Origin of the sequence: Sulfurimonas sp. (assembly GCF_023229025.1) — a bacterium.
In the GTDB taxonomy this organism is placed as follows: Bacteria; Campylobacterota; Campylobacteria; order Campylobacterales; family Sulfurimonadaceae; genus Sulfurimonas.
The window spans coordinates 57,672-103,333 of record NZ_JALOAA010000002.1; the positions used below are offsets into that span (position 1 = coordinate 57,672).

A 45,662-nucleotide genomic window follows, 5' to 3' on the forward strand; every position below is an offset into this window, starting at 1 on the left:
GTGTGCAAAATATGGTGGTTTTTTCTCTAAAAAAAAGTCCAGCAGTCTATTTGCGGTTTTAATATTTAGGTTAAATGTTCTATCAATAAATTTAAAACTTCTTGCACCTCTTTGCCATAAAATCTCAAACTCTCCCAGAAGCTCATCAAGATTAAAAGATCTTACTTTTTCATCCATTGAGGAGAGGCAAAATTCACACTCAAAAGGGCAGCCGCGTGAAGCTTCAACATATATGTATCTGTTTTTGATGTCATTTTCTGTGTAAAATTTATATGGAAGAGCTATATTTTTTAGTGAGGGCATACTCATCTTTATGATTTTATCTTTTGTGGAGTTGTTGAAAATATCAACACAAAGCTCATAAAAAGCTATGTCTCCCTCTCCTTGAATAATAAAATCTGCACCCTCGAGATTAACTCGAAACGGCTCATGAGAAACTTCTGGACCGCCTAATACTATTTTAGTCTTTGGGGAGATTTTTTTTATGAGGTGAATAAGCTCGCTAACTTGCGAGACATTCCAGATATAGACGCCAATGCCTATAATATCGGGATTTTGAAGAAGAAGTTTTTCTGCAATGCTGCTAATGGAGTCATTGATGCTAAATTCTAATATCGTTGCGCTCTCTTGAAGCTCTTTTAGGTTTGCATAGAGGTATCTAAGGGCAATTGAAGTGTGTGTAAATCTAGAATTCAGAGTGGTTAAGATGATTTTTTTCATAAGGGGAAGTTTAGCATAATTATCCATCCCTAAAGGGGGAAGTAAGAGATGGATAATAAAATAATTTATAGATTCTTTCTCAAGAATGAAAGGGGTTGAACATTTTTGAGATGAGTAATTATATTAATTATAAGTTAATAGCAGGTAAATATTTAAAATTCTTTTACAATATTGTCAAGTTGTTCAAACATACTATCTGCCGCATCTTCCATATTTTTAAAATTTTGAACTATACTATCTACATTTTCACTTTTAAAAGCGGAATTATTTTTAATGAAGTATAGATTGCCTGCAATGGAGCTATGAATCTTCTTATGAAGCTCTCCGATTGTTTTATAGGCATTCGTATGTCCAAAATAGTCCGCTCCTTCGCCTATATACCATTTACCGATATTGCAGTTTGTATGGTCATTATAAACATAAGACTCTTTTAACTCAAATATTGATGAATAAGCATCTGTTTTAAATAGAGCAAGTTCAACCTTCATGGATGTTGCCATTAGTCTGTTCTCTATCTTTTTAGATGTGTCAGCCGACTGCTCTGCAAATACGTTTAGCTGAGAAAATGTCTGCTCAAACTCATTTACGACACTGTTTGATTTTTGTGCAATCTCTGAAATATTATCAGAGTTTGCGCGTATATCATTAGAGTCTTGTTGGAGTGTTGATATTGTTATCTCAATCTCATTTGTAGCTTTTTGGGTTCTCTCTGCAAGTTTTCTTACCTCATCGGCAACAACTGCAAATCCACGTCCATGTTCACCGGCACGTGCAGCTTCAATAGCGGCATTGAGCGCAAGCAGATTTGTCTGATCCGCTATATCCTTGATAAGGCCGACTACAACCGAAATATCGTTTGATCTATGTTCAAGATTTACAATAGCATCATGAGAGGAGGATATAAGAGCTACAAGGGTGTTGAAGCTCTCGCTTATATTCTTAACGCCTTGAAGGCTTTTTGACGAGAGAGCCGCTGTTGTTTTTGATACGTCAGCAATTGCCGTGGAATCTTTCTGTGCAAGAGAAATATCGCTGTGAATTGTTTCAAATGCGTTGCTTGCTCCACCGCTTAGAGCGTTTAGTTTTTGTGAGAGTTCGCCTTTTGCCTTTAGGGTAAACCCTTGCGTTATATAACCCATAATACTATTTAGCTCTTTTGAAGCACTATTGAAGCTCCCGTGAAGTCCAGATGGATAGGTAAGTCTGTAGCTTTTGCCGCGTGAAGCATTTTCAATAGATGCATGTACATCTCTCATAAATGCTTCAAGTTGATCAAGAGCATCGTTTAGACTCCATGCAAACTGCGATTCAATAGAGTTGTTGTCAGGTATGTGAGTAACACGGCCTTCAAGTTCACCGTTGGCAACCTCTTTTAAAACCTTAATCATTGATTGGTATGTCGGAGATTTTGATTCACAACTTCTTTCTGCTTCTATAGAAGCAGACACTACTAAAACCAGAAGCATTAAACCTAAGAGAATAAAATTTTGAGCAACTAACGCATAGACTCCGACAGATAGAACTGTTATAAAGAGCAGGGCGCTTTGTCTATTTTTGAAGAGAGATAATAAGTTCGTCATAACCCACTCCTTTTTCTTGTAATATATCTGTTAGAACTTTAAATGAAGCCGCTACCCCTTCGCTTTTTTCAACTCTTAGCATCTCTTTATAGAGAGGGATAATAACTTTTAGAGCCTCCGGATTGGGTTTTCTTCTTACAGAGTAGTAACCTATAATTTTGCCATCTTTATCAACAGAAGCTGTAACATTGGCAAATACCCAGTAGTGATTATTATTTTTAGTTCTGTTTACAACAAATGCAAAAACCTCCTGTTTAGTAACAATAGTATCCCATAGATATTTAAAAACAGCCTTTGGCATGTCAGGATGTCTTATGATACTGTGCGGTTTTGCAAGCAGTTCCTCCTCCTTATACTCTGCCATCTCCATAAATATTTTATTGCAATATGTTATTTTGCCTTTTAAATCTGTTTTAGATACTATAAAATCATTGTCTGCCATCTCTTTTAGCATAAAAATACCTTTTTGTTAATTAGTAAGATTTATTTTGTCTTTGAAATATGTTTTAAATATTGTCATAATTATAGCATATGTTTCAAATTTTTAAGACAATATTAATTTTTTATTATAAAAATAATAATAATTTTATGACCGCCTATTTTATACTTTTTCCTCTGCAGCAGATTCTCACTCTTTAGGTTATAATCTCGAATGTCAATTTTATTAGCAATATTTTACTTTTTTTACTTCTCAATTATTGGTGTCTATATAATATTTTTACCCAAAGTACTCTCTATGAGCGGGTACTCTGCAAGTGAAATAGGCATCATATTTGCGGCTGCTCCTCTTGTGCGCTTTGTAGTCCCTTTTGCTTTTATTAGGGGGTTAAAGATAAATATACGAAGCTTTAATGCATCTCTTATTATTATGTGTTTAAGCTCTATATCTTTTTACTTTTCATTGGATAATTTTTATAAGCTTCTTTTCTCAAATATTAGTCTTGGGGTAGGACTTAGCATAGTGCTCCCTTATGTCGAACTAATATCTCTTAAATATTTGGGAAAAGAGAAGTATGGCAAGATTAGACTCTTTGGCTCGGTAGGTTTTATCTTAGTAGCGCTTGTTTTAGTAAGGTTTTTGAGTGCTGCCGATGTTGCGCTCATGTACTTGCTGATTTTAGCATTTACCACATCCGCGGTAGCGTATATAATTGCAAAAAAAGCAGATGCTCTTCTTGATAAAAGTGAAGATGTCACAAACGATATAAGTCTTTTAAAAGATTGGAGACTTTGGGCTGGCTTAACACTTATGCAGGTAAGTTTTGGTTCGTTTTATAACTTCTTTACTATCTATGTTACCGACCATGGGGTAACACTTGATATTACCGTATATTTATGGAGTTTTGGGGTTGTTGTTGAGATTTTTATGCTCTACTTTCAGGGGGCTCTTCTTCGCAAAAATCTGCTATTGATACTTCAAGCTACAACTTTTATAACTGCCATAAGATGGCTTATGCTCTTTTTGTTTCCGGATAATGTTACTATTTTATTTATGTCACAGGCGCTACATGCGCTTAGTTTTGCACTTTTTCACTCAGCCGCAATCAGTTATCTATTTTATCTCTATAAACATAAATCACTAGCACAGCAGTTTTTCTCAGGAATAACTTATGGATTTGGAGCATTTTTAGGAGCGTTAATTGCAGGGTATGTTTATGAGTTTTACCCAAGCTACCTCTTTTTAAGTGCAACCTTTATCGCACTTATGGCCACCTACTCTTTGTATCTTTGGGGAGTCACGAAGAAAGCAAGAGCAAAATAGGCTAACTCTCGTTCTTTTGCTCTTGCAAGTGCACACTTATTTGCGGGAAAGGAATTGAGATGCCTTTTTCATCAAATGTCAATTTTACTTTCTCTATCGTATCAAATTGAACATTCCAATACTGCTCCGTTTTTACCCAAACACGAAATACAAAGTTCACGCTATTCTCTGCTAGCTCCCCAACTGCCACTAGAGGGGCGGGATCTAGCAGAATTCTCTCATCCTCTTTTGTAATTTGAATAAGCGTCTCCTTTGCAAGCTTTAAGTCATCTTTGTAATCAATCCCAAAAACAAGATTTATTCTGCGTATCGGTTTGCTTGAGTAGTTTATTATATTTGAACCGATAATCGAAGAGTTTGGAATTATTATGGATTTATTATCCGGCGTAGCCATTACACTTGAGAAGAGATTTATCTCCTCCACCGTACCTAGCGCTCCTGCTGCATCTATTAAGTCCCCTACTTTAAAAGGTCTAAAGATGATAATAAGAATGGCTGCACCTATGTTTGAGAGAGAGTCCTTAAGAGCCAAGCCGACCGCTAAAGATGCCGCACCAAATAGTGCTAGCAAGGAGGTCGTATTTACTCCTAGAGTGTTTAAAGAAGATAAGATAACTACGATAAGAAGTGAAAAGTATAGTACTTTTTCTAAAAATTCTACTAACGTTAACTCCACATGTGCTTTTAGCATTAGTTTTTTTATCAGGTTAGTTATTTTTCTTACTAACCATTTTCCTATAAAAAATATCGCTATTGCAGCAACTATTTTTAAGCCGTACTCGCTAGCGTAAACTAATGCTAAGTCACTATATTTTGAAAGATTCATTTTCTTCCTTTTGGGCTCTTAGATTAAAAATTTAATCTAAGTAGTCTCCATATTGTTAAAGTATTTGATTGTAGCAAAAGTAAAATTAAAAGTTTAAAATAAAAGATGTATTTTGTGTAAGGTCATATTTGCGAACACCAATAGGAGGCTCGCTGTCTGTATCGTAAGAGAGAGAAAACTTTAATAAAAGATTTTTATAAATATCTAGTTTTAATTCTATTTCATGGGATTGAACATTATCACTAAAGTCGTTAACTTTTGGCTGATAGTAGAGAGTATATGTAGCAGATGCGCTTTTGTTAAGATTAATCGAGTAGGCAAAGTAAGCATTTGCTCTTATATTCTGTTCTGATGGATTTATGAGCGGGTTATTGTAAGCAACATCTTCATAAAAAGCACCTAGACCGAGATAGCCTCTTGAGTTTTGCCAGATGTTGTGTAGTTTAAATCTAGCACCTATACCGCTAAGCGCTCTGCTTTTAATCTCTTTAAACTCATCATTTTGTAGTTGTAAAAAGAGCTCGCCTCTAAGTAATTCTTCTGTTATGGCATGGATATATCTTGCATGGGAGAAGAGTTTATTTGTATTTTCTTCGTTGTTTGCTTCGCCATATGCCCCCGATACCTCTAGCCATGCAACATAGCTCTCGTTGTTGTCATATGTTACTCTTGCAGAGGCTTTATAGTCGTCTGTGTCGCTATTTCCTCTTTTTGTCTCTAGAGCTGCTTCAATAGTGCTGGAGAAGCCGGGTTTATCGCCAATCTCTACGGGAGCGATTGTGACTAGAGCAAAAATATATTGTGTTGCTATAAAAGCAATCAGTAGTAAAAATTTCATAACGCAAATTCTACCGACTACTTTATAAAACTCTTCTTGACTCTATCAATTTCATCTCTGATTAGATGATATTTTTCTAAATGTGGGGAGTTTATGCAGTCGGTTAAATCTTTATACTTTAGGTAGTTGCCCCAAACTTTTTTTGATTGCTCTATCTTGCCTTTTTTGTAGAGCTCAAAACTTACAGAAGCGTTTATAAAACCCTTTATGAGCCTAATCTCATCTGAGTTTTCAAATCTTCTAGCAAACCAGATAAGCTCTAAATCTTCATGTGCGTCATAATAGTTTCCGCTACGGAGGTTTTGTATAAAGTAGTCTAACTGCTTCTTGTGCTCAATCATCGCTGACCGTCATGTTTGCTCTCCAATATCCTCTACCGCCATGCAGGGATATGCAGTGCTGTTTTGGGAACTTCTCTTTGTACTCTTGAAGTCTATTTAGTGTTGCTTTTCCTGTGTCACAGTAAAATACCAAGACGCTTCCCTCAGGCAGCTTTTTTAATTCATAAGGGTTGTAAAGCACTGTCTCAGCACCCTGTATTGATGCTAAGATAGTGTCTATGAGTACTACTTTTATACCCTCTTTTTCTAATTTTTTTTTATTTTCTAAAAACTCTTTTTGCGTCCACTCATCTGGAAATTTCATATCACTTCTCATCTGCCTTTTTTGATGTTGCCAAAACTACGGTTGCTGTTAAAGCAGCGCCCAAAAATACAATGGCGTAGCCAGTCGGTAAATCATAGAAGTATGATATAGTAATTGCGCTTATACTAAAAAACCATCCAAAAATGAAGCTACCGAGCAAAGGCTTTTTAAAGTTTAAAGATAGAGCCACAAACGGCGGTGCTACTAAAAGAACAAATACGACAAAAACTCCCGCTAAGGAGACGGATGATGTGACAGTTATAGCGAGAAGAGAGAAGAAGAGAAGCTCTTTGATAAAACCGTTTAGTTTTGGGTAGACAAAATAGAGAACAAAAGCTATTAAACCGTATATTATCCCGCTTTTTACAACTTCACTAGGAGGTGTGAAGAGTATATCGCTAGCAAGTAGTGACTTAAAGTGCTCCATCCCCTCTGCCGAGTGCGAAAGTACCATCATTATTCCACTTGCTCCCAAAACGTACAGTATCCCGATAAATGCCTCAAGATGAAGTTTTCTAGTTGATGCAAAGGCTATTAGAAATGCGCTAAGTAGAGCAAAACCAAGAGTAAAGAGATAGAAATGCTCCTCATGAAAGTAACCAAGACTTATAGATGAGCCAAGAGCCGCAAACTGTGCAATTGCGAGGTCGGTAAAGATGATACCTCGCTTTAGTATCTCCATCCCGAAGTAGGAGTGTAGCATCACAAGTATGATAACTAGAGCTATGGGAACAAGAAGAATATCTATCATTTTATCGCGCTTGTCAAGTAGTCAAATAGTGAAGCTAGATCGTTGATATTTTCTAGAGACTCTATGTCATGCGGCATTAAAACCACCTTTATTCCTGTCTTTTGGCTTATAAATTCTGCCGTCTTTGTTGAGTGGTAAACATCATGGAGTATGCAGCAAGGGTTTTGCTGTTGTATAAGATTGATTATCTCTATTGTATGTCTTGACGATGGCGGAATTCCGGGAAGTGGCTCAATCGTTCCTATATTTGAGAGCCCGTATGCTTGATTAAAATATGCCAAATTGTCATGAAACTGAATGACTTTTAAACCTTTTTTCTCGCTCATTTTTTGATTCCACTCACTCATTTTTTGATTCCACATCTCAAAAAAATCGTTGTAGTTCTTCTCATAAACATCTCTGTGTTCTGCATCGATTGAGATTAAAAACTCTCTAATAGTTTTTGCAAGCAGTAGAATATTTTTTGGGTCTAAGTGAAAATGTGGGTTTCCGTCGGGGTGTATATCGCCATCTTTTCTATTAACTTCGCTTGGTTTGTTAATAAGCTCTACATGGTGAGAGAGATTTAAAAAGGTTGTAGCACTAGGCGAAGTTTTTGGGTTTCCTGCGCGATTTATGAGAGGAGGCAACCAACCTATCTCAAGCTGGGCACCGTTCATAATAAGCGCATCAGCATTTCTTACTTTTGCAATAAGAGAAGGGCGTGGGACTATAAAGTGCGGATCCCAGTTTCCTTTTGCCAAAACTGTAGTAGTAATATGCTCCCCACCTATTGTTTTGGTAAGCGCCCCGATATAAGGGTAACTTACCGCAATATTTATATGAGCCAAGAGTGTTAGCGGCAGAAGTGTTAGTAGTGTTAGTAGTTTTTTCATGTTTAAAAACTATGAGCGGCATGTGCGCCGATTGAGATGTTTGCCTGAAGGATAATAGTGTTTATCTTCTCTCTTTGACCATCTTCGTTAAACATTGAGTAGTCTTGGCTATACTGAACTCTAAATCTAGCAAACTCACTTGTGTGATACTCTATCATTGCCGTATATTTGTCAAGTCCATCCGGCTGCTCAATCATCACACCATCTTTTTCAACATCATTTTGCATAATGGTGTCGTATCTTACGCCCATTCTCCAGTTTTTATCATGTGTGTAGATAAGTTGTGAGTATAAACCATTCTGTTTTTTGACCATTGTAGGGGAGATAAAATTACCCAGAGTGTCATTGGCGTATTGTATGCCGTCAAGTTCTCTGCTTAAAAACTCTGTTTGGAGCTTGATGGAACTATATGAGTCAAGTGCGTGTAAAATCACTAAATCGGCACCGTAAAGTTTTGCATCACCGCTAAAGACGTGCGGTCCTTCATCATCGGTGCTGTGATTTATTCTTGATTCGCCTTGAGCATAAGAGATACCGCCAAGTAGTGTTGTATTTCCCACATCATGAGAGGCTTTGATATATCCTACATAGAGAGATGCACCATCATCTCCTTCTGCCACCTCTGGATTTGCTGCTGCATTTATAACTGTTAAATCAATTGTATCTTTACCAAACATCTGCTCATTTTCGCCTTGAAGAATCTCAAAACCTGCCATTAGGTAAAAAGGAGTCGGAGCTGTCCATTGTATTTGCGCACCCACTTCATTTATGCCGTGCATACCTAAAAAAGCCTCATACACAAGCGGCATATCCGCAAAATCCCATGCGTGGTGATGCTGTTCATTTAAGTATCCAAAGTTTGAGTTAAACTTTCCGCCTTTTACTTTTGTGCCGTGTCCAAGAGCGTTTGAGGTAAAGAAAAGCTCCTCTATCTCAACACCGTTTTCTGAGAAGTGAAATATACCATCCATGGTAAAAAACGGATCTACCGAGCTTGAGAGCACAAGTTCTGCATAGTTTAGATTAAATCCATTCTCGGCATTGTAAGTTGCATGATTATCATCTCCATGCGAGTGTGAACCAAGTAGGCCGTGAACAACACCTGGAACCTCTAAGTGTCCAACCTCCGCATCTTTTACATTTCTATCTACATAAGAAGCGTCCATAATTAAAGAGATATCGGGAATAAATTTTGACTGATCAAATGTTCTTTTTTCTGGCGGAAGTATATCCGCACCGTAAACTAAAGCTGTGCAAAGCACGCTTGGTAATAATATTTTTTTCATAATTTTCTATCCTAATAGATTATATTTTTTATTTTAGTAAAGTTTTTTTATTTGAGGTTTAGGATATTTTTGGAGGGGCGCGGTTTTGGTTTGAGTTAGTTCTTGCTTGCGGGTATGAGATTAAGTCGTTTTGTACAATATCTTCAAAATGTAAAATTTCAATATCTAAGGCAAATTTAACTGCATCAGTAGATACTAGATTGTTGTTAACCGTACATACCAAACAAGTAGAGCTATCATCATGTGTGATATGCTCTACTTCATGTATAGCTGAAAAGCTTGTAACAATAGCAAAAAGTATCGATAAAAATACATTTAATTTCATAAGTCGAATTATAACATATAAAGCATAATTGTTTTAGTTTAAATTAAAGGAAAAAGAGCACTAAGAAAAAGAAGTATCACTCTCCATATCACTAACTACTTGGCGCATTTTAAGGAGGGAGTCCGGATTTAGTGAGATGGAATCAATACCGTTTTGTACCAAAAACTTCGTGATTTCAGGGTAATCAGAGGGAGCTTGCCCGCAGATACCTATATATTTGCCTCTACTCTTACAAGCCTCTATCGCCATCTGTAACATCTTCATAACAGCTTCGTCTCTCTCATCAAAAATGTGAGCAATTTTTTCACTATCCCTATCAACCCCGAGAGTAAGCTGCGTAAGGTCGTTTGAGCCGATTGAGTAGCCATCGAAGAGTTCAAGAAACTTCTCTGCTAAGATAATATTTGCAGGTATTTCACACATGGCATATATTTCAAGCCCCTCCTTGCCTTGAACTAACTCTTGTTTGTTCATAATCTCTATGACCTTTTGTCCTTCTTGCGGAGTGCGAACAAATGGAATCATAATTTTAATGTTATTCAATCCCATATCGTCTCTAACCCTCTTTAGTGCTTCACACTCCCATTTGAAGGCCTCTTTGTAGCCCTCATCATAGTAGCGGCTAGCACCGCGAAAGCCTATCATTGGATTCTCTTCAACTGCCTCATACTCATGACCGCCGAGCATATTTCGGTATTCGTTGCTTTTAAAATCACTTGTTCTTATAATGACCGGTTTTGGATAAAAAGCTGCCGCAATCATTCCGACTCCTTCGCATAGTTTTTCTAAAAAAAACTCTTTTGCATCGCTATATGGAGTCATAAAGGAGCGGATTTCATCCTCATCTTTTACACTTTTTCCTTTATGCATGCTAACAAGAGCCATAGGGTGAGCCTTTATGGAGTTAGTCATGATAAACTCCATTCTAGCAAGCCCCACACCATCATTTGGCATCTTTGCAAAGTTAAAGGCTTCAGCAGGATTTCCTACGTTAACAAAGAGTTTGGTTTTAGTTGGGGTTAGCTCTTTTAAGTTTATGTTCTCAACACTAAATGGAAGTTCTCCCTCATAAACATACCCCTCATCGCCCTGCGCACAGCTTACGGTGACTACTTCCTCGTCATGAAGAACCTCTGTAGCATTTGTGCATCCGACAATAGCAGGAACTCCTATCTCTCTAGCGACAATTGCCGCATGACATGTACGACTTCCACGGTTTGTTATAACAGCAGAAGCTTTTTTCATAATCGGCTCCCAGTCGGGATCAGTAGAGTCTGTAACTAAAATATCGCCTTTACTAAAGCGTCCAAACTCTGTTGTATCATTGATAACGGTTACTTTTCCAGAACCGATTTTATCGCCGACAGCACGTCCTGATGTTAAGACTTTTGCACCTTTTACATCCATGGAGTAGCGTTTAAAAGAGATATTTTGTGTAAGATTGCTTTGTACCGTCTCAGGTCTTGCTTGAACAATGTAGAGCTTAGAGTCATTTGCATCTTTTGCCCACTCAATATCCATCGCGCGTCCGTAATGCTCTTCAATGATAAGTGCTTGCTTTGCAAGCTCCATAATCTCTTCATCATTTATAGAAAAACTATTTTGCTCCTCTTTTGTGGTAGGTACATTTACTGTACGAGATTTTTCATCATAGAGCATCTTCTCTTTTTTGCTTCCCAAAGAGCGTTTAACTATCGCTTCTTTACCCTTTTTGAGTGAGGGTTTAAAGATAAAAAACTCATCTGCATTAACTTGCCCGCTTACAACATTCTCTCCTAGTCCCCAGATGGAGTTTATGAGTATGAGATTTTCTGAGCCGCTCTCCGTATCAATTGTGAAGATAATCCCGCTTGATGAGGTGTCGCTTCTGACCATTTTTTGTACACCTACCGATAGTGCAACTTTGAAGTGGTTATATCCACGGCTTGTACGGTAGCTTATTGCTCGGTCTGTAAAGAGTGAGGCAAAACACCTCAAAACAGAATCTAGCAACTCCGCCTCGCTGCTGACATTTAAGAAAGTCTCTTGTTGTCCTGCAAAAGAGGCATCAGGCAAATCTTCTGCAGTTCCAGAAGAGCGTACTGCTACGTCAACGGTATCTTTTTTATACTCGTTTGAGAGAGTTTTATATGCCTCTTTTAGCTCATCAACAAGAGTTTGTGGAAGGTGTGAGTTTAGGATAAGATTACGAACTTTTTTCCCGCGCTCTTGAAGATTGTTTGTGTCATGTATATCCAAATCACCCAAGATATCTGCAATTTTCTCTTTAATATCGTTCTCCTCTAAGAGAAGCCAGTAAGCATCGCTTGTAGTTGCAAATCCGTTTGGAATGCTGACACCTTTTGGGGTAAGGTTTTGGTACATCTCTCCTAGTGAAGCATTCTTTCCACCGACAAGCGCAACATCATCTATATTAAGCTCACTAAAAAATCGTATATATCTCATAATGCATCCTTTTGTATCTTATTTTGTATTTAGGTTTTTGAAAAACTCCATCTCATCTCCGCTGAGAATGCGTATTAGGTTTGTAGAACCGCTCACACCCATTGGGTCTCCTGCTGTTAAGATATATCTCTTTGTCTTGTCTAAAACTCCTTTGCTCAACCCTTTATTCATCGTATCCTTAAGGGCTTGACCGAGAGAGCTTCTCTTTACGCTAAAAGCTGGGACTACGCCCCATGAGAGGGTGAGTCGTCTTCGTACCTTGTCATCGTGTGTAATTGCATATATTGGTCTGTCAGGATGATATCTTGCTAATTTTCTAGCAGAGCTGCCGGAGTTTGTAAGAGCAAGGATTCCCTCAACGTTTAAATCCCTTGAGAGCCTGACGGCAGACTCGTCTATTGCATTTGTGGTATCTTTATGTGAGTTTTCATAAAATCTATTATACGGATACTCCTTCTCAGTCTCTCTTATCGTCTCAAACATAGTCTTTACTGCCAACACCGGATAATCTCCAACAGCACTCTCTTCTGAGAGCATCACAGCATCAGTTCCGTCTAAAACAGCATTGGCAATATCGCTTATTTCTGCTCTTGTTGCTCTTTGATTTTTTGTCATGGAAAGAAGCATCTGAGTTGCCGTAATAACCGGTTTTGATGCTTCATTTGCTTTTCTGATAAGCAATTTTTGTATATTTGGAACTTCATAAAAAGGCACTTCTATACCCAAGTCTCCACGTGCAACCATGATACCGTCGCTGGCGTCTATAATGGCATCAATGTTTTGGATAGCATCAAATTTTTCTATCTTTGCAATTAGCATCTGAGTGCCGCCATGTTTATCTACTATCTCTCTTGCACTAAGCATATCATGGGCATTTTGAACAAAGGAGATAGCCATAAAATCGACGTCGTTTTTCACTCCCCATGCGATGTCGCTTTTGTCTTTTTTGGTTAAAACATCAATGCCTATATATGTATTTGGAAAATTAACGCCTTTTTTAGCGCTCAAAACACCGTCATTTTCAATTATCGTAAAAACAGAGCCATCTTTTATCTCTGTTACTTTTGCACGAATAATGCCGTCATACAGATATATAAATTGACCTATATGCAACTTTTTTAAAATCTCTTTTTGGTTGAGCGTCAATCTATAGTGCGTGTTATCCACTCTATGACCGACTATCTTCTTCTCAACAAATTCTAAAACATCCCCGCATCTTAACTCAAAACTGTGTTCAAGCTCCCCTATGCGAATTTTTGGACCGCTTATGTCTTGGAGCACGCCTACTACTAGACCTGTTTTTTTCATCACTTCTCTAATGCGCCCAAGTACTGTTGTATGGTACTCATAATCCCCATGTGAAAAATTGAGCCTAAAGACGTTTACGCCTGCTCTTACAAGCTCCTCTAATCTCCCTACACTATCACTTGCCGGACCGACTGTAGCTACAATTTTTGTTCTTTTTTTCATGACTTATGCTCCATCTTGTCTAGGGTCAAGGTTTGGCGATCTAACACCTGAGACGCTAGGCATATTTACAAAAACACTCATATCTTCATCAGCAACTCTTTCTCTTGAGAGTGCATAAAAACCTAATAGGAGACTTAGTATAAAAAAGCACAAAAAGATAAAGTTGCCGATAAAGTATGAACCTACTCCTATAATAAGCGGAGCTGCAAAAGAGCCTAAACCGTAAGCAAAAAGAAGAGTTCTACTTATCTCTAAGATGTTTTTATTCTCATCTACAACATCATTTGCTCTAGCTACCGCTAGTGGGTAGAGGCAAAATATCCCAACACCAAGAAGTGCCCCAAAAAGGTAGAAGTAGAGCTCATCATATGGCAGAAGCATAAAACAGATAGAGATAGACATGATGAAAAAACTGCTAAAGGCAATCATTTTTCTTCTTCCAAGCTTGTCAGATAGTGCTCCGATTGGCCATTGAGAGATAAGAGCACCGATAATCGTTACCGTCATAAAGATAGAAACCGTGTGAATAGAGTCAAAATTATCTAGTATAAAGATGGGTATCATAGTAAAAAAGCCGCCAACAAAAAAACCTCCAATAAAGCTACTCGCAAGTGCTAGCGGAGCAATGCTGAAAATTTTTGGAAGACTATATCTCTCAAAAGGCTCCAAATACGGCTCTTTTATCTTCGTCATGGAGATAAAAATAACAGAGAAAAGAACTAAGATAGAGCCTATTATAAAGAGCGTATCTTCATTTTGGCCATCAATATTTAATATCAGCTGTCCAAGTGCCGTTGAAAGATAAAAAACAATGGTATAAACGGCAAGGATTTTGCCTCTGTTTGTTTTATGACTTTTTTCATTTAACCAGCTCTCTAGAATAATAAGAAGCCCATAGTATGCAAAACCGGAGAGCAGTCTCAAAATAGCCCAAAATATCTCATTAAAGTAGATGCTGTGCCCTAAAAATCCGATAATCATAATGGATGCAAATACCGCAAAACTTCTAATATGTCCAACAGATGAGATAATCTTTTGGCTAAAAATAGAAGCGCCGATTGCTCCTAGAAAAAATGCGGCGTTAATTACTCCTATAGCTATATTACTAGAGCCTGCTTCTTTTAGATAGACACCGATAAATGTCAAAATCATTCCATAGCCAATGGCTAAAAACCCTATTGCAAAAAATAGAGAAGATACCGGAATGATAGAGAACTTGGCTTTTTTATGCATGTTAATAGTTTTGACTCTTTTGCATTTTTATAAAACCGTCATTTAGTAAAATCGAGACTCTTTTTGTTGCATTTTGCAAAACTGTTTTTTTGTCGTTTTGTATATCTTTTTCAGGCGAAAAACCTAGGATTTTTGACTTGCTAACTGCAAGCTCACTCTTTGCGTTTGCATTTATTTTTTTACCGTTATTGTGAGCATAAAGGGATATATCCATGGAGAGAATCTCTCTTTCTTCCTTTTTAAAGATGTTTTTCTTATACACCTCTCTCTCTTGAAACAGAGTTACCTTTGTATCTAGGAGATACTCATAATCTACGTTTAACGACTCCTTATCTCTCTCTTGTGTAGAGACCATAAAGCAGTTTGTTTTTTGTAGATTTTCTGTAAGAGCAACCAGCAGCTCATCTTCGGTAATATTAAACGTCTCTGCCTTGTTTTGAATTTCAAGGGTATTTAAATATAGAGTTGCAACAGGGGCCGAGCAGAGGTCTTGGTTTTGAATGTTTAAGACCTTTTTTTTATCAACGCATCCCGAAACAGCCAGAATAAAAACCGCAGCAAATAATATTTTTTTAATCATAACAGACTCCTTTTTTTATGACAAAGTATAACATAGATAAAAGAGTGTTATAGCAAAAACTCCATACACTCTCTTGCCATCTCAAGCTCCTCATCTGTTTTTATAGTAAACACCTTTATCTTGCTTGAAGAACTTGAGATAAGCGTAGCGTCTTGTTTGTTGGCTTCCTTATCTATATCAATTCCTAAGAGATCCAAATTTTGTAAAATTCCTGCCCTAAGAGATGCCGAGCGCTCCCCAATTCCTGCAGTAAAAACTAACGCATCAACTCTTCCTAAAAGAGCCATGTAAGAGCCTATATACTTCTTAACTCTTCTTACCATCATCTCAAGAGCCAAGCGTGCAAGCTCGTCATCTCTTTTTTTTATCTCTCTTACATCTTTTTCACCACAAATGCCAAGAAGACCGGATTGTTTGTTAAGAAGCTCATCTACCTCATCTGTACTAAGGCCTAGCTCTCTTTGAAGATAGAGTAAGATTGCAGGGTCCAAATCCCCGCATCTACTTCCCATAATAAGCCCCTCTAGCGGAGTAAATCCCATTGAGGTGTCTATGCTTTCTCCGTTTTGTATAGCGCAGACACTCGCACCGTTTCCAAGATGAAGCGTTATAATATTTAGCTCTTTTACATCCCTATTCATAGCTTTTGCCGCTTCTTTCATGACATAAGAGTGAGATGTTCCATGAAAGCCGTATCTTCTAATTTTGTGTTTTTCATAAAGCTCATAAGGCAGAGCGTACAAATAAGCTTTTTTTGGCAAGCTAGAGTGAAAAGCGGTGTCAAAAATTGCTATTTGCGGTACATTTGGAGCTTCCTTTATGGTTATTAAAATCCCCTCTAAGTTTATTTGGTTGTGAAGAGGCGCCAGCGGTATTAGCTCTTTTATCTTTTCAATCACGTTATCGTCAATTTTTGTAGCACCTTTAAAATACTCTCCGCCGTGAACAACTCTGTGGGCTATAACATCAAGTGCGCTAAAGTGCTCCACAATTTTGTGCTTTTTTAAAAGAGCATTTATCTCTCCCAATCCTTCATTATGTGTTTTTATAACAGAGGTTATAACTTGTTTGTTAGTGCCGTGCTTAAATATTACAGTTGACTCATCTTCGCCTATTTTCTCAATTGACGCTTGTGCTAAAACATCTCCTTGGGGCATAAGAAAAACTTTACATTTTATGGAGGAGCTTCCGGAGTTAATGATTGCTATTTTCAACTAGTTTGTCCTGCTTGGATTGCTGTTATTAAGATAGTATTTACTATATCTTTTACACTACACCCACGACTTAAGTCGTTAACCGGCTTTTTAAGCCCTTGTAAAATAGGTCCTATCGCAATTGCTCCGCTAGAGCGCTGAACTGCTTTATAAGTGTTGTTTCCGGTGTTTAAATCCGGAAAGATAAAAACAGTTGCTTCGCCTGCTATTTTTGAATTTGGAAGTTTTAAAGAGGCAACGCTTTTATCAATTGCCGCATCATACTGGATTGGTCCGTCAACTTTTAAATCCGCCCTCATAGATTTTACTATCTTTGTAGCTTCTCTTACTTTATCTACATCTTCTCCGCTTCCGCTCTCACCGGTTGCATAAGAGAGCATTGCTACCTTTGGTTCAATCCCAAAAGCAAGAGCCGTATCTACACACGAGAGAGCAATTTGCGCAAGCTCATCGGCATTTGGGTCTTGGTTTAGTGCGCAATCCCCATAGACTAAAACTTTTGTCTTTAAGCACATAAAAAATAGACTAGATATTATACTTACATCAGGAGCGGTTTTTATGATTTGAAGTGCGGGTCTTATCGTGTCTGCTGTTGTGTGTATGGCACCGCTTACCATGCCGTCTGCATACCCCAGATGAACCATCATGGTTGCAAAGTAGTTTACATGAGCCATAGCATCTTTTGCACCTTGAAGGCTTAATCCTTTCTCTTTTCTTAGCGTATAAAAAATATCCGCAAACTCTTCAAGAAAGCTTGACTCAAAGGGGTTGATTATGTCTGCTTTACTCAAATCAAGACCAAATTTTTTCGCACTCTCTTGTATCTCATCTTTGCGACCTAAGAGTATAATCTCTGCAACATCACGCCGCAAAATCATCTCCGCAGCTCTGAGTACTCTCTCATCGCTGCTCTCAGGCAAGACTATTTTGCCTCTTTTTTCTCTAGCCATCTCAAAGAGTTTATACTCAAACATCATGGGAGTCATCACATTGTTTGTCTGTGTGGCTATCCTCTGTTCAATCGCTTTTATATCTATACTTGAGTTAAACAGACCAAGAGCAAGGGCTATTTTTCTCTCACTAGTTACTCTAAGCCTAGAGTAAACACGCGATAGATTTTTTGCTGTATGGTAATCGTCGGTTTCTACGCTAAGTATAGGTATGCTGAAATCTTTAAGGCCGGATATTATTTTTTGTATAGCTGCATTAAGTTCTGCATTTGAAGAAAAAATGATGCCGCTAATTTTTGGGTACTCCTTGGAGTAAAAAGCCGCGATGATAGCCAGAACGATATCTGACCTATTTGCCGAGACGATAACGAGATCATCTTCTTTTATCTGCGCTAAAAAGCCTTCAACATTCTGAGTGACGATTTTAAAATCTTTTACGGCTCTAGTGTTGTGCTCCTGCATAAAATAGACAAATTTTGCATTTAAAGTATCTTTTACATCCTCAATAGTCGGTACATCAAGCTCTTCTACCTCCTTTAATATATATATGTTGATGTTGGTTCCTAAAAGCTTCTCTTTTAGTTCCAGACATCTCTCCTCCTCAACTCTATTTACAAATGTCGCAAAATGGCTGCAGTCATGAGAGCGTATATTTTGAGCTTCAATCAAGATATTTTCATAAATATCCCGAGTAAGAGAATCTTTTGCATTAACGATGTTTATAACTGCGGAGTTAAAATTTTGAGCTAAAAGCAGGTTTAAGTCATAGTCTATAGTCGAGGTTAAAAAAGAGCGCCTTATGCCTTCACAAAGAATGAAATCATAATTTTTCTCAAGCTTTTTAAACTTCCCTATAAGTTGGTTTATCAACTCATCAAGACGATTTGAGGCAATCATCTCCTCAACATAGTCTATATCAAACCCATATGCATCTTCATAGGGTGTATCAAGGTCATACCGTTTAAGAATAAAGTCTATATCTTTATCACGAATATCTTTTGAGAGTATGATGGGGCGGAAAAAGGCAACTTTGTCTATGTTTCTTTTTAGTGTCTCCATCATCCCAAAAGATACAAAGAGAGTGCCAGCTTTTTTGTCTTGCGCTGATATGTAAAGAGATTTTATTTTCATTGAGCTACCTACAAAGCAAAATATGCTTAATGTTATGATTTTTTTAGTTAAAGATGGCTGAGCACCCGCAAGAATCATACTGAACAATAATATACTAAATATAGTAACAGATGTATAGCGATAAAAGAGTATTTGAGATTTAGATTATTAAAAAAGAAGTGCTCCGCTCGCAGAAGCGAGCGGAGCTAAAAGTCGCGACTCTTAGTAAAGGTCTTGACTTGGGTGGTTAGGCTTGATGCTTTCGGTGTTGTTACCGTTGTTTGTATCATAAGTTACGATGTTGTCAGCTTGAAGAGCACCTAGTGTTAATCCGATTAGTAAAATCAATGTTTTCATTGTGTATCCTTTGTTAAGAGAGCATTACCCTCTAATATTTTTAAATCAGACAAATTATATCCGATTTAACTTTTAGGCTTCTCACGGTTTTTTAAGTACTATTTTTAATTAAGACAATTTTTATCTTTTATTCAAGATTTGGTTTGTATTATGCAACCTCTTCAGAGCGATAGGGAGTTTAACTGTTTTTTAAAATAGTATCTTGTAGTTTTTGTATATCATCTAAGATTGTTCGATGTATAATCGCATCTCTTTGCAACAGCTTTGCTTGTGCAGTTTTAAATTTCTTAGAAGTGGTAATTGTACGAATTGCTTTGTATTTTGAAGAAGACTTAAATTCATCTGCTTTTTTTAATAATTCAGCTTTCATATTTTGCTGTAAATACTCTTCAACACTCATATAATCTCCTTCTCTAGTAGTTCTAAAAATTTATTTTCATCAATGTTTTCATGTTCAGTTCAAAAAGAGTTCTTTAAAAAGTTTTTAACAGCACTAGTAAATTCATCTGGCTTCTCAAGCATACTGACATGCCCGCTACCGCTTAAGCATACGAGAGTAGAGTTTTTTATTTTATTTGCCATTTGTGTCATAGTGTCTGGAGATATGATATTGTCATTCTCAGCGCTTATTAACAAGACGGGAATCTCTATATCGTCTAAACTCCTAGTTGTATCTGTTCTGCTAATCATAGCTAAGAGAGCGCCCTTTATGGCTGTGGGATTTAGATTCATAATTTTATTTTTAATTTTTTCTAGCTTTAGCGGCTCTTTTTTAATAAAATCTTTACTAAAAGCAGCGGATAGAAACCCATCTACAAAAGGCTCGACTCCTTTAGTGTCTATGTTTGATATAGCCTCGGCGCGCTTTAGTTTTGCTTCATCGTTATCGCTGCTTGTTGTAGTGTTTGCAAGTATCAAGGCTTTATAGCTTCCTCTTAGTTTCTCATTTGCTCTAAGTGCGATATAACCGCCCATAGAAAACCCACAAATAATCGGTTTATCCAGCTCTAATCTTGCGATAATATTTTCCAAATCTTCTGTGAAGCTCTCCATTGTGTATTGACCCGTGTTTAACTCAGAGTCGCCAAAACCTCTAATGTCATACGAGATACAGTAGTATTCATCTTTAAGTTTGCTTATTACACCATCCCAAAGTGTGTGGTCAAAAGGAAACCCATGTATAAAAACTAATGACTGCTTAGTTTCTTCGCCAAAAATCTTGACATTTATGCCGTTAATTCTCTTGTTCATCTTAAATCCTTTATGTAAAGTAAAAAGAACTATTCTAGCTAAAATCAGGTCCAAATAAAAACTATATTTGGCTACAATTCTGCATGGCAAAGAAAAATAGAAAAAACAGTAAAATAAACCAAAAAATTAGAAAATATTTTGACGATGACCCCTTTGATGTGGGGATTTTAAGGGTAAGCACGCAAACACTCAGCGAACTTTTTAACGCACTTGGTATTTACGATATAGATAACAGCAGAGATATACTTATAAAAACTGCAAGAATGATGTGGAGCGAGGCAGAAAACGATTTTCGCTTAGATATACTGAACTTTTTTGCAAATGAGGGTAAAATCTACAAAGCAACAACTCCAAAAGAGCCTAACCTCGATAGAGATGAGAAGATAGAAGCGCTTATTGCAGAGTTAGATGTAACTCATCAAGAGAGAGTTTTGCTCCATGATGCTTTTGCAGATGTAAGAAGTAAAAAAATTACTATTGAGAAGATGGAGTCAAAACTCCGTCATATTAGGTATAGCCTCAAAAAAGAGAGAGTTCAGAAGAGAGTCGGCGGTGTTTTTGACATAGAGGACTCTTTAGAGTTTAACGCTTCTATCCATTATGTTTTATATGCGCAGAGTTTTCATAAAATACTTACCCTAAACACAAAAAATTATGATTATGACTATTTTAGAGATAGCGATGAGAAGCAACTTATAGAAGAGATTTTAGAAGAAAAAGAGCGTGTTGTTACAAAGAAGCAAAAGGAGGTAGAGGCTTTTATAAAAAACCTAAAAAATCCCCATCCCTACATGACACAAAAAGAGATAGCAACCTCTCTTCGTGCTTCGCCTCCAAAAACAAAGCTCTCTTACCCGCTTATAAAAGAGAGCGTTCTTCTGGGTATTATTAAAAAAGTGCTTGGAGATGTAGAGATAGAGCTTCATGATGAAGAGCTTCTAATCCGCCTGCAGCAGAGCTGCAAGCTTCCACAAACAGATAAGTCCCAGAGCTATATTTTAGAGCTGCATGTAGAGCTAAATTCACTGTTAGAAGATATATGGAAGGCAAATGAGCTTGATTTTAACGATGCACTAAATGAGTCTAGAGAGGAGCTTGAGAAACAATTTTTAAATGATTTAAAAGATATTGTAGAGGAGTGCGGTTCTTATGCGACCCTTCTTCGTCTAAGTGATGATGCGCTTTATGCCAAAGTTTATGACGTGTTGCTTGAGATAGTGCCTATTTCACTAAATATCTCGCCAAAAATAGCGCGAAAATGTGTTAGACGATTTGTTCACTCCATCCATGAAGAGATAGCAAAAAAACAGAGATATGAGCTTTTGGCAAGAACCATAAGAGAGTTTAAAAACCTCTTTCCACTCGCACGCGACATGAGAAGAAAACTAACACTTCACATAGGACCTACAAATAGCGGAAAGACCTATCAGGCTATGCAAAAACTTAAAAATGCCGACACCGGCTACTATCTTGCACCGCTTAGGCTTTTGGCACTAGAGGGGTATGAGGATTTAAAAGAGAGCGGGATTGAGGCATCTTTGATAACCGGTGAGGAGCAGATTATTGATGAGGATGCAACACACATAAGTTCAACTATTGAGATGTTGAATTTTGATGTGGATGTGGATGTCTGCGTTATAGATGAGGTGCAGATGATAGACGATCGTGACCGTGGCTGGGCATGGGCAAATGCAATCATCGGCGCACCTGCAAAAGAGATTATCATGACAGGTTCGCCAAATGCAAAAGAGGCGGTTATAGCACTTGCAGAGTATCTAGGAGAGGAGCTTGAGATTATCGAGTTTAAGAGAAAAAACCCGCTCACACTCCTGAGTGAACCAACCCCCGAGAAGAGTGTAGAGCCAAATACGGCAATTATCGCTTTTAGCCGAAAAGATGTATTAAAGCTTAAACATATTTTTTCCAAATATTTTAATGTAAGTGTTGTTTACGGTAATCTATCTCCGGAGGTAAGACGTGAGGAAGCAAGAAGATTTCGCACGGGAGAGACACAGATACTTGTGGCAACAGATGCCATAGCCATGGGGCTTAATATGCCTATAAAAACTATTCTCTTCTCAAAAGCAGAGAAGTTTGACGGCGTAAGCGACAGAAGCCTGCTTCCAAGCGAGATTCATCAGATTTCAGGTCGTGCCGGAAGATACGGTATGCATGAAAACGGTTATGTAGGAGCTTTAAGCGGCGATGTTTTAAATGCCATAAAGAAGAATTTTAATAAAGAGGCAAAAGCGATAACTATCCCGTTTAAAGTTATGGCAAATCTTGACCATATAAAGCTTGTAGGAACTATTCTAGAGGAGAATTCACTTCATGAGATACTTAAGTTTTTTGTAAAAAACATGGAGTTTGACGGTCCATTTATAGCTACAAACTTAGATGATATGTTAGAAGTTTCAATTTTGGTGGATAGCTATGATTTGGATATTGCTACAAAGTACCATCTTGCATGTGCGCCGCTAACTCTAAAGTCGCCCTATATTATTGCGGCTTATGAGAGCTACTTAGGAGCGCTTGAGAAAAAGATGCCAATTCCCTACATTGCTCCGCCGTTAAGCGGAAGTTATGCGCAGACGACGGATGAGCTTCTGCGCGCTGAGGATATGGTAAAGGAGATTTCGCTATATCTCTGGCTAAGTTACAGATTTAGCGACTACTTTGTAGATGTAGGGAGAGCCAGAGCGGCAAGAGGAGTTCTAAACAAGTTCATAGAGAACTCGCTTCAGCAGAGCCAACTTGCCACAAAGTGCAGGATGTGCAACGCACCGCTACCGCCAAACTCCCCTTATGGCATCTGCCAGTCATGCTTCAAGAAAAACTACGCAGGACGCGGGATAAGCAGCAGAGGGTACAGAAAGAGATAATCAGATATGAGAGTAAAGCATAAATTAAAGTAAAATACCGCTATTTTGCATGTTGCGCTAATCAAAAGGAAAAAAATGGTTTCAAAAAAGTATCTTCATCAGGTTCAGGCACTTTTGCTCTCTGGTTTTATGAGCTTTATCATGTCGGGGGCGATTACATTTATTAACTTAGGATTTGTGGATAATTTTTTCTCTATTTGGATGCACGCTGGGATAATCGCTTACATGATAGCTTTTCCTACTATACTGCTTGTTTTTCCGATTGCACGCAAGCTTGCGATGATGATAGCGTCAAGATAAAATATGTCAAAACAAGAGTATGCAGTGTGTAGTCGTGATTACTCAAAAGCAACTTTAAAACAAAAGATAGTAGTATGCTAAATCATACTTATCTATAATAGAGGTAATCAGTGTTAAAGAGATACTATTTTCAGTTTTTTTTGCTCTCTCTTGCTTTTGTTGTGTTTTTCAATGATGACTACAAGATTATTATAGCAGGAATTGCCATATTTATAGTAGGTATGGTCTTTATGGAGGAGGGTTTTAAGCTCTTTAGCGGCGGCATGCTAGAGAAGACTCTGCAAGCAAGCACGGATACTCTGCCAAAGGCTATGGGCACCGGATTTGTTGCAACTGCCATTATGCAGAGTTCATCTTTAGTCTCCATAATAATAATCTCTTTTTTAAGTGCGGAGCTTATAACTCTAAGCGGTGCTATTGGCGTAATACTCGGCTCAAACATTGGTTCAACCACAACTGCTTGGATAGTCTCCTCTTTTGGCGTAAAGATAGATATAGCGGCCTATGCCATGCCTATGATAATTTTTGGCGCGGCACTCAAGTACTCAAAGAGCAAGAGTTATCAAGGAATCGGAAAGATAGTGCTTGGACTCGGATTTGTGTTTCTTGGTATTGCTTACATGAAGGATGGTTTTGAGGTTTTACAAAAAACTATTGACATGTCAAAATATGCGCTTGAAGGCTATTTGGGTATTTTAGTCTATGTACTACTTGGGATGATTGCTACGGTTATTATGCAGTCAAGCGCGGCATCAATAACGTTAATCATTACTGCACTTGCCACAAACCAGATTATATATATTAACGCACTAGAGCTTGTCATTGGGGCAAATGTCGGCACAACTATTACAGCTGTACTTGCAGCTTTATCATCGAATTCAAATGGGAAAAGGGTCGCTCTTGCACACTTCATTATAAAAGTTGCAACAGCCTTTGTAGCGATACTTTTTTTGTACCAATTAAGCGATTTTACAACCTATTTAGCTTTAAAAATAGGTATAGATAGCGATGATTATGCTATGCAGTTGGCACTATTTCATACCATTTTTAATGTTATCGGGGTTTTGCTTGTTTCTCCCTTTACGGGCAGACTTGTCAAATATTTAGAGACTCTTTTTATAGAGGTAAATATTTATGCGCTAAAGCCGCTCTATCTTGATAATGTCGTCATCAATGTACCGGATGCCGCGATAGAGTCGATAAAAAAAGAGATAATCCATCTATATGATAGCTCCGTTGAGGCAATATCACACTCCATGTTCTTGCATCGTCATGAGTTTATAAAGAGTGCAGATATAAAAAGCGTAGTGAAAAACTCAAAGATGAATATGAAAAGTGATGTAAATGAGTTTTATACAAATAAGATTAAGTCACTCTACGGGGATATTATTCACTACGCGACACTCTCTCAAGAGGAGATGAGTGAAGAGGATCAAAATAGGATCTATGATTTAAAACTTGCTTCTAGAGAGATTATAGAGGCGGTAAAAAATATGAGAGATTTGCAAAAAAATATCTACTACTACTCCAAATCAAGAAATAGTTACATAAAGGAGGAGTACGACAATCTAAGAGTTTACATCGCAAAGACGATAGATACTATAGAGAGATTAAAAGAGCATGATGATGAGCTAGATGTCATCTCAACAATAGAGCTTCTAAAAGAGAGTACAAAAGCATTAGATAGCATAAAAAACAGCAGAATAGATACGCTTATACGAGAAAACAAGATTGATTCAAAAATGGCAACTTCACTTATTAACGATAGCTCATTTGCATATGGAGTAACACAAAATTTGATACAAGCCGCTACAATATTGTGGATAGAAGATATGGATATCAGAACATTAGGAGTTCAAGATGAAGATAAACAAGGTATTTAAGGGAATAGAGAAACTTTTTTTTAGCAACATTGATGACAAGCAAAAAAAAGAGGAGTTAAAAGAGAAGCTAAACAAAAAGATAAAGCAGACAAAAAAAGAGATAACAAATGCTCAAGATAGTGAAGAAATTTATGATTTAAGAGCAAAACTCTATATCTTAAAAAAACTTCTTGAGAGAGTTTAACTTGTTTGCAAATCCTCTTTTGGCTCTGAGAAGCAGTAACCTTGGGAGTAGTCTATACCAAGCTCTTTTACTATTTTAAAAATCTCTTCATTCTCAACAAACTCCGCAATTGTTTTCATTCCAAGCTTTTTTGAAAACTCTACAATTGTCGAGACAACTAAATATGCGTTCTCATCTTTGTCTATATTTTTTATAATAGAGCCGTCTATTTTTAGATAATCTGCTTTTAGTTTTATGAGGTACTCAAAATTGCTATACCCTGTTCCAAAGTCATCAATCGCAACCTTACAGTTATATTTTTTTACCTCGCGTATAAACTCTAAAACTTTTGTAAAATTATCCATATACTCAGACTCTACTATTTCAAAGACAACCCTTGAGCCTATATCGTACTCTCTTAACATATCTAGGATGTAGTTTGCAATTCTAGGCTCCATAATGTCTAAGATTGATAGATTTATAGAGAAGTCAACATCTTTTTCCTTAAACAGCTCAAAGGCTTGATAAAGTACTGTTTTTGTAATATCAAAGTACTGTCTAGTCTGTTTAGCGACATCTAAAAAGAAAAACGGGGATACAATTTTATCTCCGTCTTTCATTCTTACTAAACACTCATATTTTTCATAAGAGAGATCGCTATTGTTCACAATCGGTTGGTAGTATGTTGTTAAATTATCTTGTTTTATAGCTTCTGAGAGCTTTTTTGTCCAGATAATATTGTTTTCATATTGACGGTTTAGAGAGATCTCCTCACTATAGATTAAGAAATCAACATTGCTTTTTTTAGCAACATTTAACGCCATGTTTGCAGTTGAGAGCAGATGCTCTTTATCTTCAAAAGATATACCGCAACTACAAGAGATTAGCATCTCTTCGCCTTTGATTATAAACTTCTCTTTTATTGCGGCAAGTATTTTTTTAACTTTTTTTATTAATAACTCTCTTGAGTAGTTAATGGCTATTGCTATAAATTCATCGCCTTGAAGTCTGTAAAATCTAAAGTTTTCATCTTGTAAAAATAGATCATATATCTTGTTTGCTGTTGACTTGATTATCAAATCTCCAAACTGGTGTCCATAAAAATCGTTTATCTGCCTAAAATTATCTATGTTAAAAACTGCTACGGATATATTTTCTAGCTCCTGCATGTCGTAGTTGAGTCTAAATCTGTTTCCGCATCCTGTAAGCGGATCTGTTTTAGCAAGCCTCTCAAACTCTTTTCTCTGCTCTATAATCTCTGTTATGTCAAATTTTATTATCAGGTACTCTACTATTTCATCATATAAATCTTTGATAGGAACTATTGTAGTTTTTGCCCAAAAATCTTTTCCTGATTTTGTTCTGCTCTGCACAACACCTTGCCAAATAGCACCGCTTGATACTGTTTTCCAAATATTCTCATAGCCCTCATCATTATAATCTGCACAGCCTGTTATCGTGTGACTTTTGCCGACTAATTCATCTATGGTATATCCGCTTATCTCTAAAAATTTGTCATTTGCGTATGTGATGTTTCCATCTTTGTCAACTCTTGAGAGAATGGTGCTTGAGTCCATTGCTCTTTCATACTCCTTAGAGAGATGAATAGAGCAGTCAAAGTTTTTTGTAGAGATTTTTAGCTGATTTTGGAAATAGTTTGTTATCTCTTTTTGTTGCGTTATGTCTGTTCTCATGCCGATGTACTCAACGACATTTCCCTCGCTATCTAGAATAGGGTTTATGATTGCCTTGAGCCATTGGGATGAACCGTCTTTGGAGAGATTTTTTATCTCACCGCTCCATGACTTTTTGAGATCTTTGATTGTATGCCATAAATCTGCAAACACCTCTTTTGCCATATCCGGATGTCTTACTATATTGTGAGGCTGTCCAATTAGCTCCTCTTTTGAGTAGCCGCTAAGTTTACAAAACTCATCATTTACATATGTAATCACTCCATCGGCATCAGTTTTTGAGACAATAAATCCACCATCTACCGTTAATTTGTACTGCTCTAAAATAACCTGTGAATCATCATACTCTTTTGCCAAGCTCTTAGCAGAGAAGAGAATTTTTTTAACCATGAGCACTACTAAAAAAGTTACAAAAATAGCGGAGATTATTAAAAATGAGATTAGCGTTGCGAGTTTATATGAGACAGAGTCAAGCTTCTCCTTTATCAAGTTTTTTACTTTTAAAAAGAGTCTATCTTCTACTTTTTTTAACAGATTTATTGATTGTGAGGATTGATTAAACCAGTAAGATGGTTCAATCCCGAGATTACTCTCATATCTTTTCTCAAGAGCAGTCTCTATCATTTTAAACGTTTTATCAACCTCCTGACCTTTAAAAGTCTCATCGTAGAAGCCCAGTAAATCCTTGGGCGCAGTAGTCTTGAAATTTTTGGTGTCGAGATAGTATACTCTTAGAGCCTCTTTAAAAGATGTAAAAGGGTCATCTAGATACTCCTCGCTTGTAAAGAGCTCTACTAAAATCGCCCTTGTCTGCCCGAGAGCCTCCTTGGCGGATGATAGGTAGCTGTAAGCTTGAATATAATTTCTGTTTTCTCTATCATCCATCAATGAAGCCGTAGTTTTTATCAAATCGTTAAAAAAGGCTATCTTTTTTGTGTAATAAGCTCTGGCATCTACTGTTGATATGTTTGAAAAGTCTAGACCGCTTCTTAATAAGAGCTTATCTAAGAAAAGCAGTGTGTTGTTGTTGTTTTCGCACTCTTTACATAAAGATATTACTGCTTTTGCCTCTTTGATGGCGCTGTTTAAATTATCTCTTGCCACTAAGAGTTCCTCGCTCTTTTTATCAAACTTTTTGCTTGCAAGTAAGCCGGAGACAATCCCTCTCTCTATTTGCATATAGTGGGCAACATTAGAGATGGCTTCTGCTTCAAGTATATGATGTTTTGTAAAATCGAGATTTTTTTTATCATTATATATTTCAAGCAGAACTAAAGATGAGAGCAGGATTACAAAAAATAGTGGAACTATTATCAAAAAAAGGAGTCTAGTTTTTAAATCTAACTTCATTTTGTTAAAATCCTTATTAAAATATCTTAGAGTGCTATATATTATAAAAAATTAATTGTATTATTATAGCATTTTAGCGCAATATTTATATTGTGAACATAATATACTCAATTGTCTCTAAAAGCTTCTTGTTATTAATATTATTTGCGTAAGCGTATCCAAGGGCCGCGCCCGCTCCAACACCCTCTTTTGCTTCGCCTTCGTCATACTTTTTTAAAATAGGTATAGAGGCTTGCTCAAATGAAAAAGTCGTATATACAGCATGAGGTTTGTCGCTTAAAAATGAGAGTATATGAGCAATATCAGAGTTTTTATCATTTTTTACCCAAGCGGTAGTTGCGAGCGTAATGTTCTCATGTTTTACTCGCATAAGCACATCTTCTCTTAACTTCTCTGCCACAAGCAGACAAGCCGCCATCTGCGTTCCACCTGCAAGAACTATATGAAATCTTCGTGAAGCCTCAAGCAAAAAACCTGCACAAAATATAAGCATATTATCGCTAACAAGGGAGAGTTTTTCAAAGTTGCTCATATCCTCATTTATAAGAGAGAGGGCTTTGTCTATGGTTTGACTCTTTATACTATTAGGCGCATTTAAAAAACTAGAAGAGAAGCTATCACGACACTCATATCCAAGTGCTAAAGCAGTTGCGGCAGCCGTTGTTGTTCCGCTAGGAACACACTCTGCAAGGATAAGGTAGTTTCCCTTAAGCTCATAATTTTTTCCTGCTCTCATTCCTTTTTCAAAGATGCTTTTTGCATCTATATTTGCTCCTGATACAATAGAGTCAGATATTGGGATATCAAAGTTGCTAACGATACAATTTTGAGGAAGCACCTTTAATCCCAAATCCAAAATCTCAACACTACTAAATGGAATCAAGTTGTGTATGGCTCTAGTTATAATAGCAGGAGTCGGCACGCCTGTAGGAGTCTCTGCAAGTTCATCCAAGGAGAAAACTTTTTGGTTGATGATAAACTCAGCATCAAGAGTAGGCGTAAGCCAAATCTTACCTGGGATTCCGGCTTGAGTTATCCCCTGGATTTCACAGGTTTTTGTAACGGAGGCTGCGAGTAAAAAATCTGCTTTTCCGCTTGGAATAGAATCTATCTCATCTGTAAATATGTTAAATGTTTGCACTTAGCTGACCTCTTTATTGTTTATTATCTCTTGTTTTAAAAACTCTTTCATAACAATTTCAGTCATGTCGCTTTGAAAGGCAAACTCATAACGGATATCCATAACATATGCCTTTAGCCTCATCTCTAAAAAAGATTTTTGTTCATTCATCTTATTTGCAAAAAGCACAACAATGGGTTTGTTTAAGTAGATATATTTTGAGACTTGAGCAGCTTCGATAGCAATCTTGCGAACTTTTTGAGTATCTACATCTACAGGAAGTACTATTTTTGCAACAACTTGGCAGTAAAGTTCTCCCGTATTTGAGTTTGAGACAGATGTGTTCATAAGCTCCATATTTGGAATTATAACTATTGAATCATCAGGCGTTACAATGCGTGTTGTTCTAAGACCGATTGTAACTACTTCGCCGTAATCTTCGCCTACCTCTATCTTATCTCCGACTTTAAAAGGACGATCAAACAAAAGCATAATCCCACCAAATATATTTTTGAGCAGATCTTGAGTAGCAAATCCAACGGCAATAGCTACAGAAGCAAGAGCAGTCATTAACATCTCTATAGGCGGATTATAGATTACCTTTATGGCTATAGCTATAAAAGCACTCCAAAGCACTATCCTCAATATAGGGATAAGACCTTTTATCGTTATTCGCAGTTTAGAGCTTTTTTCGGCAAAAAATTCAATAATCTTTGTAGAGGCTGTTATGAAAAAGTAACTAACTATGAAAAAGAGTATTGTCCAAAAAATTTTAGAGACAGAGATGATTTCAGCAAAGTTGATAGTAGCTGTATCAGCATCAACATCTATAGCGTAACAGAGTTGAGTGAAGAAAAGTAAAGATATAAGTGCTGCAAATCTCATATTAAGGCTCCATTTAGTGAATAAAATTTTTTGACGAGAGATAATCGTGTACCGGCTTGTATATTGCAGGGTTTATGTTGTACTTCTTGTGAGGTTGGATAAGTAAGCCTCTCTCTAGCATAGAGATAAGTATCTTACGGCACTCTGCTTTTGATTCATGCATGACTACGGCAAAGTCGCCTATTGTAAGTCCGTCATGTAAAATCAGTGCTTGAAGAGCAAAAAGAGCCTCTGCTGAGAGGTTTTTGATAAAAGAGTAGTCAAAGTCGTCTATCTCTTTAATTGTTAAGTTTTTTTCATCGGTTGCGCTCATGGAGCGAATCCAATATAGTTGAGCAAGAGAGATATTTCCGTTTGAGTGTTTATGTAGAAGTTTAAAAAATCTCTCCTGTAAATAGAGCTGTTTTTCATCATCATCTAAATTTTGAAAACTCTTACTCTCTTTTGTCTCTTCGTTGGGTGTAAACTCTATTTTGGTGGATTCATCATCAATTCGCTTAAGTATGATATCTTTGATGGTTTCGTAGCCTAACTGCTCCATGACTATTTCATTAGTAAAGTAGTTTGAAATGGCTATAGTTTTATCAAGATAGTTCCAAGTCTGTGGCGTAAAAACTCCTATCCAAAGTACTTTTTTAGTTGTATGTGAGATAAGTTCAAATAGCATCTCCATGCTCTCAAAGCCACCTACTTTTTTTAAAAACATATGATGAAGATTTTCTATAATAATAATTTTATCCTCTTGAGCAGCGTTTAAAAACTCTATGAGCTCCTTGTTGCTCTGTATGCCTTTGGTCTCTAGCAGAGAGTTGAAAAAAGAGAAGTACTTCTCATCGGTATAGATTTTTTCACTCAAATCTGCTCTGATTGTATCTATCTTTGGTATTTTTTTTAAAAATGAGTTGAGAGTTGAAGTTACTCCACACCCTTTCTCGCCGATTATAGCACATGTAACAAAGCGATTTTTTCTCCAGTTATCAAATGATGTTTCAAGTTTTTGTATCTCGGCATCTCTGTTTAGAAAAAAGAGATTTTTTGCAGGTTTTAGTTCATAGAGATTTTTATATTTCTGGGGAAGGTTTTCAAGGGCATAATCAACCTCTTGCATAAACTCCGAAATCTTAAAAGAGATTGGTGTCTTTTCGTCGACAACGCCGACTATCTTTTTTAGACCGCCAATTTTCTCTTTTATGAAGGATAGAAAATTTTTATATTTTGACTCTATAGAGTTATCATCACTCATGCATTTAGCCTTTTTTCTTAATCTTGGTTTATTTTATCATATTTCAAGCAGTGTTAGCGAGCCGTTAGGTACTTTTATGCCAAATGCCTTTTGGATAGTGATATTATTTACAATAGATAGTAAAGTGCGGATAACTCCGGCATGTGTTACGACTAAAATATGCTCTTTTTTAAGCGTGGGTAAAAACTCTAAAAAAAACACCCTTAACCTCTTTATATACTCACCGTAAGGCTCGCCGTCAAGTGCCTCTATCCACTGTAAGAAAGATATATACTCTATCTCGCCTTGTGCGATAATCTCGTCAAAATTAAGCCCTTCATGCCTGCCCCATGATTTTTCTCTTAGTTTATAAGTATATATCGCTTCTTTTGCATGTAAAGAGTATTTTAGAGTCTCTTTAGCACGTCTTAAGTCGGAGCAAAAAACAGCGTCAAACTTTAGTAAGTCAAGCTCTTTTGCAAGCTCTTTTGCTTGGAGTATGCCATTTTTAGAGATTCCTATCTCGTTATGTCCGTTGTAGCAGCCTTGATATCTCTCCTCAACTTCGCTGTGGCGAACAAGTGTTAATTTCATCTGCTTAAGCCAAAAAGTAGGAGATTTAGCAAAACAAGCTCGGTTACTTCTATGCTAAAACCGTAAATATCTCCCGTAAAACCGCCATATCTCTTGATAAAAAAGCTTTTTATAACAAATAAAACTAACAGCGCACTAACAAAAAGAGGCAGTTTGTTATAAAATAGAACTATTAAAAGTGAGTAAAAAAGGGCGATTAACATCTGCGGTTTTGTAAGCTCCTCTTTTGCCAAAGTTCCCATTCCGCTTGGACTGATGTAGGGGTAGAAGTAGATTGCCAATACAGCGTTTAGTCTTGAGAGCATGAGAATAAGCGGCAGAAGATAAAAGAGTTCAAAATGAGCCAACGAGGAGGCTTTTAAAATCAAAAAAGAGCCGCTGATTATCATCCCCATTCCGCCTACATGAGCATCTTTCATAACTTCTAGGGCTCTAGTCTTTGTTACATAAAGAGCATCAACCGTGTCGCTAAAGCCATCAAGATGCAAAGCACCCGTTAGTAAAATCCAAACTCCAAAGATGATAATGCCGACATGAGTTGGTGCGGCAAAGGGCTCTAAAAGTAGATAAATTCCCCATAAAATTAGACCAAGCAAAAAACCGACAAGCGGATAAAACATTACGCTATAGCCGTTTATGCCTTTATAAAAATCATGAACTTTGAAAAAAGGAAGAGTCGTTAACATTGAGACGGCAAGAGCAAAACCTTTGAGTAAGTTTTTCATTTTATCCTCGTTGATATGCCGGCAATCGTGTGATAGACTTCATTGCACTTACTCGCTATTAGTTGAGATAGTTTACCGCTCATATCTACAAATTCTCGTGCGAGAGCGTTGTCCGGAATGATACCGCTTCCAACATCGTTTAGAACAAAAACTACTGTTTTATCAAGTGCTAAGATTGCTTCTAGCTCTCTTCTCATCTCTTCAAATTCAAAGCCGTGGTAGAGCATGTTGTTTATCCATATACTAACACACTCAACCAAAACAGGGCTATCACAATGTGTTATTGTGCTATAAAGTTTTAGAGGCTCTTCTATAGTTTCAAACTTATCGCCTCTGCTTGATTTATGCTTATTTATGCGATTTTGCATCTCATCATCTATGAACTCTGTTGTTGCAAGATATATTGGTTTTAAGAGAGAGCTCTTTAGTATATAAGTTTCTGCGTTATATGATTTTCCGCTTTTAATGCCGCCGATAAAGAGTGTTTTTTTTGTTTTCATCTTGAAATTTTATCTTAATGAAATGAAAAAGTGAGGTTTTGTAGATAGATTTGTGCTGTAAAATTAAAAAAAGCCTCATCACTACTATGGATGAGGCTTAAACTCGACTCTTAATAAAGATCTTGAGTTGGGTGATTAGTCTTAATGCCTTCAGTGTTGTTACCGTTGTTTGTATCATAAGTTACAATATTGTCAGCTTGAAGAGCACCTAGTGTTAATCCGATTAGTAAAATCAATGTTTTCATTGTGTATCCTTTGTTAAGAGAGCATTACCCTCTAATATTTTTAAATCAGACAAATTATATCCGATTTAGCTTTTAAGCCTCTTATGCTTTTTTGAGTAGCTTTGGTTTTTAAGGTTAGATTTAAGTTATGCAATCTCTATTGTAGGATGATATGTTTACGATAAAGCCTAAAAAAAGGGTTATTTAATAAAATATTTAAGAAAAGGAGTGTACTATCTTTGCAACAAAATATGATAGAGGTTGTGAGATGTTCTTCGGTAAAAATGATAATAGAGCAGAGCTAGATGCTAAAGACAAAGAGATAGAGGCTCTGAAAAAAGAGCTCGAAGAAGCAAAAAGAAAAGTAAGTGAGCTTGAACAAGCGACGAACAGCGTTGATGACAATCAGACAATAAATGAACTTATTAAATCGTTAACCGGAAGTTTAACTGAGGCGTGCATTACAGATATGGGTCATCTTCAAAATAGTTTAACCCAAAATTTAAAAGCGTTAGAGGATATAGACAAAAGAAGCCATATGAATTCAGAAGATGCAAAGATATCACTTGCAGATGCAAATACCCTCATGAATACTATGAACATGCTGCTTGAACATATTACAAGCACATACGATCAAGTCAATATATTAAATACAAACGTAGAGAATATCTCAGATATTATTAACCTTATCAAAGACATAAGTGATCAGACAAATCTTTTAGCCCTAAATGCGGCAATTGAAGCAGCACGTGCGGGAGAGCACGGTAGAGGCTTTGCCGTAGTCGCGGATGAGGTTAGAAAACTTGCAGAAAGAACGCAAAAAGCTACAAGCGAGGTTGAAATAACAGTTCAGAGTCTCAAGCAAAATACTCAAGAGGTACACGCTCACTCGCAATCAATGGAAGAGTTATCGACAAACTCAAATAAACAGATAGAGTCTCTGCAAAATAAAATGGAGCTTTTACGTAAGAGCTCGGCAGTTATTGTGGATGAGAATCAGGATGTAACTAATGCAATATTTATGGTTTTAGTCAAATTAGACCATCTTCTGTTTAAGGCAAATGGATATAGGGTTGTCTTTAAAGGAGAGCTTAATTCAGAGTTTGTTTCGCACAAAGAGTGTCGTTTAGGAAAGTGGTATGATAGTGGAATCGGTCAAGAAAAATTTGGTAAAACTTCAAGCTACGCTTCTCTTGAGTTGCCTCATTCAGAAGTTCATGACAATATCAAAAAAGCAGTTGATTGTGTTGCAAGAGGTGAGTGTTCACAAGAGGCAAAAAATGTAATGACCTATTTTGGTGATGCAGAAAAAGCAAGCAATAAGGTTGTAGAGATTTTAGATGCTATGCTAGAAGAAGAGAGAAGCATCAGACATTAATTATGACTCAACTTTACACTCTCAACTTCAATAACACCATACTTTTACGCAGTTTTTTGACTTTCTAGAGAGTTTAAAAACTATGTTAATAAAACTTAATAATTTTAACATAGCTTTTTTCTATGTTAAACTAAATGCCTTTTTGTAACATAGCGAATAGTTGAGAATTAACAAAATATTTACTGTTTTTTATTTGGATACTTTTTATTATTTCAAGCTGTTGCAATTCTTTTAAATATTTTGATGCTGTTTGCCTAGTAATACCCAATTTATCAACCAAAAAATCAATTTTTGTATAAGGGTGCATAAACAAAATTTCAATCAAATCTTTACTATAAATTTTAGGTAGTTTCTCTTTTACCTCTTTATTTTTGATGATATATCTACTTAAGTAAAGAATAGGAATATCTAGTAAATCTTTTAAGATGAGGTACAAGATATTTATAATCCGTCCCGTTCTTCCGTTGCCATCATAAAAAGGATGAATACTCTCAAACTGATAATGAATAATTGCCATATTTACAAGCGGGTCGTTGTCGTTTGGCTCGTTAATAAATTTTTCAAGATTGTCTAAAAGGGCTTGAATAGTCTCATTATCTTGCGGTGGAGTAAAGACTACTGCTCCAGTCTGTGCATTTTTAAGATTTGCACCTCTTTAGCTTGATTGGTTATATTTGACATGTCAATACTCGCACGGTAAAGCTCATCATGAGTAGTGATGATATTTTCAATCTCACTACTGTCTTTAGCCTCTTGCAAAACCAGAGAGTTTATCAAAATAGCTTGGTTGGGAATAATCTTGGCAACACCATTTAGTTTTGCTAAAGCTCTATTTGCAGAGATGGTTTTTTTGAGTACTTTTGTTGTTTCTATGGTTTGGTTTAGTGGTAAGATTTTTGGGATGAACTCTGTCATTTTAGTTTTATCTCCGCTGATTAGCATAGCTAAAATTGTACCTAAATTTATTTGATTAATTTTTCATAGTTTTAAGTTTCAAACACTTAGTTAAGCTTCATCTGGTGTGCACTCTCTCATAATCTTTCTCCAGTCGGTATCAAACCTCTTTTTTACAAAAGCTTTGTGATGAGGTACCGTGCATTTCGAGCAGTCCTGATGGATTGCTCCGCCGCTTGCAAGTTTTGAGCCGTTGTTTATGTCACATTTGCTGAGTATTTTGATTTTGTTGTACTCACCCAATCCTTCATCGTTGAATCTAAAATGCGGACATCCGCAGAGGTAGCAGTTTAGTTTTTCGATGTCATGACACTTTACCGGCTCTTTATATAGAGGACAAAAATCATTCTCCTCTTTTACCATGTTCTCAAAATCAAAATACTCTATTATTTCATCTTCGCCATAACCGCGTGCCAACAGCTTATCTACAATCTTTTTATGTTTATCTGCATGTTCATTAAACCATTCTGTATAACTCATAAAATCATACTCCTTTTTTTAAGTTCAAGTCTGTCGTACATATCTAGCATATTATGATAATCGGCATGAAGCGTTGTATCTATTAAAAACTCTTCTCCGTTTAAAATGTTTAGCGCTCTTTGCACCATAATTTGCGAAAAAATAGTAAAAAGTCCCTCTTTGTGCTCCTCAAAATCAAGCTCTGCTTCTTGCATGTGAATAAGTTCGGCAATAATGTGCCCCAGTTTGTTGCCCGAGTACTCTAAAATCTCTCTTGCTTCTTCACTATCGTCCAAAAGCAGATGGATTTGTGCTTTAAACTCTGCCATTGTAAAGTTGTTTTGAAATATAACACCTATATATTTCTCCATGCTAAGCGAATCATCAAGGGAGCAGATAGCATCTAAAATATCTTCTGGGTCATATTCTCTAAAGTTTAAAACCATATCCCGAATGGTTTTTGCGCTGTTTTTGTTGTTGTAGAGTAGATCTTGCATCGGGTAAACTTCAGAAATACTCGGAATAAGAATCTGACATGAGTAAAAACCCAGATAGTTGTAGTGGCGGGTATAAATCTCCTTGCCCATTTTATTTGCAATATTTATCAAAAAATCAAACTCATCATCTATGCTATTTGAGTTATATCTCCACGGAGAAAACTCAAAGCTCTTTTTTGCGCTTAAAAATCCAAATCCTAGTTTTCCGTTTGAGTCCACAAAGTGCGATTCAAGGTTAAAGCCATCGGCAACTATGCTCATGTCAAATGTTGGAACTTCAAATGCATCAAGTTCATCTATGTTTCGCCCTTGCATAAGCTCCGTCATGGTACGCTCTAGACTCACTTCCAAAATAGGGTGTGCGCCAAAAGATACAAAAAGTGTTGAGTTTTTAGGGTTTATGAGTGAGATGGCAGTTACCGGAAACTCCCCGCCAAGCGAGGCATCAAGCACTTCGACAATATAACCTTCACCTCGAAGAGCCTCTAAGTCGCTGCTAACTCTCTTAAAAGAGCTTATAATCTCATCAGGAAATTTTGGCAGAGCATAGCCGTTTTTTATAATCTCCAGTTTAACGTAGCGCTCGTAAATTTCACTAAGTGCCTGAATTTGAGCCTCTTTTGGTGTATTACCGGTTGCTAGACCATTACTTACATAGAGGTTGCTTAGGACGTTTAGCGGAAAAAATACCTCTGTTTTATCACTCTGTTTTACAAATGGCAGAGTAAGTATCTTGTCAAAAAGGTCACTGTTGTAGTCAACAAAATCCTCATCGCTTAGCTCCCCATCAACGTCATAGATACTCAAAAGCTCTTCATTTAGATACGCTCCGCCAAACTCAAAGAGCTTCTCATCAGGATAATATTTACGCTCTGGAAGATAAAAGTCTATAAAAAAGTTGTTTGTCTGAAGCCTCTCTATATATTCGCCCAAAGCACTCGCCGTTGAAGCTTCCGCAAGGACTCCTTTGCCGTTTGAGTAGATATGCCTTGGTGCTTCTGCGGAGCTTAGATTTACTGAGTAGCAGTTTTGCAGAGGGTGTTTTTGTTGTGAAAAGTATACTTGGCATCCGACATCCGCGAGAACTTTTTGCATTTTTGAGATCGACTCCTCTAGCGGAGCCGTTTTTGATAAGATATTCACTGTTTTTTCCTAATAATTAGATATATAAAAAACGGTCCGCCTATAAGTGCGGTCACTATTCCGATGGGCAGTTCACTCTGAGTAGATAGTGCTCTTGTTATTGTGTCACAAAAAACCAAAAAAAGTCCCCCAAAAAGAGCTGTTTTTATAATTCGTCTGTTTATTGTCGAAGGATGAAGTTTTGCGACTATATGTGGGGTAATAAGCCCTACAAAGCCGATAGGTCCGCTGATACTTACAAGTATGCCGATAGCAAAAGAGGAGAGAAGAAGAAGTAAGTGAGTCACTTTTTTAGTATCGACTCCTTTTAGTTTTGCACTCTCATCCGAAATACCTAAGAGCTGAAGTTCAAAGCGGTACATGTAGAGGAGACTAAGTAAAAGAGCAGCTATAAAACCTACTATAATAGGGCTTTGCCATCCTATTGTGGAGAGGGAGCCCATGGTAAAGCGGATAAGCATATCGTTTTGCATAGCACTTCCTAGATAAAAGATTATCATAAGTGCAGCAGTATAAAAGAGTGAGAGTGCAATTCCAAGCAGCAGAAGCGACTCATGATGAGCATTTTTAAGAAACTTTGAGAGATAAAGAAGCAAAAATACACTAAATAGTGCTCCAAAAAAGCCAAAGAGATGAATAGCTGTTATACCAAAAAAGAGACTCCCTAATCCCAACTTTATGGCAACGCCTGCCCCTAAAACAGCGCCGCTTGAAACTCCAAGCGTGTAGGGTGTCATAAGTGCGTTGCGAAAGAGAGTTTGAAAAAGAAGCCCGCAGAGAGAGAGGATTACACCTGCAAAAAAGGCGAACAAAACACGCGGCACTCTGAGCTCAAAAAATATACTAGAATCAAGGGTAGAGAGGTCTGAAATTTTGTTTATATCAAGCTCTGCGGAGCCGATAAACGGCGAGAGTATAAAAACAGAGCCAAGAAAAAACCATACCAAATATCTACTCATACTTTACCGCCAGCGAGTGAAATTCAACTCCCCAAAGCTCTTTTAAAACCTCATCATCAAAAAAATCTCTTCCGTAGGGATACGCTTTTTTCTCTTTTATAAAAGCAATCGGGCTATCAACATAACATGCAAGGTGCAAATCATGCGTAATAAGGATAACTTGATGAGTCTCTTTGAGCTTTTTTATATACGAAGCAATAATTTTTGAGTTGTATGGGTCAAGATTTGCAGTCGGCTCATCAAAGATAATGATTTTGCTCTCTTGAGCAAGTGCGGCTGCAATGAGAGAGAGCTGCCCTTCGCCGGAGCTCAAAGAGACAAGAGTATGCTCTTTTAGATGTGTGAGATTTAAAAGATCTATCTTCTGTAGGGCTATCTCTTTATCTTTAAGAGAGTAGTCAAGGAAGCTTTTTTTATGCGCAAATCTTCCTAGAAGAACGAACTCCTCGAGTGTTATAAATGAGTCGTAAACATCTAGTTTAGTAGGAATATAAGAGATGCTTTTTGCCATTTGCTGCATTGTCAACTCTTTAATATCTACTTTATCTATTAGTATCTCCCCATCATACTTTAACAAACCGCATATAGAGCGAGCAAGGGTGCTTTTGCCGGAGCCGTTTGCACCGAGAATAGTTAAGTGCTCATCTATCTTTATGTTAATATTTTCTAAAACAGCATCATTAAAGTAGCCGCATGAGAGGGATTTTAACTCAATCATCTGCTCATCTCAAGGCAGAGCCGCTCTATAGTCAGAGCCACTCTGTGTGAGGGGATATTTATATAACTCTCCTCTACAATCGTTATGCGGGCATTTTTGCTTGCGTTAGTTGGAAGCAGGTGCCATGCAAGGAGTGCTTTTTCTTTATCAACAAGGCTGTTTGAGGCTTCTGAGTGGAGTATTATTATCTGATCAGGATTAAGTGCAATAACATTTTCATAACCTAAAACAGGTTGGTTAGTTTGGTTAGCACTGTATGCGTTAGTGTTGCCGCAAAGCGTGATTATGTCGTCAAAAAGGATATTTTTACCAGCTATATAGATACCGCTTCTTAAATCTTCATGTAACCCGTAAACTATCATGACTTTATGCGGAGTTTTACTTCTTTTGGCATTTTTTATCGCCTTATCTATCTGTTGAATCAACTCTTTTGAGGCTACATTTAATTCGCTAGAGAGTTCTGTTATTGCTCTTTTTATATCATCAATACTCTGAAGTTTGAGCATCAATGTTTTAATCTTAAATCTTTTTAGTTTCTCTAAGGTTGCATGATTAAAATCTTGTCCAATTACTAAAGTAGGAGAGAGTGCTATGATTTTTTCTAAGTTTGGGCTTGAGTAATTACCTATGATGGGCAAAGTTTGAGCCTCTTTTGGATAGAGTGAATACTCACTTGTAGCTACCAAATCATCGCCTCTATCAAGCGCATAAACTATCTCCGTAACAGAGGGGCTAAGGGAGACGATTCTCTCATTAGCACCCAAAGAGAGTATAAAAAAGAGTGTAATAAAAATAGTTTTTATACTCACGTCATATCCTTAGAGTTTTAGTTTAAATCCGGCTACCGCAGTGGTTGTAAAATTTATAGGGTAGATAGCATCGTCTTCTATCCATAAGCCGTTTTTCCGGTTAAAGAGATTGTTTATTTTAGCAAAAAGTTCTAAATTATCTTTTGTGTAGCTTATTGATATGTCCGTACTCTCGTAAGCTTCTTGCTTTTGAGCAAAGTTATTATTAAAGTCACTCGCCGCATATGCCTCTGAGCGGTAAACTTGAGTAACAGCAAGAGTAATATTTTTGCTTGGAAGATAGTTTATGGTTGCTTTTATATTGTGGTCTGAGACACCCGGTAAATCATTGCCTGAAAAATCTTCGCCACTGTCAATCTCTTCATCTATCTTTGCTTGAATATAGTTATAGTTAAGCACTACATTAAACTTATCTGTCATTAGCCATTTGTCATAAATATCGAGACCATATTTATGTGATTTGTCTATATTTGTATTTTTAGAGTTTATATAAGTAGGGTCACTATAGTAGTAGATTTCATCTTCTAAATCAACATAAAAAATTGAAATTTTTAATTTGTTATTGGGTCTGATATAGTTGAATCCAAGCGTAAAACTATCTGTTTTCATCGGATTTATAAAGCCGTTAAATGCCCCTCCGTAATCGAAAAATCTATCAATATCCGGAGCCTGATATGCATGAGCGTAGTTTATAAAAATAGATTTCTCTTTATCAAAAGTATAGTTATAGCCAAGTTCTGCGCCATAAAGCGAATGTTCATCTTTAAGTGATTTAGTAGAGTCTTTATAATCATAAGAGATTGTTTCATATCTGTAACCCGCTTTTATAGAGTGGTTGTCAAACTCTAGATTACTCATAAAAAAAGCTGCAAGATTCTCCTTGCCTGTCTCATTTGCGTAAGCTGTTCGTTCTCCATCAAAAGCGTCAATACCGGCAACAATCATCATATTTTCACTCTCATACTCAAAAGTAGTTCTTGCAGAGTTGTAAACATAGTCTGAGATCGATGAGTAGGTTATATAGTTAGATTTTTTCTCCTCACGGCTGATATCGATATTTAAAGATAATTGGTTATCAAAATAGTAGCTTAATCCCCCATTTACTGCATCTGTATCAAACTCTTGCTCTGTTGCACTCCCGCTAGCTCCCACTTGCGACGGGTCATCATTATACTCATCAAGTGTTAAATAACCACCGTAGATGACAGCAGTTCTTGCAAACGATACGCCTGCTCTTAGCTCTAAGGCATCAATAGGAATATATGCTATGTTAAGCGTACCTGTTGTTAGAGAACTCTCATCTTTATCCCCTTGGCTGTTTATATTTCGAGTTCCGTCACTCTTTTGAGCTTCCCCGCTTGCCGAGATAGAGAGCTTGTCATCGTTATGTCCAAGATAAAAGGAGCCATCAGCCACGCCATCTGTTCCGCCGTATATAGTTATCTCTTTTGAGCTGCTTCGTTTAGTTGTTATGTTGATGACACCGGCATTTGCCCCATCTCCGCCAACTACGATTCCGCTGGATTTTATAATCTCTAAACGCTCTATAGAAGCGGGAGAAATCGAACTTAAAAGAGGTTCAACCATATCAATATTGTTTATTTTTCTGCCGTTTAGAGTTACTACAATATTTTGATAGCCATCACCGATACCATAGCCTCTTAGGTCTAGCTTTTGGGAGAACGGATTCCCTGATGACATCGTAATAACTGAAGTCTGCTGATTTAAAAATTCATAAATATTTTGTACATGAGCATTTTGTATATCCTCTGCCGTGTAAACTTCAACGGCATCAGTCGATCTCAACTCATCTGTTTTTATTGCCGTTGAGGTAATGATTAGAGGTTCTAGCTCAATAGTTTGAGCAACTAATATGCTTGAGAGAAGCAGTGATAATCCTATTTTTTTTTGCATAGTTTGTATTCCTTTAATTATGTCATCCTGAACTTGATTCAGAATCTAGTGTAATATGTGATTAAAATCTGAAGCAAGTTCAGAGTGACTATGCAGAAGGAGGCGAGTTGTTTGTTATTTTAAGTGGTTTGCCATCAAGTGTGCAGACAGATACACTCGCAGCTGAGATTTTTTGTAGGGATATATAGGCTTGAATGGCAGCCAAAGAGAAGTATCTTTTACCAAACCCTTTAGGAATCATCTATGTAAGCCTTTTTAATTTTTCGCAATTATAACTAAAAAGTTAGATAAAATTGTAGTTATGAAACTATCACATTTAAAGCAAATTACCGCTTATTTACAAAATTTTAAAAAAATTTCTGCTATCTACCGCGTAAGCGATACCATTGTAAAGGTCGCTTTTGACAGGGATGATGAACTTTACTTTGAGATGCAACGCTCAAACTCTAAAATATTTAAATGCGCTTCTTATGCCCGCTCAAAAGTATATAACGCACCCTTTGACGTGCTTTTGGCAAAACGCTTTAACCGCGCAAATATCCTACATGTAGAGCTTTTTGGAGGCGATAAAATAGTAAGATTTAAAACCTCGGTAGCTTCTGCTTACAAAGAGGAGATTACATACTTGCAGTTTGAGTTTACCGGAAAGTACACGAATGTTATTATCCTTGATGAGAATGAGATAGTACTTGAAGCGCTTCGTCATGTTGATATATTTTCATCTTTTCGTGAAGTTAGAGTCGGACAGAAACTCTTGGATGTTCCGCAAGCTCCTTTTGAGGCAAAAGAGTATCCCCTTGAAGATGTAGAGCAATTTTTATATGATGAGTACGCAAAAGAGATGGATGATAAGCTCTCCTCGCTAAAGAAGCAAAAAATATCACTTTTAAATAAAAAACTAAAAAAACTGCAGAAGCTTTATGAGAGTTTGGATGATGAGAATGAACTTGAAGCTCAAGCAGCAAAACTGAATCACTCTGCTAATCTTCTTTTAGCAAATATGCATAAGATAAAACCATATCAGAGAGTTGTAGAGGTTGAAGATTATGAGGGTAAGAAGGTTAAAATTGAGCTTCATAAGGAGTTTTCATCAGCCTCTATGATGGCAAATTCTCTTTTTACTAGAAGCAAAAAGGCAAAGCAAAGAGCATCTCATTTACATATAGAGAAGGAGTCTCTTCTTTCAAAAATGGAGCATATGAGGCTCTTTATCCATACAGTTGAAGAGGCAAAGGATGTCGCAAAAATTCAGCTTCTTTTTCCAAAAAATATTCAAACTAAGAGAGTAAAAACAAATGACTCTATCGAGATTTTTTGGGTAGAGGGGTATAAAATAAGTCTCGGCAAAAATGAAAAAGGGAATGTGGAGCTACTTCAAAATGCGCGCGCAAAGGATATCTGGTTACATATGAAGGAGAGACCATCAGCGCATGTTATTATCACAACTGATAAACAAAATGTCCCAATGTCTGTAGTAGAGAGCGCTGCAAGACTGTGTGTGGATTTCACAATGCTTGAAAAAGGGCGCTATTTGGTCGATTATACTCCACGAAGAGAAGTTAGTATCCAAAATGATGCTAATGTATTGTATAATAAGTACAAAACAGTTGAGGTTGATACTCGTTAATGTTATCACGGTTAGCAAAGATGTTTTAGAATTACTTCTGCCTTGTAAGAGGCAAGCTTCAGTGCCACAGCGGCTAGCGAAGTAAAAGGTACTTGTTCCTTTTACGGACAAACAGATGAAGGTTTTACTTCATTGTACAAAGTAAAATTAAGGAAGATAAGATGGCGGTAGGTTTAGTCGGAAATGCAATTTATGTAAATCAACAAACAGCGTCTGTAACCGCTTTACAAAACGCTCACAATAATCGTATAGAGTTTCAAAATATGATTGCTCAAGCCGCAGCGCAAGAGAAAGAGAAAGAGGTTCTTGAGGTGCGTCCTGCTGAGGAGACTCATGAGATAGATCCTGACCGTGAGCATGAGAAAAATGGAGCGGATCAAGAGAGCGCAAGAAATGAGAAGCGCGAAAGTTCTACAGAAGAAGAAGAGAAACAGAGCCATTCTTCTAGGCATATACTAGATATTAAAGTGTGATAGGTTATAATAATTTTTATATATTTTCACAGGATTTTTTATGAGTATATTTACTGCTTCTAAAGAGAGAATAACTACAGGTTTGGCTCTTGCTATCGGGGTGTTGATTATAGGAGTTATAGATAACTTTTTTCTTATGTGGCTCTTTCTTGGAGTCATCTATCTTTTAGCTTTTAAGGAGGCGATGAGCCTTTTTGATATTAAAAAGAGGGATTTAATATACTACGCTGCGGGCTTGTGGCTCATTGCAGCATTTTACCCTTATAGTGATGATCTTTTTGTTTTAGCAGGTGTTGTTTATGCAAGCGCAGTTGCTTTTAACAGAGAGCTTGCTTGGAAAAACTTTTTCCCGTTCATCTACCCCACAGCAGGAATGCTTTTTATCTTTAGCATGTATCAAGAGTATGGGGTAATCTCTCTTTTATGGCTTTTAGTAGTAGTTGCCATGACGGATATCGGCGCTTATGCGGTAGGTAAAAGTATCGGTAAAACTCCTTTTAGCCCAACCTCTCCAAATAAAACTATGGAGGGAGTAGTAGGCGGGGTTGTCGTTGCTACAATAGGCGGTATGTTTGTAGGTCTTGGTATAGTTGATTTAGGTATCTCATTTATAATCTCTTTTATGGTTTCAGTGGGCTCAATCTTCGGTGATTTGTTTGAGAGTTCGCTAAAAAGAACGGCAGGCGTAAAAGATAGCGGAAATATTTTACCCGGACACGGCGGAGTACTCGATAGAATAGACGGTTATCTCTTTGGCGCAATTGTTATGCTTGTTCTTCTTCGCGGACTTGTTTAATTGATACTTCTAGGTTCTACAGGTTCTATCGGCGTAAATACTTTAGAGATGGCAAAAAAATTCTCACTTAGTGTTGAGGTTTTAGTCGCTGGAAACAATATTAAACTACTAAACAAGCAGATAAAAGAGCACAACCCAAAAATTGTAGTTATCGCCGATAAAGCAGATGTTTCAA

General features: G+C 37.0%; 44 protein-coding genes and 2 pseudogenes (1 of these 46 only partly in view). 10 read left to right on the plus strand and 36 right to left on the minus strand.

Annotated features, from left to right (window positions below; translation table 11 throughout):
- From M0Q20_RS01050 to M0Q20_RS01060, 3 genes are all read right to left on the minus strand, one after another.
- A protein-coding gene (locus M0Q20_RS01050; RefSeq protein ID WP_295057841.1) for a radical SAM protein crosses the window boundary here: on the minus strand, window positions 1-720 show its beginning. It extends 780 nt beyond the left edge of the window; 720 of the gene's 1,500 nt are visible here — the first part of the coding sequence; the start codon lies at window positions 718-720; its stop codon lies beyond the left edge, outside the window.
- 152 nt (window positions 721-872) lie between these two features.
- Window positions 873-2,300, minus strand: coding sequence for a methyl-accepting chemotaxis protein (locus M0Q20_RS01055; RefSeq protein WP_295057844.1), 1,428 nt, complete (start codon window positions 2,298-2,300; stop codon window positions 873-875).
- A complete protein-coding gene (locus tag M0Q20_RS01060; protein WP_295057846.1) occupies window positions 2,269-2,754 on the minus strand; it encodes a PAS domain-containing protein in 486 nt (161 codons plus the stop codon). Before M0Q20_RS01060 ends, M0Q20_RS01055 begins: the two co-directional genes overlap by 32 nt.
- 198 nt (window positions 2,755-2,952) lie before the next feature.
- On the opposite strand from M0Q20_RS01060, the gene M0Q20_RS01065 reads away from it, so the two are divergent.
- Window positions 2,953-4,062, plus strand: coding sequence for an MFS transporter (locus tag M0Q20_RS01065; protein ID WP_295057849.1), 1,110 nt, complete (start codon window positions 2,953-2,955; stop codon window positions 4,060-4,062).
- 1 nt (window position 4,063) lies between these two features.
- Here M0Q20_RS01065 and M0Q20_RS01070 read toward each other — a convergent pair whose 3' ends face one another.
- The 17 genes from M0Q20_RS01070 to M0Q20_RS01150 form a co-directional block, all read right to left on the minus strand.
- Window positions 4,064-4,888: a mechanosensitive ion channel domain-containing protein gene (locus M0Q20_RS01070; protein ID WP_295057852.1), complete on the minus strand. Its 825-nt coding sequence runs from the start codon at window positions 4,886-4,888 to the stop codon at window positions 4,064-4,066.
- A gap of 85 nt (window positions 4,889-4,973) precedes the next feature.
- Window positions 4,974-5,726, minus strand: a complete 753-nt coding sequence (locus tag M0Q20_RS01075; RefSeq protein WP_295057856.1) for a DUF481 domain-containing protein — start codon at window positions 5,724-5,726, stop codon at window positions 4,974-4,976.
- Between the two features lie 17 nt (window positions 5,727-5,743).
- The gene (locus tag M0Q20_RS01080) at window positions 5,744-6,067 is read right to left on the minus strand and encodes a DUF309 domain-containing protein (RefSeq protein ID WP_295057858.1); all 324 of its coding nucleotides are present in this window, start codon (window positions 6,065-6,067) and stop codon (window positions 5,744-5,746) included.
- On the minus strand, window positions 6,060-6,371 hold the full coding sequence (locus M0Q20_RS01085) for a hypothetical protein (protein ID WP_295057972.1): 312 nt from the start codon (window positions 6,369-6,371) through the stop codon (window positions 6,060-6,062). Before M0Q20_RS01085 ends, M0Q20_RS01080 begins: the two co-directional genes overlap by 8 nt.
- A 1-nt stretch (window position 6,372) precedes the next feature.
- Window positions 6,373-7,122 (minus strand): metal ABC transporter permease, encoded by a 750-nt coding sequence (locus tag M0Q20_RS01090; RefSeq protein ID WP_295057861.1) that lies wholly within the window; start codon window positions 7,120-7,122, stop codon window positions 6,373-6,375.
- Window positions 7,119-7,997, minus strand: coding sequence for a metal ABC transporter substrate-binding protein (locus M0Q20_RS01095; protein ID WP_295057864.1), 879 nt, complete (start codon window positions 7,995-7,997; stop codon window positions 7,119-7,121). The genes M0Q20_RS01090 and M0Q20_RS01095 overlap by 4 nt, the downstream gene beginning before the upstream one ends.
- A 2-nt stretch (window positions 7,998-7,999) precedes the next feature.
- Window positions 8,000-9,283 carry a hypothetical protein gene (locus M0Q20_RS01100; protein WP_295057867.1) on the minus strand — a complete coding sequence of 428 codons (1,284 nt, stop codon included), beginning with the start codon at window positions 9,281-9,283 and terminating at the stop codon, window positions 8,000-8,002.
- Window positions 9,284-9,341: 58 nt separating this feature from the next.
- The gene (locus M0Q20_RS01105; protein ID WP_295057870.1) at window positions 9,342-9,608 is read right to left on the minus strand and encodes a hypothetical protein; all 267 of its coding nucleotides are present in this window, start codon (window positions 9,606-9,608) and stop codon (window positions 9,342-9,344) included.
- Window positions 9,609-9,668: 60 nt separating this feature from the next.
- Window positions 9,669-12,053 carry a phosphoenolpyruvate synthase gene (gene ppsA / locus M0Q20_RS01110; protein WP_295057873.1) on the minus strand — a complete coding sequence of 795 codons (2,385 nt, stop codon included), beginning with the start codon at window positions 12,051-12,053 and terminating at the stop codon, window positions 9,669-9,671.
- 18 nt (window positions 12,054-12,071) lie between these two features.
- The gene (pyk, locus tag M0Q20_RS01115) at window positions 12,072-13,523 is read right to left on the minus strand and encodes a pyruvate kinase (protein WP_295057876.1); all 1,452 of its coding nucleotides are present in this window, start codon (window positions 13,521-13,523) and stop codon (window positions 12,072-12,074) included.
- Window positions 13,524-13,526: 3 nt separating this feature from the next.
- Window positions 13,527-14,756, minus strand: a complete 1,230-nt coding sequence (locus M0Q20_RS01120) for an MFS transporter (RefSeq protein WP_295057879.1) — start codon at window positions 14,754-14,756, stop codon at window positions 13,527-13,529.
- Between the two features lies 1 nt (window position 14,757).
- Window positions 14,758-15,336: a hypothetical protein gene (locus M0Q20_RS01125; RefSeq protein ID WP_295057882.1), complete on the minus strand. Its 579-nt coding sequence runs from the start codon at window positions 15,334-15,336 to the stop codon at window positions 14,758-14,760.
- A 47-nt stretch (window positions 15,337-15,383) separates the two neighbouring features.
- A complete protein-coding gene (locus M0Q20_RS01130; protein ID WP_295057886.1) occupies window positions 15,384-16,550 on the minus strand; it encodes an acetate kinase in 1,167 nt (388 codons plus the stop codon).
- Entirely contained in the window at window positions 16,547-18,631 is a 2,085-nt protein-coding gene (gene pta / locus M0Q20_RS01135; RefSeq protein ID WP_295057889.1) for a phosphate acetyltransferase, read from the minus strand. Before pta ends, M0Q20_RS01130 begins: the two co-directional genes overlap by 4 nt.
- A gap of 201 nt (window positions 18,632-18,832) precedes the next feature.
- Window positions 18,833-18,967 (minus strand): hypothetical protein, encoded by a 135-nt coding sequence (locus M0Q20_RS01140; protein WP_295057891.1) that lies wholly within the window; start codon window positions 18,965-18,967, stop codon window positions 18,833-18,835.
- A gap of 178 nt (window positions 18,968-19,145) precedes the next feature.
- Complete coding sequence (locus M0Q20_RS01145) at window positions 19,146-19,367, minus strand: hypothetical protein (protein WP_295057894.1); 222 nt, start codon at window positions 19,365-19,367, stop codon at window positions 19,146-19,148.
- A gap of 59 nt (window positions 19,368-19,426) precedes the next feature.
- Window positions 19,427-20,218, minus strand: a complete 792-nt coding sequence (locus tag M0Q20_RS01150; RefSeq protein ID WP_295057896.1) for an alpha/beta hydrolase — start codon at window positions 20,216-20,218, stop codon at window positions 19,427-19,429.
- An 83-nt stretch (window positions 20,219-20,301) separates the two neighbouring features.
- Here M0Q20_RS01150 and M0Q20_RS01155 point away from each other — a divergent pair, with 83 nt between their 5' ends.
- The 4 genes from M0Q20_RS01155 to M0Q20_RS01170 all read left to right on the plus strand — a co-directional run bounded on the left by M0Q20_RS01155 (window position 20,302) and on the right by M0Q20_RS01170 (window position 25,467).
- Window positions 20,302-23,100, plus strand: a complete 2,799-nt coding sequence (locus tag M0Q20_RS01155) for a helicase-related protein (protein WP_295057899.1) — start codon at window positions 20,302-20,304, stop codon at window positions 23,098-23,100.
- 75 nt (window positions 23,101-23,175) lie between these two features.
- The gene (locus M0Q20_RS01160) at window positions 23,176-23,400 is read left to right on the plus strand and encodes a DUF2798 domain-containing protein (protein WP_295057901.1); all 225 of its coding nucleotides are present in this window, start codon (window positions 23,176-23,178) and stop codon (window positions 23,398-23,400) included.
- A 110-nt stretch (window positions 23,401-23,510) separates the two neighbouring features.
- Entirely contained in the window at window positions 23,511-25,283 is a 1,773-nt protein-coding gene (locus M0Q20_RS01165) for a Na/Pi symporter (protein WP_295057904.1), read from the plus strand.
- Entirely contained in the window at window positions 25,261-25,467 is a 207-nt protein-coding gene (locus M0Q20_RS01170) for a hypothetical protein (protein WP_295057906.1), read from the plus strand. The genes M0Q20_RS01165 and M0Q20_RS01170 overlap by 23 nt, the downstream gene beginning before the upstream one ends.
- On the opposite strand, the gene M0Q20_RS01175 is transcribed toward M0Q20_RS01170, so the two are convergent.
- The 8 genes from M0Q20_RS01175 to M0Q20_RS01210 form a co-directional block, all read right to left on the minus strand.
- Window positions 25,464-28,490, minus strand: coding sequence for an EAL domain-containing protein (locus tag M0Q20_RS01175; protein WP_295057910.1), 3,027 nt, complete (start codon window positions 28,488-28,490; stop codon window positions 25,464-25,466). The genes M0Q20_RS01170 and M0Q20_RS01175 overlap by 4 nt on opposite strands.
- A gap of 85 nt (window positions 28,491-28,575) precedes the next feature.
- Window positions 28,576-29,631, minus strand: a complete 1,056-nt coding sequence (locus M0Q20_RS01180) for a nicotinate-nucleotide--dimethylbenzimidazole phosphoribosyltransferase (protein ID WP_295057913.1) — start codon at window positions 29,629-29,631, stop codon at window positions 28,576-28,578.
- On the minus strand, window positions 29,632-30,495 hold the full coding sequence (locus M0Q20_RS01185; protein ID WP_295057916.1) for a mechanosensitive ion channel domain-containing protein: 864 nt from the start codon (window positions 30,493-30,495) through the stop codon (window positions 29,632-29,634).
- Window positions 30,496-30,508: 13 nt separating this feature from the next.
- Complete coding sequence (locus tag M0Q20_RS01190) at window positions 30,509-31,738, minus strand: hypothetical protein (RefSeq protein ID WP_295057919.1); 1,230 nt, start codon at window positions 31,736-31,738, stop codon at window positions 30,509-30,511.
- A 36-nt stretch (window positions 31,739-31,774) separates the two neighbouring features.
- Window positions 31,775-32,311, minus strand: coding sequence for a histidine phosphatase family protein (locus M0Q20_RS01195; protein WP_295057922.1), 537 nt, complete (start codon window positions 32,309-32,311; stop codon window positions 31,775-31,777).
- Window positions 32,308-33,036, minus strand: coding sequence for an adenosylcobinamide-GDP ribazoletransferase (locus tag M0Q20_RS01200; RefSeq protein ID WP_295057925.1), 729 nt, complete (start codon window positions 33,034-33,036; stop codon window positions 32,308-32,310). The genes M0Q20_RS01195 and M0Q20_RS01200 overlap by 4 nt, the downstream gene beginning before the upstream one ends.
- Complete coding sequence (locus tag M0Q20_RS01205) at window positions 33,033-33,536, minus strand: bifunctional adenosylcobinamide kinase/adenosylcobinamide-phosphate guanylyltransferase (protein WP_295057928.1); 504 nt, start codon at window positions 33,534-33,536, stop codon at window positions 33,033-33,035. Before M0Q20_RS01205 ends, M0Q20_RS01200 begins: the two co-directional genes overlap by 4 nt.
- Before the next feature lie 110 nt (window positions 33,537-33,646).
- Window positions 33,647-33,781, minus strand: a complete 135-nt coding sequence (locus tag M0Q20_RS01210; protein ID WP_295057931.1) for a hypothetical protein — start codon at window positions 33,779-33,781, stop codon at window positions 33,647-33,649.
- A 247-nt stretch (window positions 33,782-34,028) separates the two neighbouring features.
- On the opposite strand from M0Q20_RS01210, the gene M0Q20_RS01215 reads away from it, so the two are divergent.
- Window positions 34,029-35,138: a methyl-accepting chemotaxis protein gene (locus M0Q20_RS01215; protein ID WP_295057933.1), complete on the plus strand. Its 1,110-nt coding sequence runs from the start codon at window positions 34,029-34,031 to the stop codon at window positions 35,136-35,138.
- A 130-nt stretch (window positions 35,139-35,268) separates the two neighbouring features.
- On the opposite strand, the pseudogene M0Q20_RS01220 reads toward M0Q20_RS01215, so the two are convergent.
- From M0Q20_RS01220 to M0Q20_RS01255, 8 genes and pseudogenes are all read right to left on the minus strand, one after another.
- Window positions 35,269-36,053, minus strand: a pseudogene (locus M0Q20_RS01220) (Fic/DOC family N-terminal domain-containing protein).
- A gap of 90 nt (window positions 36,054-36,143) precedes the next feature.
- Window positions 36,144-36,572 (minus strand): hypothetical protein, encoded by a 429-nt coding sequence (locus tag M0Q20_RS01225; protein WP_295057935.1) that lies wholly within the window; start codon window positions 36,570-36,572, stop codon window positions 36,144-36,146.
- Window positions 36,569-38,191 carry a YcaO-like family protein gene (locus M0Q20_RS01230; RefSeq protein ID WP_295057938.1) on the minus strand — a complete coding sequence of 541 codons (1,623 nt, stop codon included), beginning with the start codon at window positions 38,189-38,191 and terminating at the stop codon, window positions 36,569-36,571. Before M0Q20_RS01230 ends, M0Q20_RS01225 begins: the two co-directional genes overlap by 4 nt.
- The gene (locus tag M0Q20_RS01235) at window positions 38,188-39,150 is read right to left on the minus strand and encodes an iron ABC transporter permease (protein ID WP_295057941.1); all 963 of its coding nucleotides are present in this window, start codon (window positions 39,148-39,150) and stop codon (window positions 38,188-38,190) included. Before M0Q20_RS01235 ends, M0Q20_RS01230 begins: the two co-directional genes overlap by 4 nt.
- The gene (locus M0Q20_RS01240) at window positions 39,143-39,868 is read right to left on the minus strand and encodes an ABC transporter ATP-binding protein (protein WP_295057943.1); all 726 of its coding nucleotides are present in this window, start codon (window positions 39,866-39,868) and stop codon (window positions 39,143-39,145) included. Before M0Q20_RS01240 ends, M0Q20_RS01235 begins: the two co-directional genes overlap by 8 nt.
- Window positions 39,865-40,677 (minus strand): ABC transporter substrate-binding protein, encoded by an 813-nt coding sequence (locus M0Q20_RS01245; protein WP_295057946.1) that lies wholly within the window; start codon window positions 40,675-40,677, stop codon window positions 39,865-39,867. Before M0Q20_RS01245 ends, M0Q20_RS01240 begins: the two co-directional genes overlap by 4 nt.
- Before the next feature lie 9 nt (window positions 40,678-40,686).
- Complete coding sequence (locus M0Q20_RS01250; protein WP_295057949.1) at window positions 40,687-42,591, minus strand: TonB-dependent receptor; 1,905 nt, start codon at window positions 42,589-42,591, stop codon at window positions 40,687-40,689.
- 88 nt (window positions 42,592-42,679) lie between these two features.
- Window positions 42,680-42,832, minus strand: a complete 153-nt coding sequence (locus M0Q20_RS01255; RefSeq protein WP_295057952.1) for a hypothetical protein — start codon at window positions 42,830-42,832, stop codon at window positions 42,680-42,682.
- A gap of 60 nt (window positions 42,833-42,892) precedes the next feature.
- On the opposite strand from M0Q20_RS01255, the gene M0Q20_RS01260 reads away from it, so the two are divergent.
- The 4 genes and pseudogenes from M0Q20_RS01260 to M0Q20_RS01275 all read left to right on the plus strand — a co-directional run.
- Window positions 42,893-44,218 (plus strand): NFACT family protein, encoded by a 1,326-nt coding sequence (locus M0Q20_RS01260; RefSeq protein ID WP_295057955.1) that lies wholly within the window; start codon window positions 42,893-42,895, stop codon window positions 44,216-44,218.
- Window positions 44,219-44,379: 161 nt separating this feature from the next.
- Window positions 44,380-44,691: a hypothetical protein gene (locus M0Q20_RS01265; protein WP_295057958.1), complete on the plus strand. Its 312-nt coding sequence runs from the start codon at window positions 44,380-44,382 to the stop codon at window positions 44,689-44,691.
- Window positions 44,692-44,731: 40 nt separating this feature from the next.
- Window positions 44,732-45,487: a phosphatidate cytidylyltransferase gene (locus M0Q20_RS01270; protein WP_295057961.1), complete on the plus strand. Its 756-nt coding sequence runs from the start codon at window positions 44,732-44,734 to the stop codon at window positions 45,485-45,487.
- Window positions 45,488-45,662, plus strand: a pseudogene (locus tag M0Q20_RS01275) (1-deoxy-D-xylulose-5-phosphate reductoisomerase); the annotation flags it as partial. It lies immediately after the preceding gene.

Excerpts from the sequence above, each read along its gene's own strand:
- M0Q20_RS01055 (WP_295057844.1), bottom strand. The coding sequence starts at position 2,300 with ATGACGAACTTATTATCTCTCTTCAAAAATAGACAAAGCGCCCTGCTC.
- M0Q20_RS01060 (WP_295057846.1), bottom strand. The coding sequence starts at position 2,754 with ATGCTAAAAGAGATGGCAGACAATGATTTTATAGTATCTAAAACAGAT.
- M0Q20_RS01065 (WP_295057849.1), top strand. The coding sequence starts at position 2,953 with ATGTCAATTTTATTAGCAATATTTTACTTTTTTTACTTCTCAATTATT.
- M0Q20_RS01070 (WP_295057852.1), bottom strand. The coding sequence starts at position 4,888 with ATGAATCTTTCAAAATATAGTGACTTAGCATTAGTTTACGCTAGCGAG.
- M0Q20_RS01075 (WP_295057856.1), bottom strand. The coding sequence starts at position 5,726 with ATGAAATTTTTACTACTGATTGCTTTTATAGCAACACAATATATTTTT.
- M0Q20_RS01080 (WP_295057858.1), bottom strand. The coding sequence starts at position 6,067 with ATGATTGAGCACAAGAAGCAGTTAGACTACTTTATACAAAACCTCCGT.
- M0Q20_RS01085 (WP_295057972.1), bottom strand. The coding sequence starts at position 6,371 with ATGAAATTTCCAGATGAGTGGACGCAAAAAGAGTTTTTAGAAAATAAA.
- M0Q20_RS01090 (WP_295057861.1), bottom strand. The coding sequence starts at position 7,122 with ATGATAGATATTCTTCTTGTTCCCATAGCTCTAGTTATCATACTTGTG.
- M0Q20_RS01095 (WP_295057864.1), bottom strand. The coding sequence starts at position 7,997 with ATGAAAAAACTACTAACACTACTAACACTTCTGCCGCTAACACTCTTG.
- M0Q20_RS01100 (WP_295057867.1), bottom strand. The coding sequence starts at position 9,283 with ATGAAAAAAATATTATTACCAAGCGTGCTTTGCACAGCTTTAGTTTAC.
- M0Q20_RS01105 (WP_295057870.1), bottom strand. The coding sequence starts at position 9,608 with ATGAAATTAAATGTATTTTTATCGATACTTTTTGCTATTGTTACAAGC.
- ppsA (WP_295057873.1), bottom strand. The coding sequence starts at position 12,053 with ATGAGATATATACGATTTTTTAGTGAGCTTAATATAGATGATGTTGCG.
- pyk (WP_295057876.1), bottom strand. The coding sequence starts at position 13,523 with ATGAAAAAAAGAACAAAAATTGTAGCTACAGTCGGTCCGGCAAGTGAT.
- M0Q20_RS01120 (WP_295057879.1), bottom strand. The coding sequence starts at position 14,756 with ATGCATAAAAAAGCCAAGTTCTCTATCATTCCGGTATCTTCTCTATTT.
- M0Q20_RS01125 (WP_295057882.1), bottom strand. The coding sequence starts at position 15,336 with ATGATTAAAAAAATATTATTTGCTGCGGTTTTTATTCTGGCTGTTTCG.
- pta (WP_295057889.1), bottom strand. The coding sequence starts at position 18,631 with ATGAAAATAAAATCTCTTTACATATCAGCGCAAGACAAAAAAGCTGGC.
- M0Q20_RS01140 (WP_295057891.1), bottom strand. The coding sequence starts at position 18,967 with ATGAAAACATTGATTTTACTAATCGGATTAACACTAGGTGCTCTTCAA.
- M0Q20_RS01145 (WP_295057894.1), bottom strand. The coding sequence starts at position 19,367 with ATGAGTGTTGAAGAGTATTTACAGCAAAATATGAAAGCTGAATTATTA.
- M0Q20_RS01150 (WP_295057896.1), bottom strand. The coding sequence starts at position 20,218 with ATGAACAAGAGAATTAACGGCATAAATGTCAAGATTTTTGGCGAAGAA.
- M0Q20_RS01155 (WP_295057899.1), top strand. The coding sequence starts at position 20,302 with ATGGCAAAGAAAAATAGAAAAAACAGTAAAATAAACCAAAAAATTAGA.
- M0Q20_RS01160 (WP_295057901.1), top strand. The coding sequence starts at position 23,176 with ATGGTTTCAAAAAAGTATCTTCATCAGGTTCAGGCACTTTTGCTCTCT.
- M0Q20_RS01170 (WP_295057906.1), top strand. The coding sequence starts at position 25,261 with ATGAAGATAAACAAGGTATTTAAGGGAATAGAGAAACTTTTTTTTAGC.
- M0Q20_RS01175 (WP_295057910.1), bottom strand. The coding sequence starts at position 28,490 with ATGAAGTTAGATTTAAAAACTAGACTCCTTTTTTTGATAATAGTTCCA.
- M0Q20_RS01185 (WP_295057916.1), bottom strand. The coding sequence starts at position 30,495 with ATGAGATTTGCAGCACTTATATCTTTACTTTTCTTCACTCAACTCTGT.
- M0Q20_RS01190 (WP_295057919.1), bottom strand. The coding sequence starts at position 31,738 with ATGAGTGATGATAACTCTATAGAGTCAAAATATAAAAATTTTCTATCC.
- M0Q20_RS01195 (WP_295057922.1), bottom strand. The coding sequence starts at position 32,311 with ATGAAATTAACACTTGTTCGCCACAGCGAAGTTGAGGAGAGATATCAA.
- M0Q20_RS01200 (WP_295057925.1), bottom strand. The coding sequence starts at position 33,036 with ATGAAAAACTTACTCAAAGGTTTTGCTCTTGCCGTCTCAATGTTAACG.
- M0Q20_RS01205 (WP_295057928.1), bottom strand. The coding sequence starts at position 33,536 with ATGAAAACAAAAAAAACACTCTTTATCGGCGGCATTAAAAGCGGAAAA.
- M0Q20_RS01210 (WP_295057931.1), bottom strand. The coding sequence starts at position 33,781 with ATGAAAACATTGATTTTACTAATCGGATTAACACTAGGTGCTCTTCAA.
- M0Q20_RS01215 (WP_295057933.1), top strand. The coding sequence starts at position 34,029 with ATGTTCTTCGGTAAAAATGATAATAGAGCAGAGCTAGATGCTAAAGAC.
- M0Q20_RS01225 (WP_295057935.1), bottom strand. The coding sequence starts at position 36,572 with ATGAGTTATACAGAATGGTTTAATGAACATGCAGATAAACATAAAAAG.
- M0Q20_RS01235 (WP_295057941.1), bottom strand. The coding sequence starts at position 39,150 with ATGAGTAGATATTTGGTATGGTTTTTTCTTGGCTCTGTTTTTATACTC.
- M0Q20_RS01240 (WP_295057943.1), bottom strand. The coding sequence starts at position 39,868 with ATGATTGAGTTAAAATCCCTCTCATGCGGCTACTTTAATGATGCTGTT.
- M0Q20_RS01250 (WP_295057949.1), bottom strand. The coding sequence starts at position 42,591 with ATGCAAAAAAAAATAGGATTATCACTGCTTCTCTCAAGCATATTAGTT.
- M0Q20_RS01255 (WP_295057952.1), bottom strand. The coding sequence starts at position 42,832 with ATGATTCCTAAAGGGTTTGGTAAAAGATACTTCTCTTTGGCTGCCATT.
- M0Q20_RS01260 (WP_295057955.1), top strand. The coding sequence starts at position 42,893 with ATGAAACTATCACATTTAAAGCAAATTACCGCTTATTTACAAAATTTT.
- M0Q20_RS01265 (WP_295057958.1), top strand. The coding sequence starts at position 44,380 with ATGGCGGTAGGTTTAGTCGGAAATGCAATTTATGTAAATCAACAAACA.
- M0Q20_RS01270 (WP_295057961.1), top strand. The coding sequence starts at position 44,732 with ATGAGTATATTTACTGCTTCTAAAGAGAGAATAACTACAGGTTTGGCT.